The sequence below is a fragment of the Spirosoma luteolum genome (assembly GCF_054778875.1).
In genome coordinates this window covers 173014-230684 of sequence record NZ_BAAGZE010000020.1, presented here as the reverse complement: position 1 = coordinate 230684, position 57671 = coordinate 173014, and the positions used below count along the sequence as shown (strand labels likewise).

Genomic DNA, 57671 nt, shown 5'->3' with positions numbered 1-57671 from the left:
CCCGGCTGCTGACGGAACATACTGAATTCATGAAAAGGGAAGGCTAAAGGTGTAGTAGAAACAGGCAAGGCCATCCTGCGTCTGCGTAATGCGTAAACAGAATGGCCTTGATCTGGCTGTCTTGAAAAATTGGGGTGATTACCAGCCTGGGTTCTGGGTAAGCTGGGGGTTCAGCTGAATTTGCTGGGTAGGTATGGGAAGCAGGTAGTTTTTGTCGCTGAACGAGCGGCTGCCGTCGATAATGACATTCCCTTCCGCATCTTTAGGGGCAGAAGCCAGGGCCGGCCACAGCGACTGATATTCCGTTCCTGTCCATTTTATCCCGATCAATGGTTTCTGCAATTCACTGGCAGCCGCCCACCGTTTCAGGTCGTCGAGCCGGAAACCCTCGTTGAACAGTTCGACGCTCCGCTCCCGGCGAATCTCAGTCCGCATATCCAGGCCATTGGTCTGCACAAAGGCGTTGCTTAGTTTAGGCATGGCCTTGTTTACGCGGTTACGAACCAGGTTGAGCGACTTATCGAGGTCGGCATCGCTGATCGAGCCGGTTCGTTCAAACACAGCCTCGGCGTAATTGAGCAGCACTTCGGCGTAGCGGATCACCGGGTAATCATACGCTTCTTCATTGTCGGGTACAGCCCGCTCGGTAATCCATTTCTGACCGGCGTAGCCGCCCAGCCCACTCGCGTATAACTTGAAGGGCGACGCATAAGCCGTGGCCCGATCGGCTGGCCCGCTGGTCCAGTCGACGCGGGGGTTGTTGATGCCAAACCAATAATACCCACCCGGTACTTTCAGCGTGTACCGCATCCGGTTTTCACGATTCTGGAACTCAGACAGCATGGTTGCGTAGCCTTTGAATAAAGGCGACTTCTCGATGGGCAGCCCATCCTGACACAGAAACAGGTTGACAAAGTTTTTGGTAGGTGATACCTGCGCCTGCCGCGAAACGTTCTGGCGAATCTGACGGATTGTCCAGTCATAGCGATTGGCCAGAATATACTCGTTGTTGGCGCTTTTTGTGATGTTAGCTGGGTTCGACTTCTGGTTTTCCAGAATGAAGAGGTATTTCTGGGCCGAATCGCCAAGGGCGGCCGGGGCAAAGAGCTGGTACTGCCCGCCCGTGATAACGGCACCACTGGCGGCTACCGACGCATCGAGCAGGGTGTTGGCCCGGCTCACATTGTTGCGAAACTTCTGCCAGGTGCCTTCGTACAGCGCAACCCGACCCAGGAATGACTGGGCCACTTCCCGGTTGACCCGACCCTGCTCGGTGGCCTGGTTCTGGGCGGTTTTGGCGGGCAGCGCGGCAATGGCTTCGTTAAGGTCCTTCAGAATAAAATCGACCACTTCGTCGCGCGTGTTGCGCGGAGCCTGCAGCTCCGGCGCATCGGTTGCCAGGGGCTTACTGATGATGGGCACCCCACCGTAAATCTGCAGCAGATCGAAATAGACATAGGCCCGGAAGAATTTGGCTTCGGCTACATACTTGGCAATGCTGGCCTGATCGGCGTAGGCACTGGCCTTGCCGAGCATGTAGTTGATTGTACGGATCTGGCTGTAGTTGGCGTTGTAGTTGGCATCCGTAGTCGGCACGGTATTCAGCCCCCGGCTGAAAGCATTCTGGCCTGAGAGAAAATCGCTCTTAAAATCAGTGTGGTAGTTTTGGGTGGTGCCGTTTACGTCGTAGAGCACATCGATAAACGACCGCTCGTAGGTGTAAAACTGATTGGCGGCCAGCATGAAATCGTTGGGCGATTGCCAGTAAGCCGCGTCTGAGAGCTGATCGAGCGGGTCCAGATCCAGGGCTTTATTACAGCCATTCTGGGTGAGGGTCAGCGTACCCGCCAGCAGCAAGAGATAAATTTTCCGAAAGGATTTCATCGTTCGTTTGGTTGGGTTCAGGCCGGGCCGCAATGGGTTGGGTGGCCCGGCCTGAAGTCAGGTAATTAGAAAGTGAGGTTGACGCCCACGGTATGAAGCCGGAAGAATGGGTAACGCGTGAAGGTGGTTTCGTTATTGGCTCGACCAACGTTGCGCGTAGCTTCCGGATCCCAGCCATCGCGGATGTGCGAAAGTTCCCAGAGGTCGTTACCCGAGTAATAAACCCGAAGCCGATCGACCCGGAGCCGTTTGGTAATACCGGCCGGCAGCGTGTAGCCCACGGCCAGATTCTTCAGTCGAACATACGAGCCATTTTCCACGGCCCAGTCGGAGATCTGGTAGTTGTACAGGTTGTAGGTAGTTGCGTTCTGGCTGGCCGACAGAATCGGATAGTAAGCATCGGTGTTGGTGGGTGTCCAGGTGTTACCTACCCAGAAATCAGTCTGCCCCTGGAAAACCGACCCGAACGGTACCCGCCAGTTACCTTCCCGAAAAATGGTGCGCTGACCAACTCCCTGGAAAACGGCCATGAAGTCGAATCCTTTCCAGTCGGCACCCAGATTCAGCGCGAAGCTGTAGCGCGGATCGTCGCGCCCCAGGTATTTCAGGTCGCCCGGTACCGTTAGTTTACCATCGCCGTTAAGATCCCGGAAACTGTTGTCACCAAGGCGTACACCCGGCAGCGTGGCCGTCGTCAGGGGCATCCGGATATTATTACCGGGTGCCAGCGCCCGGGCGGCTGCCAGTTGCTCGGCCGTCTGAATCCGGCCTGCATATTCAAGGCCGAAGTACGACCCCAGGGGGTAGCCTTCTACGGCGCTGTTGAAACCCTGGTTCAGCACGTTCGAACCACCATAATTGAGCAGTATATTCTGGTTGTCGGTGAGGCTGGCTCCAAGTCGATACCCTACCTGACCGATCCGGTCATTCCAGTTCAGGGCCGCTTCCCAACCCCAGGTTTTCAGGTGGCCGATGTTGGCTGCGGGGGCCGTAGCGCCCAGCACGGCCGGAAATGTCTGACCCAGCAGCATATTCCGGTTGTGCTTGACGAAGTAATCGAAGCTACCCGACAAACGGCGGTTGAGAACCGAAAAATCAAGGCCCAAGTTGGTCGTTTCGATGCGCTCCCAGGTGCGGTTCAGACTAACCAGGTTGTTTGTTGGCGCTACGGTCACGACGGGGCTGGTGCCAATGATGGGGAGACCTGCACTGGTGGGCCCGTTGGTAGCGGCAATGTTTAGCAGCTGAATGTAGTCGTAGAGGCCAATGCCGCTCTGGTTGCCCACCGTACCGTAGGAGCCCCGTAGTTTCAGGTCGTTGATGAACGCCAGATTTTTCAGGAAGTTTTCCTGCGACAGGCGCCAGCCGCCCGAAATGCCGTAGAAGAGCTGCCAGCGGTTCGATGCATTGAATTTCGACGAACCGTCGTAGCGGGCATTCAGCTCCAGCAGGTACTTCTGCTGGTAGGCATAGTTGAAACGCCCGAAGTAGGAGCCGATCGCATAATGGCTCTGGCTTTCGGTAACACTTTTGGTGGTGGCATCACCAATGCCAAGGTTCAGCGAAGGAACATTGTCGTTGGCAATGTAATTGGTGCGGGCCGTATAGGCGTTGGCTTCGTCACGCTCATAGTTGGTACCCACAGTCACGCTTACATCATGATCCTGGCCAAAGGTTTTGGCGTAGTTCAGGTAGGCATTCAGGGTGGCGTAGGCATCTTTTACCAATCGGCGCAAATAGTAGGAGTTTTGCCGGGTTGGGTTATCGGCCGCCTGAATGGTACCCAGATAATTGTACCAGGGAATTACTTTTTGCTGTTCCTTAATATCCGTAGCCGTCCAGTTGTAGCCAGCCTGCCCCACCAGGCTCAGGTTTTTGTTCAGCTGGTAGCTCAGCCGGACGTTGGTGAACACGCGGTTGTTATACTCCTTGTTTTCGCCCCCCAGCTCAGCCTGCCAGTTTGGGCTGTACTGGGTGCCCCACGAGTAGGGCATACCATTGAGAGCCGATACCGGAAAACCGGGCTGCTGATACTGCCCCATTACGGCGTTGATCAGCGTTGGCTGAACGATATCGTTTTTTTCGAGCGAGATGTTGGTTTCCAGCTTGAGTTTGTTGGTGAACTGGTAATCATGCGTGAGCCGGATGTTGTAGCGGCTATTGGCGTTCTTGCCCCATTGCAGCAGACTGCCATCGTTCAGATAGCCCAGCGACAGGCGGTAGCCGGCACGCTCACTACGACCCGAGAGGCTTAGGTTATGCTGGGTCGAGGTGGCTTTTCCCCAGAGCACATCCACCCAGTTCGTATTTAGGATAACCTGGTCTTTTACATCGCCGAAGCCTGGGTTGAGCGGATTGTTGGCCGGCGATATGGTGCCATTGTTCGTGTAATCGATATAGCCCGACGCCGGCGGATTCAGCATCAGCTGGCCGAGTCTGTACCAGAGAAACGTGGTTGGGGGCGTACCGTAAAAATCGTTGGTCGTACCGTCTACCAGGCCCTGACCAAACTGCTGCACATTGGCCAGGTGTGGCTGCAGCCCCAGTACTTTCTGGGATACCGAGCCATCATACTGAATCGTTGTTTTCCCACTTTTGGCCCGTTTGGTGGTCACCAGCACAACCCCGCCGGCGGCCCGGGCGCCGTAGATGGCGGCCGAGGCATCTTTCAGAAACGACATGTTCTCAATGTCGTTGGGGTTAATCGAGTTCAGGGCGCTCTGGCTGCTGACCGCCACACCATCGATCAGAATCAGGGGTTCGGTACTGTTGGTCGACGTGGCGCCCCGGATCTGGAAATTCCAGCTGGCCCGACCCGGTGCGGCTGAGTTGCGCGTGACAATAACGCCCGGCACCTGTCCCTGCAGGGCCGATAAGGGGTTATCGACAACGCCCCGGTCCTGAAATACTTTGTTGTCGATAGTAGCCACCGATCCGCTCAGCGTTGCCCGTTTTTGCGTACCGTATCCAACCACAACTACCTCATCCAGACCGCGGGCTTCGCCTTTCAGCTGCACATTCAGCGTGGTTTGTTTGCCGGGCGTAACTTCCAGCCGTTCGTAACCGACAAAGGAGAAAACCAGAACGGCGCTTTCGTCTGGCACCACCAGCGAGTACTTGCCGGCTGCGTCGGTGGTAGTGCCGCGCATCGTATTTTTGATCGCAACGGTAACCCCCGGCAAAGGCTGGTTTTTTTCGTCGGTAACTACACCCGTAATGGTCTGTGCTGCCGCGGCCAGCGCGTCGGTTTTCACGGCCGGAGCGGTCGTTGTCTGACTGGTGCTGTTGCTGCTGAGAATGATTTGCGAACCAACCACTTCGTAGCTGACCTGCAGGGGCGACAGCAGCGCATTCAGCACCGAGGCCAGTGACTTGTTCTGCACCGTCAAATTAACCTTTCGATCCGAGCGAATAATCTGCGGACTGTACACAAACCGCACAGAGGCCTGTTTGCCAATCTGTTTGATGGCCTGTTCGACCCGCTGGTTCTCGATCGTGACGGAGATGGGTCGACTTAAAATCTCCTGGCCCTTACTGTCCAGCGCTACTACAAGACTCGAGAACCAGGCCATCAGAAAAAGCTGATAGCAGGTTATTCGGATGATCCTGGCGAAAATCATTCTTGGTTTCGTATTGGTTTGCATAGTTTTAGAATAAATACCGGTTTGGGTTGGCACAAGACATCCTTATCCAGGCGGAACCGGATGTCCCTGGAGGAATCGAAAAAGGCTGTAGAGGGTGAAGGTCAGCCCGGCTGGAACCGGGGGCGGCACGCTGGTCAGGGTAGGCGGGCCGCGGTATTGGAAAGCATGCGTGTTCGGTTATGTTGATGAGGAAATTCAGTGGCGCAGCCCATTTATCGACATCCTTTGCTGTGAATGACGATCTGAGCGTCAACCACTTCGTATGTTGAATTCGTTGCCCGGCAAATCAAATCGAGCTTTTCAAACAAAGACTCGGATCCGAATTCAGCCGTCAGCTCGCACCCGGCCAGCAGTTCGGCGTCGTAATTGACGATGATGCCGTAGGCCGCTTCGAGTCGCTCAAACACCGAAACCACCGGCGTGTGCTCGAATACAAGGGGCCGCGTCTGGCTGGTAGGGCTCAGCACGGGTTCCGGTAAAGCCACTAACGAACGCTCCAGCTGGCGATCGCTGGCCTGAAGCGTTGCCTGCTGATTGGGGGTCAGAATAAGGGCCGGTTCATTCCCCGCGATCTCACCGATTTCACCGCTGGCCGGCGTCTTGAAAACCGATACCTTCCCGGTTCGCACAATCACTTTCGCTTCGGCATCATCCGGAAAGGCACGGATGGTAAAACTGGTGCCCAGAACCTGCGTTGTTAGCTGATGGGTATAGACAAAGAACGGTTGTCTGGGCCGGCGCACCACCTCGAAGAAAGCCTCACCGACCAGAAAAACGTCGCGCCGGTTAGCCGTAAACGCTCGCGGAAAACTGATCCGGCTGCCCTTATAGAGCGTAACCTTGCTGCCATCGGGCAGACGGACCAGCTGACTGGCGTTTGAGGTGTTCTGTCGCTGCAGCAGTGTTCCCGCCTGCTTTTCAATGGTATGCTGGTACGAAGCCAGCGGTGTTGCGTTGTGCTGTGTGTAGACATAGACCAGCGTACCCAACCCAACTAAAACCGTAGCCGCTGCCAGCCACGCCCATTGTACAAATCGGGTCGGTAAGCGTGGGGGCGGAATCGTATGCAGGTCCTGCGCTTTCTGCCGGTTGTCGCGTATCCGCGCTACTTCGCTGGCAACCTCTTCGTCCGATAGTTCTTCATGCGCCTGCTGCATCTGACTGACGAACTGGCGGGCCGCCAGCACTAAATCCACTTTATCAGGATTCGCCTGAAGCCACTCATTCCAGAAAACCTGGTCAGCGGGCGTGTTTTTCAATACCCATTGCTGAAACTGGTGGTCAAGTACAAATTCATCAAAGGTGTAATGTGTATAATCGGGCATGGAAGCAACTGGCGGGTTTCGTCATTACAGGGAAGTAGTGCCTTGCTTCGGGGCTATACCCTTTTCTTCCCATTTTTTTTTGAAAAAATGGTATCCGCCAGTTTCGTAAACAGCCGAATCCCGGTCTTACCCTGCCAGAACAACAGCTGGCGGGGGTAAGACCGGGATTCGGCTGGGGTGGGGCGGTCCTAGTGGAACAGGCGGACCGGCAGTACAGCGCGTAGCTGGGTAACGGCCCGGTACAGAAAATTGGCAACCGTTTGCTTCTCTATAGCCATGACCTGGGCAATGTCATCGTTAGTCAGGCCCTCATAGAACTTCAGGAAAACTACCTCCTGCTGTCGTTTGGGCAGCTGATCGACGGCGCGCCGGAGGTGCTGCTCCGTCGACGCCAGGGTTTCATCAGCAATCCATTTAAAGTCGGCCGTCAAATCATCGGCAGTGGCGGTTTCCCACTCAACCCCTTCACCGGAAAGAACCGGCCGGGCTGTTTCACGGCGAATCCGGCGGAACAAATTGTTACGAAAGGCTTTGATGAGGTAGATCGTTACGTAGGGCGTTTCAACGATAACCCCGCGCCGGTTCCAAAGCTCCAGAAACAGATCCTGGATGCAGTCTTTGATCAGATCACGGTCTTTGGTGAATCGGGTGGCGTAGTTGAACAACACTCTATACCGGGCCTGGACCAGTTGATCAAAAGCAGTTTCATCCCCTGCCTTGAATCGAATCCAGAGCTGGGCCATTCGTTGTTCATCTGCCGGGACTGATTGTGAACTCGTCATAGGGTGTCAATCTAAAAGTAAAGCCGTAGTGGAGAAACAAGAGGGTATCGAAACGGGCCAACAGCACCAACTATTCCTTTGGTATCCCCTGTTCTAATGGGTCATTGCCTGGAAAAGTACAATTATGGCATTGGAAAGGGTAAAACTAATTGTTGCCCGTTAAAGCCCATTTCGACCACATAACCGGATATATTCAACTAAAATACCTTATAAGTGCAAGATGTCAAGGCGCAGACGGCCGGTTGCCGAACAGAAATGCCCTGTTTTTTTATGCAAACGTTTGCGGAAACGTTTGCATAATGTGATTATGCCCGAGTTTTATTAAATTTTTCTCCATAAACTTGTTCCTGCTCGTTCTGGGGCCTGGAATGAACGTTATGGTGAATTATAGGAAAAATCTAATTTTTGAGGTTGAATGAAAAGTGCGCCGGTTACGATTAAAGACATTGCCCACAGACTGAACGTTTCGATTTCCACGGTATCACGCGCGCTGCGCGATATGCCCGAAATTCATCCGGACACGCGCAAGGCTGTCATGCGACTGGCGGAGGAGCTGGATTACCAGCCCAATCAGCTGGCTAAAAATCTGGTCAAGAGCCGCACCAAAACCATTGGGGTTATTTTTCCCAATCTCTCGTATCATTACTTCTCGGCGATGCTCAACAATCTGGAAGAAGCGGCTATGCAGGCGGGCTACAGTGTGCTGGTCGCCCAGACGAACGAGTCGTATATGCGCGAAACGATCAGCATTCAAAATCTGATGCGCAGCCAGGTCGAGGGACTTGTGCTGTCGCTTTCGCAGGATACAACTGATTTTGAACACATCCGGCGGCTGGTCAGGCGAAAATTGCCGATCGTGCTGGTCGATCGTATTGCCGACATCGATTCGGTGTCTAAAGTCATGGTTGATAACCGGGCGGCTGCTTACAAGGCTACCGAGCATTTAATCCGGCAGGGTTGTCAGCGAATTGGCTTTTTGGCGGGACCGCCCCAGCTGGCACTGAGCAACCAGCGGATTGAAGGCTATCTGGCAGCTGCTGCCGACTACAGCGTAACAGCCGGCAATCAGTACCTGCGGCACTGCGACTATACCAACGAAAATACGATTCTGCAAACACTGGCGCTTATGAGTTTGCCGCAACCGCCCGATGGTGTCGTAACCATCAGTGATCGTATTGCGTATGCTGCCCTGTATGCCATGCAGCAGAAAGGATTGACTGTACCGAAGGATGTTGCGGTGGTCAGCTTCAACGACGAACCCGTTTCGTCTTACTTTTCGCCGACTCTGAGCAGTGTTCGTCAGCCCATACCCGACATGGCCACCGAAACGATTCGGCTGTTGCTGAGCCAGATCGAAAGCCCGGACGTGATTCGCGACGAGACGAAAGTGTTTGATACGCAGCTTATCATCCGAGAGTCGTCGCTTCGGAATCGGCTGTCATAGCCAGACAGTGGCGGGCCTGCAGGATGCCTGAGAGCGCCTGGGCCGGGCCGACAGCCGTATCCGATTGGGAAGGACAACCGGTTGCATGGCTGAGCGGCTACGTATCTGGCCCGCCCCGATCGGTATTCCGCTGGCAGCCTCGTCGGGTTTTGGGTTGCGCTACGCAAAACGCCGGGCGCAGGGCAACCAGCAAAAAGCAACTGACGAATAAGCCCGAAGCCCCATACCTGCAAGGGCAGATACCGGGCTTCGGGGCTACCGGCAGGCAGACCGGTCACGCCTTGACACTATGCCTGAGCAGCCAGCACCGACGACGGTGTTTCGACCACCAGGTCGGCATGCAGACAGATGCCATCGGCGCCGTGCTGTTCGATGAACTGCCGTAGTCTGAAAAGCTGCTGCTGCAATTCCTTGATGCGTCGTTCGCGCGCCTTGATGTCTTCTTCCTGACAGGACGCCGAGATTTTGGCTTCGTGAAAACGCACCTTTACGTGAACCATCTGGGTAAGAATCGACAGCGCATCCTGGGCGCTGAAATGGCCATCAATCAGTTTGGTTTGCATGGCAATGCGGGGAGAATGATGTTTGGAAAATGGGGTTTATCAATCAGCAATACCTACTGACCCTGGCCCATCGAAAAGGCGGGCTTGCCATCGAAGGCATACAGGTTCTCGGTTTTGATCGTGTCGATGGTTTCGCCAAGGGCGTTCGACAGAATATGAATGACATCGGCGCTCTCGACCGGCTGACCGCTCGCCCCAACGTAGCGGCAACGCCAGTGATCGGTGCAGAACGTTTCGTCGAAACCGTCGGGCCAAACCTTAATGCCCCGGTTCGTAATCATTTTAAGGGTCATGGTTGCCGGTGCCAGAGGCTGCATTCGGGCCGCCAGTTCGGCGGGGTCGGTGCCGGCCCAGTGTACGAACACATCGACCCCGACCAGGGTCTTCGGCACCGGTGACCGGCGTTGGTAACGAGGTAGCTGCAGCGCCCCCGCCTGCTTGTAGTGCACCGGTTTGAGCGTTGTCGGCTGCTGCCCCAGCCGGGCAATGACGGCCTGGGCGAAGGCCCGGGTGCCTACTTTCTCACGGCTAACGCCTTCTTTATAGATGTCATACGTATGGATGCCATCCTCAATGGTTTTAAGCCAGGCATTCTGAACCCGGGCTGCTACGTCGACCTGCCCAATGTGGTTCAGCATCATAACCGCCCCCTGCAGCAGCCCGGAGGGGTTGGCCAGATCCTGACCGGCCCGCCGGGGGGCCGAGCCGTGAATGGCTTCGAACATAGCGCAGCTGTCGCCGATATTGGCCGAGCCCGCCAGCCCGACCGAACCGGCAATCTGGGCCGCCACATCGGATAGCACATCGCCATACAGATTCGGCATCACCAGCACATCGAAGGCTTCGGGTGTATCGGCGAGTTTGGCCGCGCCAATGTCGATGATCCAGTGTTCGGGCGTGATGGCGGGGTGCTGGGGCGCTATCTCTTCGAAGACCTGATGAAACAACCCGTCGGTCTGCTTCATGATGTTGTCTTTCGTGAAACAGGTTACCTTCCGGCGGCCATACTGGTTGGCGTAGGCAAAGGCGTAGTGTACAATCTTTTCGCAACCTGGCCGGCTGATCAGCTTGAGACACTGCACCACCTCGTCGGTCTGCTGGTGTTCGATACCGGCATACAGATCTTCTTCATTTTCGCGAATGATTACCAGGTCCATCTGCGGGTGTTTGGTGTCGACAAACGGGTGCAGACTCATGCAGGGCCGCACATTGGCATACAGGCCGAGCATTTTCCGGATCGTAACGTTCAGGCTCTTGTAGCCACCGCCCTGGGGTGTGGTGATCGGCGCCTTCAGGAAAACCTTGTTCCGGCGCAGGCTCGTCCAGGCTTCGGGCGAAATGCCCGATGTGTGCCCCGCCAGGTAAGCTTTTTCGCCGACCTCGATTTCGTCGATGTCCAGTTGGGCGCCGGCTGCGGCCAGAATAGCCAGGGTGGCATCCATAATTTCTGGTCCGATGCCATCACCCTTTGCTACGGTAATACGTGTCATGTGTAGTACTGATTTTGTTTGGTGGGGCAAAGTTGACAAGCCTGTTTCATAAATTTTTATTTATAGTTTTGATGAAATTCATAAGCAAAATTTATGAACTACACCCTGCACCAGTTACAGGTCTTCCTGACAATCTCGCAAACGCTGAGCATCACCAAAGCGGCCGAAGTGCTGCACCTGACCCAGCCGGCGGTCTCGATCCAGCTGAAAAATCTGCAGCAGCAATTCGATATTCCGCTGACCGAAGTGGTTGGCCGGCGCATCCATCTGACCGATTTCGGGCGGGAAATTGCCGTGGCAGCCGGAAAAATTCTGGACGAAGCCTACGCCATTAATTACAAAACGCTCGCTTATCAGGGGCTGCTCCACGGCAAGCTGAAGCTGGCTGTGGTGTCGACGGGTAAGTATGTGATGCCTTACTTTCTGGCCGGGTTTATTCGCCAGCATCCGGGCATCGATCTGGAAATGGACGTTACCAACCGGCAGAAAGTGCTGGCCAGTCTGGAAGCCAACGACGTAGATTTTGCGTTAGTGTCCATATTGCCGCAGCAGGTACCCGTGCGGCATATTATCCTGATGACCAATCGGTTGTATCTGGTTGGGCCCGGTCAGCCGGCGTCACAGACGCGGCCCTACACGCCCGAGGAAGTCGCATCGCTTCCGCTGATTTACCGCGAGAGCGGGTCGGGAACGCGGATGGTGATGGAGACGTATATGCGCGACAACCAGCTGACGGTGCCGAAGAAACTTGAACTTACGTCGAACGAAGCCGTCAAACAGGCCCTTATCGCGGGGCTGGGGTATTCGATCATGCCCCTGATCGGGCTCAAGCATGAACTGCTGGGGGGCGACCTGAACATTCTGCCCGCTCGGGGGCTGCCGCTCGAAACCAGCTGGAATCTGGTCTGGCACAAAGACAAGCAGCTCTCTCCGGTTGCCCAGGCTTACGTAACCTACGTCACCGCCAGCAAAGATGCCATCAGCCAGGAACAGTTTGGCTGGTGCAGTTGGTACGATGCCTGAACTGGCCGGTCGATCCGGCCCTACGAAAAAGGGCTGGCCCCATCGGTGATCGACGGGGCCAGCCCTTTTACAATGCCTGAACTGGCAGCGTCTAGTTCAGACTGCTTTTGTACTGGTTCGGCGTCATGCCAACCAGATTCTTGAACAGTCGCGTGAAATAAGGCGGATTTTCGAAGCCGAGGGCATAGGCCGTTTCGGCAATCGACTTGTCTGAACTGCGCAGCCTTTCCTTGGCTTCCTCGATCAGAAACAGGTGAATATGATCGAGGGCCGTTTTGCCCGTTTCCTGCTTGAGCAGATCGCTCAGGTACCGGGGCGACAAATTCAGCTCGCCCGCCAGAAAATGCACGCTGGGCAGCCCTTCCTGCCGGTGTAGCCCCTGTTCGAAATAACGGGTCAGCAGGTTGTGGAACCGCGTGATGGTCGTGCCCGACAGCACCGTGCGGTTGATAAACTGACGCTTGTAAAACCGCTGGGCGTATTTCAGCACCGAGTCGATGTGCGTCAGGATAATCTCCCGGCTGAACTCATCCTGGTTGTTGCGATACTCGGTGCCAATTTTCTCATAAAGGTCCCACATGATGCGCTCTTCGGCGGGCGACAGGTGGAGGGCCTCATTGATCTCATAGTCGAAATAGGCGTAGTTCCGGATGGCGTTGTGCAGCGGACTGCCAAGCAGGTAGTCTTCGTGAATAAAGATGACAAACGCTTTTTCGGCCAGTTCTACGTTGCTGATTTCGACCAGCTGCCGCGGCTTTACAAACGACATGGAGCCATTGTGATGGTCGTAGCTGGTCTTACCATACAAAAACGTGCCCGACTTGATTTTTTTAAGCGAAATCATGTAGAAATCGCCCGTAAACTGCTGGCTACCCCACGAGCAGGTGGTCAGCTCCTGACAGGTCAGCAAACTAAGCTGCGGATGTTCGGGTTGCGGGTAGCCGCCGGCGCGGTGCAGGTCGGCAAGGGTTTTGTAATGGACCATCAGCCAGTATCGTTAAAAGACAACCACCAGTTTACCAATCGTTGTGCCCGACTCCAGTTGCCGGTGGGCCTGCCGAAACGTTTCGGCCGTCAGCCCATTCAGCTGGGTTTGCCGCGTCGACACCAGTACCCCGGTGTCGTAGAGCGCAGCCACCTTAGTCAGAATCCGGTGCTGTTCAATCATGTCGTCGGTCTGGAAGCTTGACCGAGTAAACATCAGTTCCCACGAAAACGTCACACTTTTTCCTTTCAGTTTGGTGAGCGCTACGGGCTGGGCGCTCCCCGTAATGGAGGCAATGTGGCCCTGTGGCTTGATCAGCTCGACCATGCTGTCCCAGTAGGCGTTGTTATCCACCAGATCAACGATGTAGTCGACCTGCTGGATGCCCAGTGCCCGGATCTCGTCGACCAGCGCCCGGTGATTGACCACCTGATCGGCCCCCAGCTGCAGGCACCAGTCGGTGGTTTCGGGGCGCGAAGCTGTGGTGATAACCCGCAGCCCCAGCACTTTTTTGGCCAGCTGAATGGCAATCGACCCTACCCCGCCGGCTCCACCGATGATGAGCACGGTTTTACCGGCGTCGCGTTCGGCACTGAGCCGCATCCGGTCGAAAAAGAGTTCCCAGGCCGTCAGCGCGGTCAGGGGTACAGCGGCTGCATCGGCAATCGACAAACGGGCGGGCCTGCGACCCACAATCCGTTCGTCGATAACCTGATACTCGGCATAACTGCCTGATTTGGTGATATCGCCCGCGTAATAAACCGCATCGCCCACGGCAAACAGGCTTACCTCACTGCCCACGGCCACCACCGTACCAACGGCATCCCAGCCGATAATCTTGGGCGTGTCGAGAACCTGGTTCGGTGCCGCGTTCTGCCGGATCTTGTAATCGACGGGATTGACCGAAACGGCCTGCACCTGTACCAGCAACTCACGGCCAGTAGGGGTGGGTGTATCGATAACTACATCGAGAAAGCTCTGCGGATCGTCGATGGGGAGGGAGGTTTTGAAGCCGACTGCGTTCATGGGTGTTTGTTTTAATTGCTAAGAACGGGGTTTATGCGATTGCACGACCGGGATTATTTGCCGTGGGCCTGGGTGCTTACGTCTTTCCAGGCATCCCAGGTGGCCAGGCGGTCCTTGTAAACGTCCTGTACGAGCGGGAAGCCAACTTTACCCAGTAGCAGCCGCAGCGGTGGCTCGCTGGCGTCGATCAGCTGGAGTACGGCAGGCACCGTAGCGGCCGGTACGCCATAATCGTCGGGGTTGTAGGCAGCCCGGAAGGCCGCTTTCAGCGGTTCATAGGCTTCGATCGGGTTCGACCGGCCAGCCGAATTGGTGGCCCATTCGGTTTCAAACCCGTTGGGTTCGAGCAGCGTCACGTGGATACCAAACGGTTTTACCTCGCTGGCCAGTGTTTCGCTCAGCCCTTCGACGGCAAATTTAGAGGCATTGTACAGGCCCAATGTCGGGAAGGTGTAAAGCCCCAGCACACTCGACACCTGAATGATGTGGCCGCTTTGCTGCGCCCGCATCACCGGCAGCACCGCCTGCGTGATCCAGAGCAATCCGAAAAAGTTAACCTCCATCTGCTGCCGCGCTTCGGCTTCGGTGGCTTCTTCAACCGTGCCGAACAGGCCGTAGCCGGCATTGTTGAGCAGCACATCGATACGCCCCAGCTGTTGCTGAACGGTGCTGATAACGTCGTAGCATTGATCCCGGTTGGTAACGTCGAGCTGCAGCGGCAATACCTGGTCGCCAAACTGCTCGACCAGATCGTTCAGATCGGCGAGGTTGCGGGCCGTTGCTGCCACGCGATCACCCCGTTCGAGCAGGGCTTTTGCCCAGATTTTACCAAAACCGCGCGATGCGCCCGTAATTAAGACTGTCTTAGCCATGTGTGTAGTGTGTTTGATTTGTGGGTACAAAGGTGGCAGGCCGGGAGCCGTTCCGGCTTATACAGATGGCGGAACCTGTTATACATTTTTACGTCCGGGCCGGTTTGTCTGGTCGGCTGCATCGCTGCATAGTCTGTCTTAACCAATTGTTAGCCAGTGCTTTGGTCAGGGTGGGGGTTGCCTTTACTCAGCCGGGCCGGTGGGCCTGGCGGTACTGACTGGGCGTCGATTGCAGCCGGGCTCTGAACAGCCGGTTCAGCGTGCCCGGATTGTCGAAGCCCGTACGGGTGGCAATAACGCCAATCGGTTCGTCGGTCAGCAGCAGCAGCTGGCAGACATGCGTGAGCCGCACCGTGTTGACATAGTCGATCAGGGTCTGGCCGGTCTGCTGCCTGAACCATCGGCAAAAGGCGTTGGGACTTAGATGACAGCGGGCGGCCATATCGGCCAGCGACACCGGGCGCTGGTAGGCGGTATTGACCCAGTCGATGGCCGTTCGGATTCGGGTCGTGGGGTCGGCCAGGGTAGCGGGACGCCGGTAGGTGGGAGCCAGAATCGGCTCGCGGTCGGCCAGGGTTGTCAGCTGGGTGAGCGTTTCGAGCAGCGCTACCAGCGCGGGCAGGCCGTTGCGGTCGGTTACGGCCCGCAGGCTGCTGAGCAGTGTTTCGGGCGGCTGGCGCAGGTGCAATCCCCGGCCTGCCTCGGCAAAGAGGGTTCGTAGCGGGGCGCTCTCCGCAAACGCATCGAACAGCTCCGCCCGAAACTGAATGCAGTGGGCCTCGACCAGACTGCCGTCGGCCGATTTGTAGCTCACAAAGGTGTGGGGAATGCCCGCGCCGATCAGAAACAGATCGCCCTCGTTGTACAGCGAAATATCGTTGCCGATGAAGCGGATGCCGGTACCTCTGGTAAAGAGTACCAGTTCGAGTTCGGGGTGGTAGTGCCAGTGCGACGTAAAAGCCGGCTGGTGCAGGACAAAGGCACGAAACGAGGCCGTTGGGCTTTGGCTGATACCGGCTTCCAGTTCGGGGCGCATGGCGAATGTTACCTGTCTGTCAGGTGAAAAAAGACAGGCGCGATAAAATTGGTAAAATTTCGGCCAAAATCGGGCAAACGAGAACGGCGCAGTCGAACGGACCTTTGCAACGGGCAGCCTGAGAAAACCGACTGCCTTGCACGCTATGGAACCGCTAACACTGCCGTACAGCCTCACCCCCGATCAGATCCGGTTTTACCAGACCAACCGGTTTATCAAACTTAAAAACGTGTTCGACGCCGACACGCTGGCGTATTACGGCGACGCCATCAGCCGGCAGGTCGAGCGCATGAACACGGCCATAACCCCGTTGGCCGACCGCGACACCTACGGAAAAGCATTTTTACAGTTGTTCAACCTCTGGCGTACCCATGATACCATACGCGACTTTGTATTCAGCCGGCGGCTGGCCGGTATTGCCGCCCAACTCATGCAGGTCGATGGCGTGCGGCTGTACCACGATCAGGCGCTGTTTAAAGAAGCGGGGGGCGGCATTACGCCCTGGCACGCCGATCAGTACTACTGGCCGCTGAGTTCCGACAAAACCATTACGGCCTGGATTCCGCTGCAGGCAACCCCCCTGTCGATGGGGCCGCTCGAGTTTAGCGCCGGCAGTCACCAGATCGTGGCCGGCCGTGACCTGAAAATTGGCGACGATAGTGAACGACAGATTGCCGAGAAGCTTCGGGTCACCGATTTCGCCCACGTGGTGGAGCCTTTCGAACTGGGCGAGGTAAGTTTTCATTCGGGCTGGGTGTTTCACCGGGCGGGCGCCAACCAGACCGATCAGATGCGTAAGGTGATGACGGTGATTTACATGGACAAAGACATGGTGCTGAGTCAGCCCACAAACCCGAACCAGGAAAACGACTGGCATACCTGGTGTCCGGGCGCGCGGGTAGGTGCGATTATCGACACCGAACTGAACCCGGTTCTGTACGAGCCGCTCACCCGGTTTGCTCAGGGCTGAGGGGCCATGGCCGGGCGTACCATCAACGCCGATAAGTCATTACCTTTCGGACGGTCGGCGGGGTCGGCCAGTCAAACCGGTCCAGATCGTTTATGCAGGGGGTATTTATCGACTACGTTTTTCTGATTCTGATTATTCTGGGGCTGGTTATGCTGGCCAACAAACTGCGGCTGGCTTATCCGATCGTACTGGTGCTGGGTGGGCTGGTTCTCAGCCTAATCGATCGTTTTTCGGGCGTAACCATCGATCCCGAACTGGTCTTTCTGATTTTTCTGCCCCCGCTGTTATACGAAGCCTCGTGGCAGATTTCGGCCAAGGAGTTCTGGCGCTGGCGACGGGTCATCACCAGCTTTGCCTTCCCGATTGTAATACTGACGGCGTCGGTGGTGGCCGTGGTGGCCAATGCGGTGCTGCCCGCGTTTAGTTTGGCGCTGGGCTTTCTGCTGGGTGGTATCGTGTCGCCCCCCGATGCCATTTCAGCCAGCACGATCATGCGGCAGGTCAACGTGCCTAAAGAGATGGTCAGCATTGCCGAGGGGGAAAGCCTGCTCAACGATGCCTCGTCGCTGATCGTGCTGCGGTTTGCGCTGGCTGCGGTCATAACGGGGCAGTTTCACTGGCAGGAGGCCGTTACCAGCTTCGGGCTGGTCGTTGTGCTGGGCAGTGCCATCGGCCTGCTGGTGGGCCTGGTTTTCTACGCCATCCACCGCTGGCTGCCCACTACCCCGAGCATCGATATTATACTGACCCTGCTCACGCCCTACTGCATGTACTACGCAGCCGAACATTTCGGCTACTCGGGCGTGCTGGCTGTGGTGAGCGGGGGCGTGTTTCTGTCGCTGAAACGGCAGTCGCTGCTTACCTACCAGAGCCGCACCCAGGGTATCAACGTCTGGACCAACCTCGTATTTGTGCTCAATGGGCTTGTCTTCCTGCTGATCGGCCTGCAGCTACCCACCATTGCCAAACAGCTGGAAGAAGTCAGCTTGGCCGAAGCCGTCGGGTACGGTCTGCTGATTTCGGTGGTGCTCATGGTCACCCGGCTTATCTGGACGTTTGGCGCGGCTCAGTTTACGCGCTTCATGAGCCGGTTCATCACCGTGGCCGATCCCAATCCGAACTGGCGCGGGCCGCTGATACTGGGCTGGTCGGGCATGCGGGGCGTGGTGTCGCTGGCTGCGGCCCTCTCCATTCCAATCAGCATCGACGGCGGTGCGCCCTTTCCGCACCGCAACCTGATCCTGTTCATTACGTTCGTGGTGATTCTGGTTACCCTGGTGTTTCAGGGGCTGACCCTGCCGTGGCTTATCAGGTGGGTAAAGTTTCCCGACCGCTCGGCTGCCGAACAGCAGCAGGAACTGGTCATCCGGCAGGCCGTGGCGCGGCAGTCGGTGGCGTTTCTGGCGCGTCGGCGCGCGTCGGCCGGGTCAACCAATCCGCAACTTAGCAACCTCTACAACCGCTACCGCACGGAGCTGGGCCTGCTGGAGGCCGAGGCCACCCTATCGGATGCCACCCGGCAAAGCGACCGGCGCGACTACCAGCAAACGTACCTTGCCCTGCTCGAGCAACAGCGCGCCTGGCTGACGGAGCTGAACCGCCAACCCGAATCGGACGAAGAACTGATCCGAAAACACCTGTACCTGATCGATCTGGAAGAGGTCAAGGTCAGGGGCTGGATGGGGCCTGATGCCGAAGTGGGGGGCTGACCCAAAAAAGCAAAACAGCGCCCCGCGTGGTTTTGCCTACAACAATCCATGCTTTGCCTACAGGCGGGGCCGGCTGCGGGCAGACTTTTGTACTGCTAAAACGCAGTTGTATGAACATCTCCCTCTCGGGCTCGCTGGGGCACATCGGCCTCCCCCTGGCCCAACGCCTTCGGCAGCGTGGGCACAGTCTCACCCTAATCAGTCAGGAACCCGCCCGGCGCGGGGCCATCGAAGCCCTGGGCGCCCGGGCCGCCATCGGGTCGCTCGACGATGCCGAATTCCTGACGGCCGCCTGTCGGCAGGCCGATGCCCTGTTTGCCATGGTGCCGCCGGCTTTCGCGGCTGCTGACCCGCGGGCTTATTACCAGCGCATCGGCCGTGCTTACCAGCTGGCCATCGGGCAGGCTGGGGTGCCGCGGGTGGTGCACCTGAGCAGTTACGGTGCCGACCTGGCCCAGGGCACCGGCCTGATTCTGGGCTCGCACGATGTCGAACAGCTGTTGAATGCAGTACCCCGGCTCAGCCTCACCCACCTTCGTCCAGCGTACTTCTACAACAATTTATTCGCGTTTATCGAGGGTATCCGAACGCAGGGCGAAATCCGGGCCAACTACGGGGGCGATCAGCGGCTGGCCCTGGTGGCCCCTGCCGATATCGCTGCGGTGGCGGTCGATGCGCTCGAAACACCGACCGGCTTCGACAGGGTCCGATACGTTAGCAGTGATGAGCAGACGGGGGATGAAATCGCCCGGGTGTTGGGTGAGGCCGTGGGCCTGGCCGATTTGCGCTGGCACGTAATCAGCGACGTGGCCATGCGCAGCCAGCTGGCGCATCAGGGTGTACCGACCCCCACCGCCGACGCGCTGATCGAGCTGTTTGCCTGCCTGCACAGGGGGGCGCTGGCTGCCGATTATACCCGGCATCGCCCCGCCCAGCCGGGCACCGTTAAACTAGCTGATTTTGCCCGGGAGTTCGCAGCCGTATACGCCCGGTAATCCTGTTTGTACTGTCTAAAAAATACTAGCTATGCTATTGATCACAGGCGCAACGGGCCAACTCGGACAAGCCCTTTTTCCGTTTTTGCTGGCCCGCTGGCCGGCCTCTCGACTGGCCGCGCTGGTGCGCGACCCGGCCAAAGCTACCCACCTGCGCGACACAGGCGTATCGATCCGGGTTGGTAATTATGACGACCCGGCAGCACTCGATGCGGCTATGGTGGGTGTCGAGCGGGTGTTGCTCATTGCGGGCACCGACGAACACAAACGCGTGGCGCAGCACGGCCAGGTTATCGATGCTGCCCGCCGGGCGGGCGTAACAACGGTGGCGTACACCAGCCGCGCCCTTCGCGACCGGACCACGCTGGCCAATTCGCTCATGGAAGGCCATTTTCAGACCGAAGATCTCCTGCTGGCCAGTGGGCTCCGGTGCGTGCTGTTCCGGAATAGTCTGTACCTCGATGCCATTCCGCTTTTTGTGGGCCCGGCGGTGCTCGATACCGGCATTCCGCTGCCGGCCGGTGTGGGGCAGGTGGCTTTCGCCCTCCGCAGCGAACTGGCCGAAGCCATGGCGACTGTGCTGACCGATCCAATTCCGGTGTCGCGGACCTATACCCTCACCGGCGACACGGCGTATTCGTTTGCCGATGTGGCGGCTGCCCTGCAGCAGCTGTCGGGCCGACCTGTTCGGTACACGCCGGCAACCGTAGCCGTGTTCGAAGCGCTCCTGACCACGCGGGGCGTGCCGGCGGCCGGTATCGACCGCATTGTGGGCTTTATGACCGATATTGCCAATGGCCAGGAAGCGGGCGTGACAACTGAGTTAAGCCAGTTGCTGGGCCGGCCAACCGCGTCGCTCCCCGATGGGCTGCGCCCGTGGTATGGACACTGAAGCCGCCCACATAAACCATCGTTCGGTATGAAAACAAGCCAGCCCCTGCGCATCGAGACGATATCAGCTTTTCACACCCTGATGGGGCTGCCCCGGCCGGCGCATCCGCTGATCAGCCTGGTCAACTTCGCCGATCTTTGTTACCAGCCCGAGGGGGCGCACCGCAGCCGCGTGCATGCCTTCTACAGCATCGCGCTTAAGCGAAATTTCGAGGGTAAACTGAAATACGGACAGCAACAGTACGACTTCGACGAGGGCATACTGCTCTTTATTGCACCCGGGCAGGTGCTGGCCATCGAAGCCGATGCCCGGCTGCACCATACCGGCTGGCTGTTGCTTATCCACCCCGACTTTTTCTGGAATACCTCCCTGGCCGGGAAGATCAGCCGGTACGAGTTTTTCAGCTACGCCGTGCACGAAGCCCTCCACCTCTCCGAAAGGGAAGAAAATACGCTCGTCGATCTGATTGGGCACATCGGCCGGGAGTACCACGCCCCGATCGATGAATTCAGCCAGGCGGTCATCATTGCGCAGCTTGAGCTGCTGCTGACCTACGCCGATCGGTTTTACCGCCGGCAGTTCATCACCCGCAAACAAACCAGTCATCAGTTGCTGAACCGGTTCGAACAAAGGCTCGATGAAGCACTGCTGCCGGAAACCCTGAGCGAAACGGGCTTGCCGACCGTGCAGGCGCTGGCCGATGACCTGGCCGTATCGCCCCAGTATCTGAGCACCTCCCTCAAGCTGCTGACGGGGCAAACGGCCCAGCAGCACATTCACGCCCGGCTCATCGACAAAGCCAAGGAACAACTCTCGACAACCGATCTGACTGTTTCCGAAATCGCCTTTGCGCTGGGGTTCGAGCACGCTCAGTCGTTCAGTCAGTTGTTCCGGCAAAAGACCCGGCTGTCGCCCCTGCAGTTCCGGCACACATTTAATTAATAAACGTAGGATCGATATGCTTATATAGATATTATCTATGCGCTTATAAAAACAATAAATTGCGACTATAGTGCTAAATGGTTTACCTTTGGTGGGTCAAACCAACAAACCTTTACACAGATGGCAAACGGCACAAATCCCGACTCGACAGTATGGGAGGTTAATGATGACAGCCAGGTCAACACCGTGGGCAAATGCCCATTCATGAACGGCGAGCTGAACAAGAGCGCCGGCGGAGGCACGCGCAACCGCGACTGGTGGCCCAATCAACTGAAACTGAATATCCTGCGTCAGCACTCGACGCTGTCGGATCCGATGGAGCCTGGTTTCAACTATGCCGAAGCCTTCAACAGCCTCGATCTGGCGGCTGTAAAACAGGATATTGTCGACCTGATGACCGATTCGCAGCCCTGGTGGCCGGCCGACTTTGGTCACTACGGTCCATTCTTCATCCGGATGGCGTGGCACAGTGCCGGTACCTACCGTATTGGCGATGGCCGGGGCGGCAGTGGCTCGGGTGCCCAGCGCTTTGCTCCGCTCAACAGCTGGCCCGACAACGCCAACCTCGATAAGGCCCGCCTGCTGCTGTGGCCTATCAAACAGAAATACGGTAAAAAAATCTCGTGGGCCGATCTGATGATCCTGACCGGTAACTGCGCGCTGGAGTCGATGGGCTTCAAGACGTTTGGTTTCGGTGGCGGACGCGAGGACATCTGGGAACCCGAAGAAGACGTATACTGGGGCTCGGAAACCGAATGGCTGGGCGACAACGTGCGCTATGCCGATAAGTCGGGCCGGAAACTGGAGCAGCCCCTGGGCGCTGCCAACATGGGTCTGATCTACGTGAACCCCGAAGGACCGGCCGGCAACCCCGATCCGGTGGCCGCTGCGCACGACATCCGCGAAACGTTTGGTCGCATGGCCATGAACGACGAAGAAACCGTGGCCCTCATCGCCGGTGGACACACCTTCGGCAAAACCCACGGCGCGGCCGACCCCACCAAATACGTGGGCAGCGAACCCGAAGGCGCCAGCATCGAAGAAATGAGCACGGGCTGGAAAAACACGTACGGAACGGGCCACGGTGCCGATACCATCACGAGCGGGCTGGAAGTAACCTGGACCACCAAACCGACCGAGTGGACCAACGATTACTTCGACCACCTCTTCAAGTACGAGTGGGAGCTGACCAAGAGCCCCGGCGGTGCCCACCAGTGGCGCCCCGTGAACAACGCCGGTGCCGATACCGTACCCGATGCTCACATTCCGGGCAAACGGCACCAGCCCACCATGCTCACCACCGACCTGTCGCTGCGGTTCGATCCGGCCTACGAAAAAATCTCGCGCCGGTTCCACGAGAACCCCGATCAGTTTGCCGACGCGTTTGCCCGCGCCTGGTTCAAGCTGACGCACCGCGACATGGGTCCCATCGAGCGCTACCTCGGCCCCGAAGTGCCGCAGGAGGAGCTGCTGTGGCAGGATCCGATTCCGGCCCGCACCTATGATGTGGTTTCAGATGAGGATATTGCCGCGCTGAAAGAACAGATTCTGGCCTCGGGCCTGACGGTATCGCAACTGGTATCGACTGCCTGGGCGTCGGCATCGACGTTCCGTAATTCCGACAAGCGGGGCGGCAGCAACGGCGGTCGTCTGCGCCTGGCCCCCCAGAAAGACTGGAAAGCCAACAACCCGGCCCAGCTGGCTACCGTGCTGAAAACCCTCGAAGGCATTCAGCAGTCGTTTAACAGCGCCCAGACCGGCAACAAGCAACTCTCGATGGCCGACCTGATCGTGCTGGCGGGCTGCGCCGGGGTCGAGCAGGCCGCCAAAAACGCGGGTCATACGATCACGGTACCGTTTACACCCGGCCGCACCGATGCCTCGCAGGAGCAGACCGACGTGATTTCGTTCCAGGCCATGGAGCACAGCGCCGACGGGTTCCGCAACTACCTCAACCCGATCCACAAATCTAAGGCAGAGGATATGCTGATCGATAAAGCGCAGCTGCTGTCGCTGACCATTCCGCAAATGACGGTACTGGTGGGTGGTATGCGCGTGCTGAACACCAACTTCGACCACTCGAAGCATGGCGTATTCACCGATCGGCCCGAAGCCCTTACGACCGACTATTTCACCAACCTGCTCGACATGGGAACGACCTGGCGGGCGGTGTCGGATGCCAACGACGTATTCGAAGGCCGCGACCGTAAAACGGGTGCTGTGAAATGGACCGGCACGCGGGTCGACCTTATTTTCGGATCGAACTCGGAGCTGCGGGCCATTGCTGAAGTGTATGGCTGCTCGGATTCGGAGGAGAAATTCGTGCGCGACTTCGTGGCTGCCTGGGATAAAGTGATGAACCTGGGTCGGTACGATCTGGCCTGATTGGCCTTCGTGCGCACGCCCTAGGAAAAGGTGGTCTGGCAACAGGCCACCTTTTTTTGTTCAGTGGCTGCGTACTGCAAGCCAGCAATCCCCGGGCTGTTCCGTTTAACCCATTTTCAGGGCTTGCCTGCGCGCAGCGGGTACTTTTGGGGCTGAATCGACCAAACCCCCATCCTGAACCCCGCATGCATCCCTACTCCCGACGAACCTTTATCCAACAGCTTGGCCTTGGCCTCGGCGCGTCGACGCTGTCCGGTACGACCCTGGCCCGGGGGCATTACACCCCACCCGTTGCCCCCGCCCGCAAGCTGGGCATTGCGCTCTGTGGACTGGGCCAATACGCGGGGTTGCTCAAAGGAAAACTGGTCGATTCGCAGTATAGCCGCCTGGCGGGTATCATAACGGGCACGCCGGCCAAAGCGCAGCAATGGAAACAGGAGCTGAAACTGCCCGATAAAAACTGTTACTCGTATCAGACGTTCGATCAGCTGCGCGACAACCCCGCGATCGAGCTGGTTTATATCACGCTGCCCAATGGCCTGCACAAAGAGTACACCATCCGGGCGGCTCAGGCCGGTAAACACGTGCTTGTCGAGAAGCCGATGGCGCTGAGCGAGGCCGACTGCCGCGAGATGATAGCCGCCTGCCGGGCAGCCGGGGTGCAACTGGCCGTTGGGTATCGGCTGCACTACGATCCACACCACCAGGCCATTCAACGGCTGGGTCAGCAGCAGCTACTGGGGCCGGTGCGCCTGATCGAAGCCTCACTGGGTTACCGCCTTGCGGGTATTCAGCCCGATAACTGGCACCTGAGCAAAACGATGGCGGGTGGCGGACCCCTGATGAACATCGGTATTTACTGCGTGCAGAGTGCGCGTTACGTGCTGGGCGAGGAGCCCGTAGCCGTGACGGCCCAGTACGGTCCGGTAACCATGCCCGACGTTTTCCGCGAGGTGGAAGAAAATATCACCTGGCAGCTCTACTTCCCGAGTGGCGCCGTGGCTACCTCGTCGTGCATGGCCAACGCCAATATCGACCGGCTGTATGCCGCTGCCGACAACGGTTTTTTCGAACTCAGCCCTGCCCTCAGCTATGGACCCTTCAACGGTCGCTCGAGTCAGGGGGTCTTTTCATTTCCGGTTGTCAATCAGCAGGCGGCCCTCGTCGACGACGTAGCCCGGCACATACTGGCCGGCAAACCAATGCCCGATCACATTGCCGGCGAAGAAGGTCGGCGCGATCTGCTGATTCTGGATGCGATCTACCGGGCTGCCGATACGGGCCAGAAAATCAGCTTACAGTAAGTTGAACGCTTTTCTGCCGACTTGCCAAGCTGGTTGCCAGGCGAAAATTGTGCACCTGACGGTAAGCCGGGGGCGCTGGCAGGTAGTGCCCGGGTCACTCAGCATCTTGGCGAATAGAGCAGTTCCCGTCGTTATTTTTGGCCTGCAAACAAACCCGTTCATAACAATCGGGGGGGAGTCAGGTGTTTTGCCATATAGTCTGCCCGGCTAACCTGATCGGGCCCACTCACTAAACGACACGATTCATGCCTTCTGGTTTTTTTGCCGTTCTCGACGATATCGCTGCCCTGATGGACGATGTGGCGCTCGCCACCAAAGTGGCTACCCGTAAAACGGCCGGCATCTTGGGCGACGATCTGGCCGTAAATGCCGAAAAGGCCACCGGCTTTCTGGCCGATCGGGAGCTGCCCATTCTCTGGGCCATTACGAAAGGGTCGCTAATCAACAAGCTCATCATCGTGCCGGTGGCGCTGTTGCTGAATGCCCTGTTGCCCGTTTCAATTCCCATTATTCTGACGATTGGTGGGTGTTACCTGGCCTACGAAGGGGCGGAAAAGATTATCCACTATTTCGCGGCCAAAAAACACGGCCCGGCGCCGGCTGCCCCGGCTGCACAAGCCGGGACCGGCCCCGACCTGGAGAAAGAGAAAGTCAAATCGGCCATTACTACCGACTTTATTCTCTCGGTGGAGATTGTCATCATTGCCCTGGGAGCGGTGACAGAAGAAGACCGCATCACGCAAATCGTAACCGTATCGGTTGTCGCGCTGCTGGCGACGGTGGGTGTATACGGCCTTGTCGCGCTTATCGTTCGCATGGACGATGCCGGTCGGGCGCTGCTGAACGGCGCCACGCCAAACAGCATTCGGTCGGTCATCGGCCGGGGACTGGTCGGGGCGCTGCCCCTCATCATCCGGCTGCTGGGCGTGGTCGGAACGCTGGCGCTGCTGCTGGTAGCTGGCGGCATTTTCGCGCACAATATTCCGTTTCTGCACGGACTCCTGCCCGGCGTACCGGCCACCCTGACCGAGTTTGGTCTGGGTCTGGTGGTTGGTTTACTACTGGCAGGTGTCATAATGGGCTTTCAGGCGCTGCGAAAGCCTAAAAACAGCCAGCACCCCGCAACCCGGGTCGAGCCCGGTGCCTGACCCGTAGCGCTGCCACAATTGGCTGAATCACCCCGTATCGCACAGGCTGTTGAAGACCTGAGTAGGCTGGTCTGTGCCCGGTGCTTCGGGCTGAAGTGGCCGTCACGGCATACCCGGCGGCTACTTCCACCTTTCCCGTTTGTCCGGTGGCCCCGGCTCGTTCCCGGCGCGACCCCCTTCGGTGTCGGCAGGGCTGGTGCGGCCGGCCCGTAGGTGTCGTACGCAGGCACATCGGCACGCATAAACCACCCGCCTAGGATGAAAGTGTAGGACAGCCCGGTTTCGTTTCGGACGGATATTGGCCATAGAAACCCGTAAACGGAATACTAATTCAGTAAAGTAGCGTGCTGCGTATGCGTAGAACCACACCAAGTGATGAAGAACTGTGGCAATTAATTAGGCAGGGGCAGGAGGCCGCATTCACCCAGTTGATGGAACGGCTCTTTCCGTCGTTGCTGCACTACGGGCGTAAATTCTCGTCGGATAAAGAACTGGTTCAGGACTGCGTGCAGGACACGCTCGTTTCCCTGTGGCTACGCCGTGACCAGCCGCAGCCCATCCTCTCGATCCGAACCTATCTGTTTGCCGCTGTACGCCACTGCGTATCGCGTCGGGACCGGCAGGGGCAGCGCTTCGGCGCCCTGACGAGCGACGTAGAGCAAACTCCCTTTACCGTTACCTTCTCGGTTGAAGAGTCCTGGATTGCCGACGAACTGAACCGGGAGCGACTCCAGCAGCTCAATGCACTGATGAATCAGTTGCCGCCCCGACAGAAAGAAATTATTTACCTGCGCTATTATCAGGATCTTGAAAAAGACCAGATCGCAGCCATTCTGGCGATCAATTATCAGTCGGTGGCTAACCTGCTGCACCGGGCCCTGAGCAGGATGCGCAGCCAGCTTCCGACCGCATTACCTGCATTATTCTGGCTATATTTTTCCCTGGCAGCGGTTTAAATACAAAAATTTAGAAAATTCTTCCTCTTTGGTGAGTACAGTTGGCCAGTTGCTGACCCTTCGTTAAAAGGGCAACAGGATTCATGAAGCACTGGTTAACGTACAGAACCGCCGATGCGTTTGCGACCGACCCCGCGTTTCGGGCGTGGGTGGCCGCCGGGCAATTCGATCAGCCGGGTCATGCCTATACCCACTGGCTGGCCCAACATCCTGACAGTCGTGGGCTGGCGCAGGATGCCGCTGATCTGCTGCGGTCGGCGGCCGTACCCGATGAGCCGATGACCGCCCGGGAGCTGACCGATCAGATCGAAGCCACCTGGCAGAAAGTGAGACGGGCGGAAGCCGAACGTACGCCCACGGTCAGGCCGCTGCCGCGCCATCAGAACTGGCTCTGGCGGGCCGCGGCCATACTGCTCATTGCCGGCGGCCTGGGCTGGTGGGTGGGTCGGCCGGCTAAGCCGGTGGCGCAGCTGCCAGCCAGGGCCTGGCTGGTAGCTGCCAATCGGCAGACCACCGTGGAGCCGCTGAGTCTGGCCGATGGCAGCGTCGTATGGCTGTATCCCGGCAGCACCCTTCGGTATCCCGTTCGCTTTGCGCCCAATAGGCGGGAGGTGATACTGACGGGCGAGGCCTTTTTTGAGGTTCATAAGAATCCCCGTCAGCCGTTTTATGTAAAAACGAGCCAGCTAACCGCCCGGGTGGTGGGTACCAGCTTCCTGGTCAGGGTGCTGCCCCGGCAACAGGAAACCGTGGTGCAGGTGCGTACGGGTAAGGTGCTGGTGTACCCAACCGCCCGAACGGTCGCCCGGGAGCGCCCCGTATCGGTGCGGGCCAATGAAGAACTGCGGGTAGCCCGCTCGCAGGAACCCCTGGTGGCCCAGTCGACCCGGCAACCCTCCGACCTGTCGGAACAGCTGAACGAACAGGGCTTCGAATTCAACGAAATGCCGGTTTCGGTGGTGCTGACCGCGCTCGCCAAAGCCTACCGGATGCCTCTCGAGTATGATGCGGAGGCCTTCCGGCATTGCCGCATTACCACCAATCTGGCCGATGAGCCGCTCACTGAAAAGCTAACCATATTGGCCGAAACCATTGGCAACGGAACCCGGGCCGAGCTGGTCGAGAACCGCATCCGCATCACGGGGGCCGGCTGTCCTTAAACCACTTCTAAACAAACGCCCAATGATCTAAACACAGCAGAAAAAAAGCCACCAATGTTGCTGCATTGATGGCTTTGGGTCCCCACTGAGTTGCTGCTCAGGTGCATTCCGGGAGAGAATGCCGGGACAGTTTTCAACAGGCCTTTACCCTTTCAAAAACATGAACAAGTCTACTCAAATTTGCCGACGAATTGTCGGCACAGGGTTTTATTTAGTGAAAATATCGGCGCTGCTCCTCGTGCTGGTGGGCTGGTTTGCGTCGGCATCGGCTGCCTACCCGCAGCGTGGACAGGAATTGCTGAACCGGCGGGTGAGCCTGCGGGTCGACAATGGGCTGCTGCGCGACGTGCTTCGCCAGATCAGCAAACAGACCGACGTCCGGTTTTCCTACAACACCCGCACCGTTCCGCTCGACAGCCGGGTGGTGGTCAAGGCCGAGAATGAACCGCTGGGCGACCTGCTCGACCGGCTGCTGCGGCCCCTGCACGTAGGCTTCACGGCTTACTCGCAGCTGATCGTGCTCAAGACGCTGGCCCCTGCCGAAACGTCGGCGGCAGAACCAGGAATCGATCGGCCGGCCGCGCAGCCAAACCTGACCATCAGCGGTCGTGTAATGGATGAGAAAAATGATCCCATGCCGGGCGTCAACGTAGTACTGAAAGGCACGAACCGCGGCACCACCACCGATGCGGACGGGCGGTACCGGCTCACCGTGGCCGACGGCAGCGCCCCCACGCTGGTGTTTTCGCTGGTCGGCTACGCCACGCAGGAAGTTCCGGTTGGGAACAGGACCGTGGTAGACATCAGCCTGTTGCCCGACGATAAGACCCTCACCGAAGTGGTGGTGGTTGGGTATAACACGGTCAAGCGGACCGACGTTACATCGGCCGTGGTGAGTGTGAGCGCCGATGACATTCGGTCGAGACCCGTAGCCAACGCCCTGCAGGCCATGCAGGGGAAAGCCGCCGGCGTAGACATTACGTCCAACGAGCGGCCCGGTGAGGTGGGCAGTATCCGGATTCGGGGCAACCGCTCCCTGACGGCCAACAACAACCCCCTTTACGTAGTCGATGGGATTCCGCTTTCATCGGGCGGAATCGAGTTTATCAACCCCAACGATATCGAAGCCATCGATATTCTGAAGGATGCCTCGGCCACGGCCATCTACGGATCGCGCGGGGCCAACGGTGTGGTGATGATTACCACCAAACGGGGCAAAACCGGCCGGCTGTCGCTGGAATACGTGGGTACCACCACCATCGAGCAGATCAAAGACCGGCTGCCGTTGATGAACGCATCGCAGTACATCGAATTCCGACGCGATGCCTACCGCCGGATCAACTACATCAACACGCTGGCGGGTAAAACCACCCCTTCGGGAACTGGCTATCCGGAGGCCCCCAGTCAGGTCGATGATCAGCGCATTTTTGCCGGTGATGCCTATGCACTCGCCAACGTCAACAAAGGGTGGGTAAATGGCGTCTGGAACGGCGATCTGGTACCGACCACCGACTGGACCGGCCTGGTACAGCAAACGGGCGTCACCCACGACCACATTATCAGTGCCAGTGGCGGAACCGAGAAAATCAAAGCGTATGGCTCGTTTGGCTATCTGAATCAGAATGGCACCCAGCTTGGCCAGGATTACACCCGCTACAGTGCCAAGGTGAGTGTTGATGTGACGCCGGTAAAATGGTTCAGGATGGGGGGCACGATCGACGGAACGTTCAGCAAACAGAACTATGGCTTTTCGACCACCAATGCCACCGGCCCCGGCAGTCTGTATGCGGCTGCCAGGGGCATGCTGCCGTTTGCCCAGCCCTTCGATGCGGCCGGCAACCGGATCAACCTGCCCGGGGGCGATATCACCATTCTGAACCCGATTGGCGAAGATCAGTATAACATCAACCTGCGTAAGGTGACCCGGGCCGTCGCGTCGCTGTACGGCGAGGTTACCCTGCTGGACGGGCTACGCTACCGCGTCAACTTCGGCCCCGATTTCTACTACAATAACAATGGCCGCTGGATGGACCAGAACTCGATCAATCGGGGCGGTGGGGAGCCGGGGTCGACCAATTATGCACAGCTGAACAACACCAACAATTTTTCGTGGTCGCTCGATCAGCTGGTTTACTACGACAAAACGATTGGCAAGCACAGCGTCGGGCTGACCCTGCTGCAGAACGCTACATCCTATCGGCAGGAAACGGCATCCATGACCGCTACCAAACTGCCCTACAACAGCCAGTTGTGGTATCAGCTGGGGTCGGTGAGTGCCCTGGATGGCTTCGGTACCAACCTGGTTCAGTCGTCGCTGGTATCGTACATGGTGCGGGCCAACTATAATTTCAACAGCAAATATATCCTGACGGCCTTCGGGCGCTGGGATGGCGCTTCGCAGCTCGCTCCGGGCCACAAGTGGGACTTCTTTCCCTCGGTATCGCTCGCCTGGCGACTGGATCAGGAAAATTTCATGAAGTCGCTTCCCTGGGTCGACGAACTGAAAGTACGGCTGGGGGTTGGTGTTACCGGCAACGCAGCCATTTCGCCCTATTCGACCCAGGGGGTGCTGCAGACCTTGTACTATACCTTTGGCAGTTCGGTACAGCCCGGCTACGTATCGTCGGATGCCTCGCTGGCCAACCCCATCTCGCTGCCCAACCCCCAGCTGGGCTGGGAGCATACCCAGCAGTATAACCTGGGCGTCGACTTCAACCTCTTCAAAGGCCGTATCAATGGCGCCCTTGACCTGTACACGTCGCGAACAACCGACCTGCTGCTGCTGCGGAACATTCTCTCGATCAATGGCTATACGACTTCGCTGGCCAATATCGGCGAAACGGCCAATCGGGGCGTTGAGCTGACCCTCAACACGGTCAACGTCAAAAACCGGCAGTTCGAATGGAACTCCACGCTGAGCTTCGGGGCCAACAAAGACCGTATCGTTACGCTGGCCAACGGAGCCGTCGACGATCTCAACAACAACTGGTTTATTGGCCAGCGGCTGAGCGTGTACTACGACTACGTGAAAGACCGCATCTGGCAGAATACCCCGCAGGATCTGGAAGCGATACAGAAGTTTGCGGCCAATGGGCAAACCTTCCGCCCGGGCGACATCAGGGTGGTCGACCAGAACGGCGATTACAAAATTGATGCAAACAACGACCGCGTTATTCGGGGCAGCAGCAGCCCCAGCTGGACGGGCGGTATCTCAAACACGTTTAGCTACAAAGGCTTCGAGCTGTCGGCCTTTGTTTTTTCGCGCTGGAATTTTTTCATGCGAACCGGGGCCGAAGCCCTGCAGGGCCGGTATGCCCAGCGGCTGGTCAACTACTGGACACCCGCCAACCCGACCAATGACTACCAAGCTCCTAACTACAACAGTGCCTCGGGCGATGCCTTTGTCAACGCCAGCAATTACCAGGACGGGTCGTTCGTCAAAATCCGGAACGTAACGCTGGGCTACATCATCCCGGCAAACCTGGTTCGGAACGTGGGGCTGTCGCGCGTCAAAGTATATGCCCAGTTGCTCAACCCCGGCCTGATCTATTCGAAAATAAGCTGGCTCGACCCCGATACGGGGCTGTCTAACTTCAACCGAGGACTGGTCTTTGGTGTAAACGTCGGCTTCTAACCTCAACTCCCCTTTCCATGAAACCTCTTGTTCGAACGCTATATACCACTACGCTGGTCGCTGCGCTGCTGGGCGTGACTGCCGGCTGTAAAGAAACCTTCCTAGACGAAAACCAGATTACGCGGCTCACGACGCAAAATTTCGAAACACCCAGCGGACTCGATGGCCTGTCGATTGGCATGTACCAGAGTCTGCGCTTTCATTTCAACTACGAATGGGCCTATTCGACCACCAACTACGGTACCGACGAATTCACCGTTGGGGGCGACCGGAGTGTGCAGATGTACAATTCGTATGATGCCAACCTGAACTCGCTCAGTGGCGATATCGCTACAGTCTGGGATAACATGTATGGCAATATCAACTCGGCCAATGTTCTGATCAAGAACGTGCCGCTATTCTACGGCGGTGGTCCGGTGGCCGATACCCGCCTGGGCGAGGGCTACTTCATGCGGGCCTTCGACTACTTCAAACTGGTCCGGCAGTTTGGGGGGGTGCCGCTGAAACTGACCCCATCCAATGGCATCGAGGAGGAGTTTGTCCGGGCTACGACCCAGCAAACCTACGATCAGATCGTTGCCGACTTCACACAGGCCTACACCCTGCTGCCCGCGACCGTTTCGGAAACCGGGCGGCTCACCAAGTGGGCAGCCGCGCATTTTCTGGCCAAAGCCTACCTCTACCGGGCCAGCGAAATCAACAGCGACTGGAACAGTGCCACCAAAACCGCCGATCTGCAGAACGCCGTTAAATATGCCGATCTGGTGATCAATACGAGCGGCCATACCCTGGCCACCAACTTCAGCGACCTCTGGAATTTCAGCACCCTCGACGGGCCCAACGAAACCAACAAAGAAATCATTCTGTCGGCCCAGTTCTCCGGCAACACGGCTACGCAGGGCCGCTACGGTAACCAGGTGCATCTGTACTTCCCGTCGGTATACCAGACCCTGCCGGGTATGCAGCGCGATATTCCCGGTGGCCGCGAATTTCAGCGCCTGCGCACCACCGATTACGCCATCGACGTGTATGACCGGGTAAATGATTCGCGCTTCTGGAAAAGCTTTAAAACGAGGTATTTGTGCAACCGTCCGTCGTCGGCACCCACCTGGACGGCCGCAACCGCTCCCAGCCCGGGGCTGGTAGGCAAGCCTAAATTTGCCGGTGGCGAAGAGGCTGTCCTCTACATTGTCAACGCGCCCGGCGATGCGCGCTACACGGCTGCCAACATACCCCTGCGGGCCCCGTCGCTATTCGTGCGGTACTTTGCCGGCCAGCCCGAGAACATGCTGGGCGGTCACGGCAATTACAGCGTCAGTCAGTACGTGGGCCTGTCCAAATTCAGCGATGGCTCCCGCAATACCGTTGCCTCGCAGTTTGGCCAGCGGGATGGCATTCTGGCGCGTCTGGCCGAAACGTACCTGATCGCGGCCGAAGCGCATGGCCGGCTGGGGCAGTATGCAGCCGCCCTGCCTTACCTGAACAAAGTGCGCGACCGGGCGGCCTACAAGGCGGGCGAAGACCGGTCGGCTTATGTCGATGGGGGGCTGTCGTATAAAACGAACTCCGCTGCCAATACAGCCCAGTTCGTTTCCTATTCGGATAAGAACACGTATTTCGAATCGAACAATCTGGCCGTGACCACCGCCAGCACCCTCGATGCCATGCATCTGAACAGCGAAGCCGATATATTCGGGGCCACCAACCAGTTTTACGCGAAGGTAGGCGCCACCTCGCAGGCCGACCAGTTCATTGCGTTTATGCTCAACGAACGCTCGCGCGAGCTGATGGGTGAGCTGATGCGGTGGGAAGATTTGTCGCGGACGAAAACACTGGTGGCTCGGGCAACGGCCTTCAACGAAGAAGCCAAACCGATGATGCCGAAACACCTGCTCCGGCCCATACCGCAGAAGTTTCTGGATGGTGTGAAGCAGGGCGGGGCCATCTTAACCGCCGACCAGAAAACCACCATGCAAAATCCCGGCTGGTAGGCCAATGGATCCGTGGGCCGATGCCCCCGCATCGGCCCACCGAATCGTATGTAGTATGCACAAACTGCTGAAACAGGCCAATTGCCTGCTCGTTGTAATCGGGTGTCTTGTGGCGCGTTCGCTGGCCGGTCAGTCGTTTTCGTTCGGGGCTGAACCGACCAGCGGCTTCACGGTTGTCGACACCGTAGCGCGGTACCGGGCCGGTGCCGCCTACGGCTTCGACCTGGGCGCGCCGGTGCAGTTGATCAGCCGGTCGGCCACCAACCGCTACGTAACCGGCCGCCAGCCATTTTATTTTTCGGTAGCGGTGCCGCAGGAAGGAAATTACCGGGTGACGGTAACGCTGGGCGATACCGAAGGCCGCAGTCTGACCACCGTAAAGGCCGAATCCCGCCGGCTGATGCTTTTTCGGGTCGCAACCCGGAAAGGAGAAATCAACCGGTTCAGCTTCATGGTGAACATACGCAAGCCCCGGATCAGCACGGGCGGCCAGGTAAGCCTGAAACCCCGCGAGCTTGGCCGGCTGGACTGGGACGACAAACTCACGCTGGAATTCAGCGATGAGCGCCCCTGCGTGCGGGCCATCGAAATTACAAAAACCGATACGCCGGTTACCGTCTATCTGGCCGGCAATTCAACGGTTGTCAATCAGGAAGAAGAGCCCTGGGCAGGCTGGGGGCAGATGATCCCGCGCTTTTTCGGGCCGGGGGTGGCCATTGCCAACCACGCCGAGTCGGGGCTGAGCCTGGGCAGCTTCCTGGCCAGTCGCCGGCTGGAGAAAATTATAAGCGTGATCCGACCCGGCGATTACCTGTTCATTGAGTTTGGCCACAACGACCAGAAAGAAACGGGCCCCGGCGACGGAGCCTATCAGTCCTATACCGAACGGCTCAGGACGTTTATTGCCACCGCTCGCGCGCACGGGGGCCAGCCCGTACTCGTTACCTCGACCGCGCGCCGGTCGTTCGACAGCAGCGGCCGATCGGTCAACACCCTGGGCGATTATCCGGAAGCCGCCCGGCTGGTAGCGCGCCAGGAACAGGTGCCGTTGCTCGATCTGAACCGGCTGACAACCACCCTCTACGATGCGCTGGGCGTCGACGGCTCGAAGAAAGCGCTGGTGCATTATCCCGCCAACACCTTCCCTGGCCAGGATAAACCACTGGCCGACAATACACATTTCAACCCCTACGGTGCCTACGAACTGGCCCGGTGCATCGTGCAGGAAATCAAACGAAACAAACTGGGCCTGGCGGGCTATCTGGTACAAACCCCCGCATTCGATCCGGCCCGCCCCGACCCGGCCGATGCCTTTTACTGGCCCCCGAGCCCGGCCCTGTCGATCCGCCGGCCCGACGGTAACTAACTGCCTTCTCCTCGTTATGAATCACGTCCAAACCCGTCTTCTGTTACTGAGTTGCTGCTGGCTGCTGGCGCTGACCAGTCTGGCCGCCCCGCCCGTTCGCTCGCTGGCGGGGCAATGGCGCTTCCGCACCGACCCCGCCGATCAGGGTGTTGCAGAGCGCTGGTTTACCCGGCAACTGCCCGACACGATCAGACTGCCAGGGTCGATGCTGACCAATGGCAAGGGCGATCCGGTGACCCTGCAAACCCAGTGGACCGGGAGTATTTACGACAGCTCCTGGTATTTTAACCCGCGCATGGCCAAGTATCGCCGGCCCGACAATCTGAAGTTTCCTTTCTGGCTCACCCCGGCCAGGCAATACGTTGGCCCGGCCTGGTATCAGAAAGATGTAACGATTCCGGTCAGCTGGCAGGGGCAGCGTGTTGTGCTCTTTCTGGAGCGCCCGCACACCGAAACCCGGGTCTGGGTCGACGATCAGGAACTGGGCGTGCAGAACAGTTTAAGCGTGGCCCACGAATACGATCTGACGGGCGTGCTGAAACCGGGCCGGCACACCCTCACCATACGCATCGACAACCGGATCAACGCCATCAACGTTGGTAAAGATTCGCACAGCCTGACCGACCATACGCAGGGCAACTGGAACGGGATTGTGGGCAAACTCGAACTACGGGCCGGGTCGCTCGTCTGGTTCGACGATGTGCAGGTATATCCCGACCTCGCCCGAAAGCGGGCCCTGGTCAGGCTCACCATCCATAACCACACGGGTCGGGCAGAGGGCGGCACGATCAGACTGTCGGCTGCCAGTTTCAATACACCGAGCCGGCAGCAGGTAAAGCCCAGCACCACAGCCTTCCGGATCAGCGACCGGGAGCAGACCCTAGAGATGGACTTGCCGATGGGCGACCGCGTGCTGACCTGGGATGAATTCAATCCGGCCCTGTACAGACTGACGGCCGATCTGAAGACCAGCACGGGCCGGCACGACGTAAAAAATGTCGAGTTTGGCATGCGTTCGTTCGGGATTGAGGGCACCCGGTTCACGGTGAATGGGCGACCTGTTTTTCTGCGGGGCACGGTTGAAAACTGCGCGTTTCCGCTTACCGGTTATGCCCCGATGGATGTTGACGCGTGGGTCCGGGTGTTTCGGATTGCCAAACGCTACGGCCTGAATCACATGCGCTTTCATTCATTTTGCCCGCCCGAAGCCGCTTTTGCTGCCGCCGACCGGGTGGGCATTTACCTGCAGCCTGAAGGCCCCAGCTGGGCCAACCACGGCACATCGCTGGGCGACGGCCTGCCGGTCGACCAGTACATCTATGACGAGACCAACCGCATGGCCAAAGCCTACGGAAACTACGCGTCGTTCTGTATGCTGGCTTATGGCAACGAACCCAAAGGCGGAAAGCAGGTTGCCTACCTCGAAAAATTCATCGACTACTGGAAAAAGAAAGACCCCCGGCGCAAGTACACGGGCGCTTCGGTGGGTATGAGCTGGCCGCTGGTGCCGGGCAATGAGTTTATGGTGAAATCGGGCCCGCGGGGGCTCGACTGGAGCAAACAACCCGACAGCCGGCAGGATTACCGGTCAAAAATCGAGCCGTTCACCGTGCCTTATGTCGCCCACGAAATGGGGCAGTGGTGTGCCTTCCCGAACTTTAAAGAGATTAGCCACTATACCGGGGTTTACAAGGCCCGAAACATGGAGCTTTTTCAGGAAGATCTGGCCGACCGGGGTATGGCCGACCGGGGCGAATCGTTTCTGATGGCGTCGGGAAAACTGCAGGCCCTGTGCTATAAACATGAAATCGAGACGGCCCTGCGCACCCCCGGCATGGCCGGCTTTCAGCTCCTGTCGTTGAACGACTATCCGGGTCAGGGAACGGCGCTGGTGGGCTTGCTCGATGTGTTCTGGAACGAAAAAGGCTACCTGACCGACCGGGAGTTTACCCGGTTCTGCAGTCCGACGGTACCCCTGGCGCGGCTGCCTAAATTTGTGTTTCAGAACAACGAAACCCTGCAGGCCGACCTTGAAGTAAGCCATTTTGGCCCGTCGGCACTGACCCGGGCCCGGATAGACTGGACCGTTACCGATGCCGCCGGCCGCACCCTGGCCGAGGGCCATCTCGATCCCGGAACCGTACCCATCGGCAGCAACCTCGCGCTGGGCAGCATCCGCGTACCGTTGGCCAGTCAGACCAAAGCCGCCCGACTCCGGCTGACCGTTTCGATTGCCGGAACGGACATTGCCAACGACTGGCCCTTCTGGGTATATCCGGCCGCCCGGCCGGTCGACCAGCCCGCCGACATTTACCGCTGTACCGAACTGGATGCCAGGGCCGAAGAAACGCTGCGGAACGGCGGGAAGGTGCTGCTGCTGGCCGCCGGCCGGATCGAAAAAGGCAAAGAAGTGGTGCAGCACTTTACGCCCGTTTTCTGGAATACATCGTGGTTCAAGATGCGCCCCCCCCATACCACCGGCATTCGCTGCGAGCCGGAACACCCCGTTTTTGCCGACTTTCCCACCGAATACCACAGCAATCTGCAATGGTGGGAGATTCTGAACAAAGCGCAGGTGATGAATCTGGAAGACTTTCCGGCGGCTTTCCGGCCCCTGGTACAGCCAATCGACACCTGGTTTCTGAACCGCAGGCTGGGGCTGTTGCTCGAAGCCAACGTAGGCCGGGGAAAGCTTATGCTGTGCAGCGCCGACCTGACCAGCGACCCGGTCAATCGGCCCGTGGCGCGGCAACTGCTGGCAAGTGTGGTGCGCTACATGCAATCCGATCGATTCAACCCGGACCAGTCGGTCGATCCGACGGTTATAAAAGCACTTTTTACGACGCCTTCGCAGGACACCTTCCGGGCTTACACCACGGATAGTCCGGATGAACTGAAAACAAAAACGCCCCTCCGGCCGTAACCCGCCCGACCGTTATGCGAAACCTGGTTACCTACCTTTTCCTGCTGGGGCTGCTGGGCCCAACCAGCCCATTGATGGCCCAGCGGTTGATGGAGGCCCTGAACCGGGGCGTGGTGGCCGTTCGGTCCGACAATCAGCGCGTTTTTGTAAGCTGGCGGCTGCTCGTTACCGACCCCGATGCGGTGGCCTTCAATGTGTACCGGGCCGACCCGGGTAGGGCGCCCCGAAAGCTGAACGAACGACCCATCACGGGCGGAACCTGGGCTGTCGATTCCAGCCTGCTGGCGGGTCAGGACGCGGTCTATACCGTACGCGCATTAGTCGGGGGGGCGGAGCGGCCAGCCGATGGCCAATACACCCTCGCCAGCCGGGCTACCCAGCCCTACCTGACCGTGCCGCTGCAAACGCCGGCCGGCTATATGCCGAACGACGCATCGGCGGGCGATCTGGACGGCGATGGAACCTATGAGCTGATTGTGCATCAGACAGGCCGGGGCCACGATAATGCCCATGCCGGTCTGACCAGCCCCCCGATTCTGGAGGCCTACAAACTGGATGGTACCTTGCTCTGGCGCATCAACCTGGGGCCCAACATCCGCGAAGGGGCCCACTACACCCAGTTTATGGTCTACGATCTGGATGGCGATGGTAAAGCCGAACTGGCCTGCAAAACGGCCGATGGCACCCTGGATGGCCGGGGCCGGTTCATTGGCGATTCGACCCGCCACTGGGTCAGGACCGATGGCCCCCTGGCCGGCAAAATTCTGGATGGCCCCGAATATTTTACCATTTTTGACGGGCCGACCGGGGCTGCGCTGGCCACCACTGATTACGTTCCCTCGCGTTATCCGAACGATGGCTGGGGCGGTATCGGCGGCATTGGCGGTACCGACAACAGCGGCAACCGGGTCGATCGCTTTCTGGACTGTGTAGCGTATCTGGATGGCAAACGGCCCAGCGTGGTGATGTGCCGGGGCTACTACGGCCGAACGGTGCTGGCCGCCTGGGACTGGCGGGGCGGTAAACTAAGCGCACGCTGGGTGTTCGACTCGACCAACATGCCGGACGGTTTCTCGGGAATGGGCAATCGTAACCTGACCGTGGCCGATGTCGACAACGACGGTAAGGACGAAATCATTTACGGGGCTATGTGTGTCGATGACAATGGCCGGGGCCTGTACACTACCCGCCTGCGCCATGGCGATGCCCTGCACGTATCGGACTTCGACCCCGCCCGGCCAGGGCTCGAGGCCTGGGGTATTCACGAAAATGAGGCCCCTGTTCCGGGCTATGAGCGGGGGTATGGCGCGGCCCTGTTCGATGCCCGTACGGGCGAGATTGGCTGGGGCACATTTCCCGGGCAGGATGTGGGGCGGGGCGTTGCGACCGATATCGATTCGGCCAACGCCGGCGCCGAGTTGTGGTGGTCGGGTTCCGATGGGCTGTACAACACCCGGGGGCAACGGGTGGGCCAGTCACCGCCCTCGGCTAACTTTCTGGTCTGGTGGGATGGCGATCTGACCCGCGAACTGCTGGATGGCATTCATATCGACAAATACCACAGATCGGGCCCGGCTACCCGCCTGCTGACGGCCGGGGGCTGTCTGGCCAACAACGGCACCAAAGCCACGCCCGCCATCAGCGCCGACCTGTTTGGCGACTGGCGCGAAGAGGTCGTTTTTCGCACCGAAGACAACCGGCGTCTGCGCATCTATACCACCACGATTCCAACGGCGCACCGGCTGTACACGCTTATGCAGGACCCTCATTACCGGCTCAGTATTGTGTGGCAAAACGTAGGATATAATCAGCCGCCCCACACCCGTTTTTTTCTGGGGCACGGCATGCAAAAACCACCGCGCCCGAACACTACGATCATAACCCCTAACCAACGTCACCAATGAAACGTACATGTCAGTTTCTTCTCCTGGCACTGCTGCTGGGCAGCTTTGTCAGTGTACAGGTCCAGCGTCCTACCCTGTATATTATTGGCGACTCCACCGTACGGAATGGCTCCGGGAAAGGGTCCGACGGGCTGTGGGGGTGGGGTAGCGTGCTCCATACTTATTTCGATACCACCCGCATTGCAATCGAGAATCACGCCATCGGTGGTCGAAGCAGCCGCACCTTCCTGACCGAGGGCCGCTGGGACAAGATCATGGCCACGCTGAAACCGGGCGATTTTGTACTCATGCAGTTTGGCCACAACGACGGGGGAGCAATCAACGACACCACCCGCGCCCGTGGATCGATCAAAGGAATCGGCAACGACTCCGTAGCCATTGATAACCTGCTCACCAGGAAGCACGAAACCGTGCATTCGTATGGCTGGTACATGCGCCGGTACATACGTGATACCAAAGCCAGAGGGGCCACGCCCGTTGTTTGCTCCCTGGTGCCGCGCAATGTCTGGAAAAATGGCCGTGTCGAGCGGGCAGCCGACAGCTATGCCGGTTGGGCGGCCGCAAGTGCGCGGGCCGAAGGAGCGTTTTTTATCGATCTGAACGAGCGCATTGCCCGCCAATACGAAGCAGGATACGATGAAGCCCGGCTGCAAGCCGACTTCTTTCCGGTCGACCACACCCACACCAACCAGGCGGGGGCTGCATTCAATGCCGCTGCCGTGGTCGAGGGGCTGCGCCAACTGAACGGTTGTGCGCTGAATCAGTACCTGCTCACTGCCGGCAAAAAGCCCTGATGCCCTCTGCACCGGCCCCTGACAACCTGCCTTATGATCCTCGTTAATCCGTTTGTTCTGACCAGAAAACTGGTTGCCCTGCTGTGCCTGCTGGCACTCACGGGACCCCTTGCCGCGCAGCCGAAAAAACCGGCTGCCTTTCCGGATGGCAGCCCGATCAGCCCCTGGTTCACGACCGTTCGCAAAGTCGGTCTGGCCCAGCTCGGCAAAGCGTATGTCATTACCGACTTTGGCGTAAAAACCGACAGCACGCTCGTACAGACGGCCGCTATTCAGCAGGTTATCGACCTGGCTGCCCGCCAGGGTGGTGGGGTAGTGGTTATTCCGGCCGGTACGTTCATGAGCGGGGCCTTGTTTTTCAAGCCCCGCACCCATCTGCACCTGGCGTCGGGGGGCACCCTCAAAGGCTCCAACGCCATTGCCGATTATCCCAAACTGCCATCCCGCATGGAAGGGCAGAACCTCGACTATTTTGCTGCCCTGGTTAATGCCTATAAAGTCGACGGCTTTACGATTTCGGGCAAGGGAACGATCGATGGCAACGGACTGCGGTTCTGGGAAGCCTTCTGGGCCCGCCGGAAAGAAAACCCGGCCTGCACCAATCTGGAAGTGTCTCGCCCGCGGCTGGTCTTTATCTGGCAGTGCACCAATGTGCAGATACAGGATGTGAACCTGCACAATGCCGGTTTCTGGACGAGCCATTATTACCAGTGCCGGAACGTGAAAATTCTGGACGCCCATATTTACTCCCCCTACCAACCCGTAAAGGCCCCCAGCACCGATGCCATCGATCTGGATGTATGCACCAATGTGCTCATTAAAGGGTGTTACCTGTCGGTCAACGACGATGCCATTGCGCTCAAGGGCGGCAAAGGACCCTGGGCCGACCGCGTGCCCAGCAACGGGGCCAACACCAACATCCTGATCGAAGATTGCGAATTCGGCTTCTGCCACTCGGCCCTGACCTGCGGCAGCGAAGCCATTCACAACCGCAACATCATCATGCGCAACTGCCACGTGAGCGAGGCCAGCCGGGTGCTGTGGCTGAAAATGCGGCCCGACACCCCGCAGCGATACGAGTACATTACGCTCGACAACATCAGGGGTCAGGCCCGGAGCCTGCTGTATGTGAAGCCCTGGACGCAGTTCTACGATCTGCAGGGCCGAACCGATGCACCGCTGTCGTTTTCCGACCATGTGCGCCTGAGCAACATTCAGCTCCGCTGCGATACGTTTTTCGATGTGGCCGTTTCGGACCGCGACAGGCTATCCAACTTCACGTTCGAGAACCTCGATGTACAAAGCAAAAATCCAGCGATCGATAAAACAGTGGTCAGTGGATTTACCCTTAAAAACGTGCTCATCAACCACGCCCGGGTAGACTAAGCCCCCCGCCATGCCGAAACCGTCAATTCGCTTACTGCCGTTCGTCGTACTGACAGCCGGTCTGCTGCTGCTGGGCAGCCAGACGAAAGCCCAGCAGCTGCCAATCCGAAACGATGTGTTCTGGTACACAACCGACAAGCGCCCGATCAACAGCCAGGGCGGGGGTGTGTTCCGCTTCACCGACCCGAGCACGGGTAAACAAAAATATTACTGGTATGGGGTACACTACCGGGAGGCCGATACCTATCGCGCAAACCCCGCGGTTACGCTGCCCAACGCCACGTTCGAAGCCGTAACGTGCTACAGTTCGACGGATCTGGTCAACTGGACATTTGAAAATAACGTGCTGACAAAGGCAGCGCTGAGCCCGCATGAGGGCGGTAAGCCAACCTGGGTAGGTCGGCTGGGGGTGGCCTATATCGAGTCGCTGCATACCTACGCGCTCTTTGTTCAGCACGGCAACGAAGTGCTGATTTCCACCGCCAGTTCGCCCACGGGTCAGTTTGCCTGGCATCAGCAGATTAGTATGAAGTCGATGATCGGCACGTCGAATACAGGCGACCAAACCGTTTTTACGGATGAGGATACCGGAAAATCCTACCTGATCTACTCGTACGGCAATGGCCGCAACCGAATCTATGTATCCGAAATCGGGGTCAAAGACGGGATGGTGAACCTGCTGGATTGCAAACAGGTTTTTCAGGGTGAAAGCCGGGAGGGCAACTGCCTGTTCAAGTACAGGGGCAAGTTCTACATGTGTGCCTCGAACATCTACGGCTGGGATGCCTCGTATGCCTATTATCTGGTAGCCGATGATATCCGGGGGCCCTACACACCCACCAACCACATGCTGGTCATGAACGGCTGCGCCGACGATTATGCCCATGTAACCCAGACCGGCTTCTTCTATACGGTAAAGGGCACCCGGCAGGAAACCGTTGTGTACTGTGGCGATCGCTGGGCCAATTTTGCCGGCAACGGCCTCGGCTACAACCACTGGTTTCCCCTGTCTTTCGACGGCGGTACCCCGTACTTCAACTCCATCGGTGCCTGGCAGCTGAATGCCCGGACGGGCGAGTGGCGCGTTGGGGCCGACAACAACTACGTGAAAAACGGCAGCTTCGAAGCCGACCGGAAAGCCATACCCAGCCCCGTAAAGCCCGAGCAAACGCAACTGACCGGCTGGACCACGACCATCATTTCCGGAAATGCCATCAGCCTCGACCCCAGCACCTCGCCGGTGCTGAACTACAGCCCAACCGAACAGGAACGAGCGGTGGTAATCGGTGAAAAGTGCCTGGCCATCCGCGACAACGTTGCTTTTCGGCGGAAGGTGTCGCAGACCATTCGCTCGTCGCCCTACGTAACGCTCGAAAACGGACGGTACACGCTGACGGCAAAAATCCGTAACAGCCGCTTTACAAAATTGGTCATGTACGCCACCACCAACGGCAAAACGGTTAGCTACCCAATCGAAACAGCGAACGCTGACTGGCTATCCATCAGGCTGGAGTCTGTCGACATCCGGCAGGGCGAGGTCGAAATCGGTTTTCTGGCAGACGGTATGCCCGGCGCGTTCTGTTATGTAGATGATGTAACCCTGGTAAGAGCCCGGTGATAGCCCCACTTATGCCTCTTGCCGGTGGGGGCCGGCCAGCTGGCTAGCCGTTTTTGGGCAGCATGTCTGGCTTTTCATCGGGATGGGGCTATGTACCTGAGGGTATTGTGGTGTTGGTCCTGCCAGCCAGGGCAGCCGGGCTGGCAGGACCAACTAGTCGGCTGCTATAGACCGGTCGACTGCTCCATCTGTTCGGTGTAGCGCGTTCCCACCACCCGAATCTGTGCCGATGCCGCTTCGATCTCCTGTAGGTCGCTGGCCGATAACTCAATGGCAGCAGCGCCGTTGTTTTCGCGTAAGCGATGTTGTTTGGTGGTGCCGGGTATGGGTACAATCCAGGGCTTCCGGGCCAGCACCCAGGCCAGCGCAATCTGGGCGGGGGTAGCCTGTTTTCGGTTGGCTATGGTTCGGATCAGGTCAACCAGTGCCTGATTGGCCAGACGGGCTTCTTCGGTGTAGCGGGGCAGTATGTTGCGAATGTCGCCGGCTGCAAACTGGGTTGTCTCGTCGATTTTTCCGGCCAGAAAGCCTTTCCCCAGCGGGCTGTAGGCCACCAGGCCGATGCCGAGTTCCTCGATGGTAGGTATGATCTCGTGTTCGTGCTGTCGGGTCCAGAGCGAGTATTCACTTTGCAGGGCCGTGACGGGCTGCACGGCGTGGGCCCGGCGAATGGTCTGGGCCCCGGCTTCCGACAGGCCGAAGTGCTTCACCTTTCCCTCCCGAATCAGGTCGCCAACCGTACCCGCTACCTCTTCGATCGGTACATTGGGATCGACCCGGTGCTGGTAGAAAAGGTCGATAACCTCGACCCGCAGTCGGTGGAGCGAGGCTTCGGCCACGGCCCGGATGTTTTCGGGGCGGCTGTCGAGGCCGGCCATCTGGCCCTGCTGAATCCGGAAGCCGAACTTGGTCGCGATAACGACCTGCCCCCGAAACGGCTCGAGCGCCTGCCCCACCAGGGTTTCGTTCGTATACGGACCGTAGACTTCTGCCGTATCGAAGAAGGTAACGCCTTCCTCCACGGCCTGCCGTATCAGTTTAATCATTTCCTGGGTGTCCTGAGCCGGTCCGTAGCCGAAGCTCATGCCCATGCAGCCCAGTCCGATGGCCGAAACCTGCGGGCCGGACGTGCCTAACTGGCGTGTTTTCATAAGAGTAATCAGTTGCGGGTGCATTTGGTTTGCCCGACAGCCGGGGCCGGCGCTGGTCGATACAGGGCGGCCGGCAAGCTGCCTGGCGGGTTGTGCTATAGGGGTGCGTGCCGATACGAAACTACAGTGTCTATCTCACACCCGCTTGTTCGAGGCAGGCATTCAGGAAAAAGGGTATGAACATCAGGAATATATATACCCAGCCGTCAGGTTGTAATGAAGACCTTTGCCAGACAAAAGACGAACGATTATGCAACAGGTAGTGCTGAACAATGGCGTCGAAATGCCCATACTTGGTTTTGGCGTTTTCCAGGTTCCCGATCCGGCCGAGTGCGAACGCAGCGTGCTGGATGCTATCGAGAGCGGCTACCGACTGATCGATACGGCTGCCTCGTACGGCAACGAAGCCGCCGTGGGGCAGGCCATCCGGAAGAGTACCGTTCCGAGAGACGATCTGTTCATCACCACCAAACTCTGGATTCAGTCGGAGGGCTATTCGGGTACGATGAAGGCCTTCGCCGAGTCGATGAAAAAACTGCAGCTGGACTACCTGGACCTTTACCTGATTCACCAGCCCTATGGCGATGTGTATGGCGAATGGCGGGCTATGGAGGAACTATACCGGGCGGGTCGGATTCGGGCTATCGGCGTCAGCAATTTCCAGCCCGACCGGCTGATCGACCTGATCGTTCACAACGACATCGTGCCGGCCGTGAACCAGATCGAAACGCACCCCTTTCATCAGCAGCAGGAAACAGGGCGGTTTCTGACCGATCACAAGGTGCAGATCGAAGCGTGGGGGCCATTTGCGGAGGGGCGAAACGAGCTGTTTCACAATGCACTACTGGCCTGCATAGGGGCGAAATACAACAAATCCGTGGCGCAGGTCGTGTTGCGCTGGCTCACCCAGCGGGGCGTTGTCGCCATCCCTAAATCCGTTCAGAAAGCACGCATGGCCGAAAACCTGAACAGCCTTGACTTCGACCTGAGCGCCGATGATATGGAAGCCATCAAGGCGCTCGATACCGGAGGGAGCCTTTTCTTCGACCACCGCGATCCGGCCATCGTGAAGTGGCTGGGTGAGCTACGCCGGTGACGGTACCCATATGAGGCCTATAACCAAAACCAATTTTTTTACAAAAAACAGGATACCGATGAAAACGTTACTGCTTGCTTTATTGCTGTGCTGCCTGTTTAGCCTCTCGGCTGTAGCGCAGACGATGCCTGCCGCTACGACGGCTACGCACAGCCGGTCTGAGCAGACCCTGATCGATGTATCGGCGCAAAAGTGGCAATGGATGGCCGATAAAAACGTGGATAAACTGGCGGTCCTTTTCGATGACAAAGCCAGGTTCGTTCACATGAGCGGCACCTGGAAAAAAGCCGAAGAACTCGACATCATTAAAACGGGAAGCATCTGGTACAAGCAGGCCACCGTACACGATGTCGCCGTCGAGCTTTTCGGCAACACCGGGCTGGTGTGGAGTCGCATTACGCTGGTGGCCATTGTTCGGGGGGCTGAGGTAAAAACGGAGTTTACGGTGACCGAGACCTTTCAGAAACGCCGGAACAACTGGACGTTGCTGGCCCTGACGTTTAGCAGTGTACGCGATACGCACGTGATCAAACACTGAATTAGTGTCGAACCGGTCACCCAACGGCTGGCGCTGCCTGACGCTGGCGCTCAGGCGTTCGGCAAAATGACTCCCGCCGGCTGGTGCACGACAGCTTTTAACAGCGATACGGGTACCCGACCAGCCTGTCGATCCCGAGTCTACTTATAATTGGCTGATTCAGAGCGTGGTTGGCAAGGCGGTTGGCGCCACGCCAAACTTCTTTTTGAACGAAGACGAAAAGTGCGAGATGCTTTCAAACCCCAGACCCAGGTAAATAGCAGAGGGCTTCTGGTGTTTGGTTTCGATGAGATACCGGGCTTCTGTCAGGCGTTTGTCCTGCAGCCAGTGGCGGGGCGAAGTGCCGAATGTTTTCAGAAAATCACGTTTGAACGCAGCCAGACTGCGGCCGGTAAGCTGAGCGAATTTCTCGACGGGAACATTGAAGCGGAAATTGATGAGCATGAACCGTTCGAGGTCGATCTTGCCGGGATCGGAGAAGTCAAAGAACAGATTACGCAGTTCAGGCCGGGCAAGGAGGAGTAACTTGACCCCCTCCTTTAGTTTCAGAATGCCCATATCGTTGGTCGGGCTTGCGCCGGCGTTGCGGGCATAGGGCACAATCGATTGAAAATAGCCCTGCAGGAACGCGTTCGAAGGAATGAGCGTATTCGGTAAACCTGCATAGGGACGGTCTGCTTCGACTGCTTCTTCCAGGGCAAACTGGCGCAGCGTTTCTTCCTGCAGGGATATGACAATCGTTTCGTAGATGCCGCCGGGTGGCGGTGTTTTGGTGAGCGTACCAACCTGGTTGCGCCTGATCAGCAGCAATTCCCCGCCCGTAGTCGCAACGGTTTGCTCCGCAGTCTCCAGTACCAGCTCCCCCGATACCTGCAGGATCAGGGTATGGTGGTTCCAGAGGCAGGCTTTCTCCCGGCGCTCGGCAGCGTGGTACGAGTAGAATAGCACCCCGGGCAGAATTTCGGCTGGACTGGTCATTTAGCGGGCTAGGTAGGTGTCACCCTGTATGGCACCTGGCGCAAACGTAGCATTTAATGCCGTTAGCTCGTCGGCCGTCAGGGTAATATCCATAGCGGCCAGGTTTTCGGGCAGGCGCGACCGGCGGCTCATGCTTACCAGCGGCATCACCCAATCGCCCTGCTGATCGACCCAGGCAATCGCCAGTTGCGTTGGCGTGCATCCTTTCTGGCGGGCCATTTCCTGCAGTTCGGCTGCCTTCGCCAGATTATATGTCAGGTTGTCGCCCTGAAAACGGGAAAAATGAGCCCGGTAGTCAGTAGAGGCCAGGGGGGCCTTCAGATCACCGGTCAGTAAGCCTTCCGCTGTGTTGGCGAAGGCCACAACAGTAATGCCCAGTTCCCGGGCAGCCGGCAACAGGTCATGTTCGATCTGTCGATCGGCCAGCGAATAGCCCATTTCCAGCGCACTGATGGGGTGAATACGGTGAGCGGTGCGCAGCTGGTCGGCGGTAATTTCGGAAACGCCGATGGTTCGTACTTTGCCTTCCCGAATCAGATCGGCAACCGTACCGATGATGTCTTCGACCGGCACGCTATTGTCCATGCGGCTGGGCTGGTAAAGGTCGATCGTCTCGATGCCCAGACGGGTCAGGGAATAATTGACAAAGTTTTTAATGGCGACGGGGCGTAGATCCATGCCGATGGGCTGCCCGTTGTGGAAGATGGCACCAAACTTCACGCTGATGAAGGCGTCGTCGCGCCGGCCTTTGATAGCCCGGCCGATCAGCAGTTCGTTATGCCCCGCCCCGTAAAAGTCGCCCGTGTTTAAAAAGGTAATGCCCCGGTCCAGGGCTTCGCGAATGGTAGCCAGGCTTTCAGCTTCGTCGGGCGTAGGTCCGCCCCAGATTGACGACATGCGCATGCACCCCAGCCCCAGCTTCGACACGATGGGCCCCTGCTGACCCAGTTTAATAGTTTTCCGGTTGTTCATGGTACAAAGATGCGCCGTTGCCGGGTGCGCCTGTTGCCTCCAGAGCTCATGTTACTTGTCTCTACGGCTCATCACCGGCATCGGTCTGGTCTGCCCCCGGTATGGTGCCGGGGGCAGACCAGACCGATGCCAGCCATGCCGTCGGCGCGGCTGTTCGGGGCTGGAAGCGACATGACCAGGTAAACAATTACGGTTTAGACAGGCGATACTGCGCGGGCGACTGCCCCGTTTTTTTGCGGAAGAGCCGGCTGAAATAGTGCGGGTAATCGAAGCCGAGCAGGTAAGCGGTCTCGTTGATCGTCAGGGTGGTAGTGCGCAGGAGCCGCTTGGCTTTTTCGATCAGCGCCTGATGAATATGCTGCTGGGTGTTCTGCCCCGTCAGGGAACGCAACATATCGCTCAGGTAAGCCGGCGACACGTTCAGGGCATCGGCCAGCTGCTGCACCGTCGGCAGCGTTCCCCCCGACGGAGCGGCCTCGTGGCCGATATAGGCGGCCAGCTGAGCCTCGAAGCGGGTCAGCAGATCGTTCCCGGGCATACGCCGGGTCACAAACTGTCGGTGGTAAAAGCGGTTGGCGTAGTTGAGCAGCACATCCAGCTGGGCCACCAGCACCCCCTGGCTGAACGCATCGATAGGGCGCTCGTACTCGACCCGTATCGCGTCGATGAGCCGGTTGAGCATGGTTTCTTCGGCGGCTGAGACATGCAGGGCTTCGTGCACGGCATACCCAAAAAAGCCGTAGGTCGTGATCTGTTTTCCCAGCGGATAACTGGCCAGCAGATCGGGATGGACCACCAGCATCCAGCCGCTTAGTTCGGAAATGTCCAGCGATTCGTCGATTGAGAATACTTGTCCCGGTGCCTGAAAACCCAGCACCCCCTCGTTGAAATCGTACGACTGGTGGCCGTAGGGTACCCGTCCCTTCAGCCCTTTCTTGAGCCAGATCGTGTAGAACTGCTGCACAAATGACTGACTCGGCAGCCGCGCATTGTGGCGCGTGTCGGCAAAATCGATCAGCGCCAGTAGCGGGTTGGCCGGGGCTGGCTGACTACAGAGCCGGGTGTAATCGGTAACGGTGTTGAGCACCGTCAGCGGACTGGCAGCCTGTTTCATGGTGTATGTTGTTTTTCCCGGTCGGATGGGTAACGTCCGCCCGACCGGGGTTGTCAGGGAACGAAACTTAAAAGCCCTCCGGGTAAGCGGCACCGGCGGCACTGCCCACGGGCATCACCGCTTCGAGCTCGGCCAGATCGGCATCGCTGAGCACCAGTGCCGACGCGGCTACGTTGGCTTCGAGATACGTCCGCCGTTTGGTGCCCGGAATAGCCGTTACCCCTTTGGCAAGCACCCAGGCCAGTGCCAGCTGCGCCGAGGTAACGCCCAGCTGGGCGGCTTTCTCGTTCAGCTTCTCTACTAACGCCAGGTTCCTGTAGAAGTTCTCGCCCTGATAGCGCGGGAAAATGCGCCGGGAGTCATTGGGCTCGAAATCATCGGGCGATTTGATGGCGCCCGACAGAAAGCCGCGTCCCAGTGGGGAGTAGGCCACGAAGCCGATACCCAGCGCGCGGGTTGCCGCCAGCACACCGTTTACTTCGACAGTCCGCTCAAAGAGCGAATACTCCGTCTCGACAGCCGTGATCGGGTGAACGGCGTGCGCCCGCTGCAGACTCTCGACCGATACTTCCGACAGACCGATGTACCGCACTTTCCCTTCTTCCACGAGCCGGCTCATGGCGCCCACCGTTTCTTCGACCGGGGTGTTAGGGTCGATCCGGTGGAGGTAATAAAGGTCGACCACATCGGTCTGCAGGTTGCGCAGCGACCGCTCAATGCTGGACCGGACATACGCGGGGCGGCCGTTGTATTGCCCTGTCCACTGGCCCTGCTCGTTTACCTCGAACCCAAATTTGGTGGCCAGCATCACCTGCTGGCGTTTACCAGCAATGGCGCGCCCCACCAGCTGCTCGTTGACCAGCGGACCGTACAGATCGGCGGTGTCGAGCATGGTAACGCCCAGTTCGATGGCCCGGTGGAGGGTAGCCAGGCTTTCGGCTTCATCGGCGTCGCCATAAACCGACATGCCGCCTACTCCGCTGGTCATACCCATGCAGCCCAGCCCCTGTACCGATACCGTTAGCCCCTGACTGCCCAGGGGTACTTGTTTGATCGTGTTCATACGTTGTCGTCGAAACCTGTTTTGGTTTGTGTCCGACAAAGGTCCGGCAGGCGACCGGCAGATGACCTAGTCAAAACGGGGATTCTGCCACACAAAACGGGGACTCGGACGGGCCTAAACCCGCACCAGCCGGCGGTCGAGGGGAATGGGGCGTTGCGCCAGGACCTCCACGCGGCTGAAAGCCGGATGGGCCGGGTGAAGCAGGATATTGTAAGCCTCGTCGAGAATGGCCGACGGAACGGCAACGGCCAGGGCAAACGGGTTCTGGAGCCAGTCGGACAGGATAAGCCCCGTTTCGGCCAGGGTGCCGGTTTGCCAGTATGGCGGCAGGCGGTCGGGTTCGAGCCAGAATACCAGGTTGGGTTCGTCGGGCAGGCGCAGGGTGCTGAGCCACAGCTGCGGCAGTTCGGGCAGCGTCAGGGGCGGCAAGTGAACAATGGTTTCGAGCAGGGCCAGTTCGGGCGAGCGGGCTGTGTAGAGAATGCCCGTGCCCCTGGGGTTCCAGCGGCCGCCGTAGCGCTGACTACCAATCACCGACAGCGGGTCGGTATGGTAGGGCGCTTTGTTGATGCGATAAATGTTCATGCAGGCTCAGCCGATTCAAAGCCCAAACATACAACCACCCGCTGTCGGGGTAAAGCGTTTGGGCCGTTTGTGGAGCGATAAGCGTTCCGGCAAAGCCAGTGTAGCAGCGGGCAAAACGATACCCGCTCGATCAGACACAGCCGGAGCGGAGCGTTAGCCGAGGCTGTAATGTACCGGCTGGTTTCGGCCGCTAACCTGAATGGATGGCCGGTCTGCCTCGGTCGTATCTAGTCCTTTTTTGACCAACCCGCTGGTTCAGCCTCAAAAAAAATAAATAAATGCTTGGAAGTGGGCGCTTCGTAGGGCTTACTTTGCATAAAACTACTAAATCAATAGACTATAAGTACTAATAGTCTATCCAGTATAGGGAGTAAAGACGTAGTACTGCTGCTGCGTCGGTACGACCTGACCCGGCCCCGAACCTACGAGGCCGGGGGTGTCAAAAAAGTGGCCGACTGTTCAATGTGTTCGGTCGGATTCGTTACTCAATACAACCTGTTATGATCAAGTACATTTCCGTTTTTTTTCTGGCCAGTCTGCTGGTATTGCCCGGCTGGTCGAGTGCTCAGAATGCGCCCGTTATCAATGCAACTGTCTCGGGCAAAGTAGTCGATGCCCGCACCGGCAACAACCTGATCGGGGCAACCGTCACCATCAAAGGCACCACCAACGGGGCCGCAACCAACCAGAATGGTGCTTTCACACTTATTACCGGCCAGAAACTGCCGTTCACCATTATGGTTTCCTACGTGGGCTACCAGACGCTCGAAACCGTGCTGAGCCGCGACAGTACGCAGCTGGAGCTGCAGGAAGCCAGCAGCCAGCTGGCCGACGTAACGATTACCTCGCGCCGGCGGCAGGAGCCGGCCCAGAACGTGCCCATCCCGATCTCGGTGCTGCGGGGCCCGCTGGTCGAAGATGCCGGGGCGTTTAACGTGAACCGCGTGAAAGAGCTGGTGCCATCCGTACAGCTCTACTCGTCGAATCCGCGCAACACGACCCTGAACATTCGGGGGCTGGGGTCGACTTTCGGGCTGACCAACGACGGGATCGATCCGGGCGTGGGTTTTTATGTCGATGGCGTGTACTACGCCCGCCCGGCTGTAACGGCGCTCGATTTTGTGGACATCGAACAGATCGAGGTGCTTCGGGGGCCGCAGGGAACGCTGTTTGGCAAAAACACCACCGCCGGTGCCTTCAACATCACCACCCGGGGTGCCAGCTTCGCCCCCGGCGCCACCTTCGAGGTGAGTTATGGCAATTACAACTACATGCAGGCCAAGGCCTCGATTACGGGGCCGCTGAACCGCAAACTGGCGGCCCGGGTATCGTTTTCGGGTACGCAGCGAAACGGGACCATCACCAATATCCGCACCAATCAGCTGGTCAACTCGCTCAACAACCTGGGTCTGCGCGGGCAGCTGCTGTATACGCCTACCGATCGGATCAGGGTAACGCTGGCTGGCGACTATACCGATCAGAAACCCGTTGGCTACGCGCAGGTGGTGGCGGGCGTCGTTACCACCAAACGGGCGGCCTACCGCCAGTTCAACGCGATTATTGCCGACCTCGGCTACAAGTTGCCCACCACGAACCCATTCGACCGGATCATCGATCAGGATACTCCGGCCAAAGCCAATAATCAGCTGGGTGGGGCGTCGCTCAACGCCGATATTAAATTGGGGGGCGGTACGCTGACGGCTACCTCCGCCTGGCGCTACTGGAAATGGGCCCCGTCGAGCGACCGCGATTACATCGGTCTGCCGGTTTTCTCAGTGTCGGCGGCCAACTCCAGACACAATCAGTACTCGCAGGAAATCCGCTACGCTGGCAGCCTGTCGGAACGCCTGACGGGGGTGGTAGGCCTGTATTATCTCTACCAGGATCTGCAGTCGGATCCCGTGCAGACCGAAGAAGCGGGCGCGGCCCAGTGGCGCTTTGCCCAGAGTTCGACCAGTGCCCTCTGGAAAACGCCCGGCCTGTTCGACGGTTTTGGTATCCGCACCACCAACCGGCTCCGCAGCACATCGGCAGCTGCCTTTGGCCAGCTCGACTGGACAATCAGTTCGAAGCTGCACCTGCTGCCGGGCCTGCGCTATAACTACGATAAGAAGATTGCCAATTACAAACGCGAAACTTACGGGGGCCTGCAAACCACCGATGCCGCCCTGCTGGCACTCAAGAACCAGGTGTACACCAACCAGGCGTTCGACACGGATGTCGACGAAACCAATGTTTCGGGCCAGCTGACTCTCCAGTATAAGGCCAGCGAACGGCTCAATGCCTTCGGTACGTACTCGGTGAGCTACAAGCCGGTTGGGATAAACATTGCCGGCCTGCCAACGGCCAACGGACAGGTATTGATCGATCTGGCCCGGGTGAAACCCGAAGCCCTGCAACACTACGAAGTAGGTGTAAAAACCCGCCCAACGCCGAATACAACCCTGAACGTGGTGTTCCACAACTCCGACATTAAAGACTACCAGACCCAGGTACAAACTCCGGAACCGGGCGTTAACCGGGGGTATCTGGCCAACGCCGAAAAAGTACGGGTGTCGGGGGTAGAGGTAGACGGAAGCCTGCGGTTCAGCAATACGTTGTCGCTCTACGGCTCGGTGGCCTATACCGATGCCAAATACGTGCGGTTTACCAATGCGCCGGTGCCGCTCGAAGAAACCGGTGGCGAACAGGCCTTCAAGGATATCTCGGGAGGAGCCCTGCCGGGGGTGTCGAAATGGGCCGCGTCGGTGGGGGGCGAAACCAGCCGGTCGGGTAAGTTCTTGGCGCAGGATGGTCGCTATTTCCTGGCCGCCGATGGGTATTACCGCTCGTCGTTTTCTTCGAGCGCATCGCCTTCGCAGTATCTGAATATCGACGGCTATACACTGGTCAACGCGCGGGTTGGTTTCCGGGCCTCGAACGGTACGTCGATCTTTCTCTGGAGCCGTAACCTGTTCAACCAGAACTATTTCGAGCAGCTGCTGGCCGCTCCCGGTAATGCCGGTCAGTATGGGGCCGTGCTGGGCGACCCCCGCACGTACGGTGTTACGCTGCGGTACTCGTTCTAGCTAACTACTGCTTTATGGGTCACTGCCGAGCCCGGTTGGACAGCTTATCTGAGACTGCCCGACCGGGCTCGCCGGTACTATGGTTTGCTGATGATCGGCCGGAAGGGGACAGGGTATGACAAAAGGCCTGCGCTAGCCAATAAGTCCCCAGTCGATGCGGCCCAATACGTCGTCGGCCAGTGAAAAGCCCGAAACCGTATCGAGCACGGCCAGCGGGGACTGGGGTACCACTACACCCATCGGTCGCGGCCCAGCGACTGGTGCGGCCCGCTGGTAGGCAGGAATGGGTTCGGCAAAGCTCCCCATTGCCTGGACCGACGGTGGCTCGGCCAGTTCGTCGGTATCGTCGGGACCTTCGCGGTAAGCGAGTTCGGCCAGGGGCGTACGCAGCCAGCGGCTGAATAACTCAACCCGCCCGTCGAATACGGCCAGTCCGTGCTGAATGAGCCGCTCGAGCAGCAACAGCCGCTCACTGGCCGACAGACTCAGTTGTTCCGAATCGGTCTTGCCGTGCAGCCCCCGAACCGACATGTTCAGAATGCGGGCCATCTCTTTATCGGTAAGGCCAACCAGCTGCGCAATTTCGTCGACGCGCCGGCGCAGTACGCCCTGCCGCGCCTGGCGGATGAGTGTCGTTACGGGGATAAGAGCCTGCATCGCGTTGGTCATAGTCGTTACTGTGTAAATATACACGACCATAATGGCATTTTTGCCAATTTAGTTTAAAACCACGGGCTTACAGGTCAGAAAAGAGCGCCAGTTGCCCGTTGTCGCCCTTGGCCGCATCCCGTTCGGGCGTTGTCAGCCCAAACGATTCGTTCGCTGCCAGATCGGCCCGGGGGCGGGCGTACAGGTGTCTGGGTCCGATAGAGCTCTTAAGCGGAAACCGGTTCAGGTAGTTTTCGATTTCCTTGTGTTGCAGCGGGTGACTCCGGAAAATCTCGCCCATATCGACAAACACGATGTTCTGTTTTCGCTGGGTGATGTTGCCCAGCCGATCGCGGGTGTGGTTTAGCAAGTGCTCGGTGGTGTTGTCATAATCGCTGGTGGGAAGCCGAAACTTAAGGTTGATGTATAGATAAGCGTAGCCCCGCTGGTAAGTCGAGACGGCGAGGTCGAAGTCATCGATGCGGCTCAGCACCTGCCGCCAGTGGTTCATTTCCAGTCCGAGATCATCCAGTTTCCGGCGGGCCTCGGCGCGGGGTAGGGGGGCTCGCCCATCGAGTTTGCTGCGCAGCATATTCTGTTGCAGCAGCAGGTTGTTGAGCAGTTCAGTCACGAAGGCTTCCCGCTCTTCGGTAGTTAGGTCGTGCGGTTTTTTCAGCCAGTATTTGTGTTTGGTAAAAAAGCTCATCCGAACGGCTGCCCGGTTGTAATTGATGAATTTTAGGGTTTTTACGCTAAAGTCAGCCCAGGGGGCGAAATCGGGCATATACTGACTGTCGATGAACAGGATATCACCACATTCCTGCCAGTTACCTTCGATGTCCCACTGCTCGCGGGAAGGCGTTAGCAAAGGCGTTTTACTAATCTGTTCATGCAGAGAATTTAGCAAATCAGTGTACAAATGGTCCGAAGTACTTGCTTTTTTACCCATTATGATCTGTCCGATAGCATTGTGATTTAGTAATTGGGCAAAGATATTTATTTTACTTCTGCAGTAAAACAAATATCTGTAATTCTGTAAGATATCGTGCTGATTACTAACTAAATAACTAGGAAAACTTTAGTAGAGATGGCTGGAACGGCTATTCCGACTAGACTTCACCCAACAGCACCATGTTTTATGCAGTCGGAGAAGAACCCATTCAGAACGGCCGCAAGTGGTGAGCAAAGCTGTCGACCATCTAGAACAGCCGCCAGGGTCGTTACCGGACAACATCCAGTTCAGGTGCTCAAGGGTTGTCAGGCATTTTCACGAAGTAGTCACGCTCAGTTTGCTTCTTAATATAAAACTGAGTGGTTTCGAATAACTCATGGCGCAAGTGACGTTGCACCCAGATCGGCTCCACCCCTTTGTCGATCATGATCTGCCCCGTGGTATGGCGTAAACTATGAGCCGACATATTAGGGCGTTTCAGGTCGAGGGCTTTCAGGTGCTTGTCGACGACATACCGGATATGCGCCGTTGTCAGATCAGGGAACAGCGCTGCAGAACGGGATCCAGAGAGTGCTGTTCCGGATGCTGACTGTATGTACTGACGCAGACTTTCGGCGCAGGCGGTAAACAGCTTGATTGCTTTACGGGTGTTTTTCCCTTTCCCTCGTATGAGCAGTTGCTCCTTATCAAACAATACATCGCCGATAGTCAGCCGGGTTACTTCAACGGTTCGCAGGCCTTCGAGCACCAGCAATGCGACAATGGCACGGTCGGCAGGGTCATCGATACTGGCCAGTAACTGATCGCGCTCCGATTCGGTCAGGCTGTCTTTGTAAAATCCCCGCTCGATAGCTAGCCCCCGGATGGCCTGAACGTCCCGCAACCCATCGACCTGATCGGGAGTAAGCCCCAGCCGGGTGCGGTGTTTGATGACCCATTCGGTCAACTGCTTGATGGTGGAGAGGTAGAAGTTGATCGTAAACGCTGACAACCCACGGCCGCGCAAGTGGTTGACGTACTGCCCAACCGTCTGGGCCGAGAAGGTAGCCTGTCGGTCGGCAGACCGCTCGTCGGTCAGGTAAAGAAAAAAGGCATTCAAAGCCTGGGTATAGTTTTCCTTCGACTTGTCGCCCCGCAGATGAGTCGCTTCGGCCAGATACCCAAGAATCAGTTCGTTGGCCGCAGGCGGGATACGTTTTGCGGATGGTGGATCGGCAACGACCACCGGGTTTCCCTGCATCTGGTAAAAAAGTAAAAACTTCCGGACGGGTGAGAGCTGATTGCCTTTTTTACCGGCCCCGTAGACACGCAGGCTACCGACATCCAGCGGCAACCGGTTGTCCAGGCAATACTGC

44 protein-coding genes (2 of these 44 only partly in view) are annotated in these 57671 nt (G+C 58.1%); 24 read left to right on the top strand and 20 right to left on the bottom strand.

All coding sequences use genetic code 11. The features are described 5' to 3' along the window. The 5 genes from ACYVAC_RS18230 to ACYVAC_RS18210 all read right to left on the bottom strand — a co-directional run. Nucleotides 1-31, bottom strand: part of the annotated coding region (locus tag ACYVAC_RS18230) for an alginate lyase family protein (RefSeq protein ID WP_461099207.1) (this coding region is incomplete at its 3' end). The annotated region extends 4037 nt beyond the left edge of the window; 31 of its 4068 annotated nt are in view. 107 nt (nt 32-138) lie between these two features. Continuing rightward, a complete protein-coding gene (locus ACYVAC_RS18225; protein ID WP_461099206.1) occupies nt 139-1884 on the bottom strand; it encodes a RagB/SusD family nutrient uptake outer membrane protein in 1746 nt (581 codons plus the stop codon). A 65-nt stretch (nt 1885-1949) separates the two neighbouring features. Then, nucleotides 1950-5504 (bottom strand): TonB-dependent receptor, encoded by a 3555-nt coding sequence (locus tag ACYVAC_RS18220; protein ID WP_461099205.1) that lies wholly within the window; start codon nt 5502-5504, stop codon nt 1950-1952. Nucleotides 5505-5740: 236 nt separating this feature from the next. Then, a complete protein-coding gene (locus tag ACYVAC_RS18215) occupies nt 5741-6853 on the bottom strand; it encodes a FecR family protein (protein ID WP_461099204.1) in 1113 nt (370 codons plus the stop codon). A gap of 188 nt (nt 6854-7041) precedes the next feature. Next, on the bottom strand, nt 7042-7635 hold the full coding sequence (locus ACYVAC_RS18210) for an RNA polymerase sigma factor (protein ID WP_461099203.1): 594 nt from the start codon (nt 7633-7635) through the stop codon (nt 7042-7044). A gap of 415 nt (nt 7636-8050) precedes the next feature. Between ACYVAC_RS18210 and ACYVAC_RS18205 the strand changes: the two genes are divergently transcribed. Beyond that, on the top strand, nt 8051-9079 hold the full coding sequence (locus ACYVAC_RS18205) for a LacI family DNA-binding transcriptional regulator (RefSeq protein WP_461099202.1): 1029 nt from the start codon (nt 8051-8053) through the stop codon (nt 9077-9079). An 85-nt stretch (nt 9080-9164) separates the two neighbouring features. After that, on the top strand, nt 9165-9290 hold the full coding sequence (locus ACYVAC_RS18200) for a hypothetical protein (protein WP_461099201.1): 126 nt from the start codon (nt 9165-9167) through the stop codon (nt 9288-9290). A 76-nt stretch (nt 9291-9366) separates the two neighbouring features. Here ACYVAC_RS18200 and ACYVAC_RS18195 read toward each other — a convergent pair whose 3' ends face one another. Together ACYVAC_RS18195 and ACYVAC_RS18190 are read right to left on the bottom strand one after the other, a co-directional pair. After that, nucleotides 9367-9642, bottom strand: coding sequence for a hypothetical protein (locus tag ACYVAC_RS18195; RefSeq protein WP_461099200.1), 276 nt, complete (start codon nt 9640-9642; stop codon nt 9367-9369). A gap of 53 nt (nt 9643-9695) precedes the next feature. Continuing rightward, a complete protein-coding gene (locus ACYVAC_RS18190) occupies nt 9696-11132 on the bottom strand; it encodes an NADP-dependent isocitrate dehydrogenase (RefSeq protein ID WP_461099199.1) in 1437 nt (478 codons plus the stop codon). Nucleotides 11133-11225: 93 nt separating this feature from the next. On the opposite strand from ACYVAC_RS18190, the gene ACYVAC_RS18185 reads away from it, so the two are divergent. After that, nucleotides 11226-12155, top strand: a complete 930-nt coding sequence (locus ACYVAC_RS18185; RefSeq protein WP_461099198.1) for a LysR family transcriptional regulator — start codon at nt 11226-11228, stop codon at nt 12153-12155. A gap of 91 nt (nt 12156-12246) precedes the next feature. On the opposite strand, the gene ACYVAC_RS18180 is transcribed toward ACYVAC_RS18185, so the two are convergent. The 4 genes from ACYVAC_RS18180 to ACYVAC_RS18165 all read right to left on the bottom strand — a co-directional run bounded on the left by ACYVAC_RS18180 (nt 12247) and on the right by ACYVAC_RS18165 (nt 16074). Further along, on the bottom strand, nt 12247-13140 hold the full coding sequence (locus tag ACYVAC_RS18180; RefSeq protein WP_461099197.1) for a helix-turn-helix domain-containing protein: 894 nt from the start codon (nt 13138-13140) through the stop codon (nt 12247-12249). Between the two features lie 12 nt (nt 13141-13152). Then, on the bottom strand, nt 13153-14166 hold the full coding sequence (locus ACYVAC_RS18175) for a zinc-binding alcohol dehydrogenase family protein (protein WP_461099196.1): 1014 nt from the start codon (nt 14164-14166) through the stop codon (nt 13153-13155). 53 nt (nt 14167-14219) lie between these two features. After that, on the bottom strand, nt 14220-15038 hold the full coding sequence (locus ACYVAC_RS18170) for an SDR family NAD(P)-dependent oxidoreductase (RefSeq protein WP_461099194.1): 819 nt from the start codon (nt 15036-15038) through the stop codon (nt 14220-14222). A gap of 187 nt (nt 15039-15225) precedes the next feature. Continuing rightward, nucleotides 15226-16074, bottom strand: a complete 849-nt coding sequence (locus ACYVAC_RS18165; RefSeq protein WP_461099193.1) for a helix-turn-helix domain-containing protein — start codon at nt 16072-16074, stop codon at nt 15226-15228. A 145-nt stretch (nt 16075-16219) separates the two neighbouring features. On the opposite strand from ACYVAC_RS18165, the gene ACYVAC_RS18160 reads away from it, so the two are divergent. The 18 genes from ACYVAC_RS18160 to ACYVAC_RS18075 all read left to right on the top strand — a co-directional run bounded on the left by ACYVAC_RS18160 (nt 16220) and on the right by ACYVAC_RS18075 (nt 44151). Further along, the gene (locus ACYVAC_RS18160) at nt 16220-17044 is read left to right on the top strand and encodes a phytanoyl-CoA dioxygenase family protein (RefSeq protein ID WP_461099192.1); all 825 of its coding nucleotides are present in this window, start codon (nt 16220-16222) and stop codon (nt 17042-17044) included. A 92-nt stretch (nt 17045-17136) separates the two neighbouring features. Then, nucleotides 17137-18753 (top strand): Na+/H+ antiporter, encoded by a 1617-nt coding sequence (locus ACYVAC_RS18155; RefSeq protein ID WP_461099191.1) that lies wholly within the window; start codon nt 17137-17139, stop codon nt 18751-18753. A gap of 110 nt (nt 18754-18863) precedes the next feature. After that, entirely contained in the window at nt 18864-19748 is an 885-nt protein-coding gene (locus ACYVAC_RS18150) for an NAD(P)H-binding protein (RefSeq protein ID WP_461099190.1), read from the top strand. A 31-nt stretch (nt 19749-19779) separates the two neighbouring features. After that, nucleotides 19780-20640, top strand: a complete 861-nt coding sequence (locus ACYVAC_RS18145) for an NmrA family NAD(P)-binding protein (RefSeq protein WP_461099189.1) — start codon at nt 19780-19782, stop codon at nt 20638-20640. Between the two features lie 27 nt (nt 20641-20667). Next, nucleotides 20668-21582, top strand: coding sequence for a helix-turn-helix domain-containing protein (locus ACYVAC_RS18140; RefSeq protein ID WP_461099188.1), 915 nt, complete (start codon nt 20668-20670; stop codon nt 21580-21582). A 120-nt stretch (nt 21583-21702) separates the two neighbouring features. After that, nucleotides 21703-23967, top strand: a complete 2265-nt coding sequence (gene katG / locus ACYVAC_RS18135; RefSeq protein WP_461099187.1) for a catalase/peroxidase HPI — start codon at nt 21703-21705, stop codon at nt 23965-23967. 185 nt (nt 23968-24152) lie between these two features. Next, nucleotides 24153-25271, top strand: coding sequence for a Gfo/Idh/MocA family protein (locus tag ACYVAC_RS18130; RefSeq protein ID WP_461099186.1), 1119 nt, complete (start codon nt 24153-24155; stop codon nt 25269-25271). 245 nt (nt 25272-25516) lie between these two features. Further along, a complete protein-coding gene (locus ACYVAC_RS18125; protein ID WP_461099185.1) occupies nt 25517-26419 on the top strand; it encodes a DUF808 domain-containing protein in 903 nt (300 codons plus the stop codon). A 353-nt stretch (nt 26420-26772) separates the two neighbouring features. Then, complete coding sequence (locus ACYVAC_RS18120) at nt 26773-27375, top strand: RNA polymerase sigma factor (RefSeq protein WP_461099184.1); 603 nt, start codon at nt 26773-26775, stop codon at nt 27373-27375. A gap of 83 nt (nt 27376-27458) precedes the next feature. Continuing rightward, the gene (locus ACYVAC_RS18115) at nt 27459-28535 is read left to right on the top strand and encodes a FecR family protein (protein ID WP_461099183.1); all 1077 of its coding nucleotides are present in this window, start codon (nt 27459-27461) and stop codon (nt 28533-28535) included. A 214-nt stretch (nt 28536-28749) separates the two neighbouring features. Next, the gene (locus ACYVAC_RS18110) at nt 28750-32169 is read left to right on the top strand and encodes a SusC/RagA family TonB-linked outer membrane protein (protein WP_461099182.1); all 3420 of its coding nucleotides are present in this window, start codon (nt 28750-28752) and stop codon (nt 32167-32169) included. Nucleotides 32170-32186: 17 nt separating this feature from the next. Then, entirely contained in the window at nt 32187-34160 is a 1974-nt protein-coding gene (locus ACYVAC_RS18105) for a RagB/SusD family nutrient uptake outer membrane protein (protein WP_461099181.1), read from the top strand. Nucleotides 34161-34215: 55 nt separating this feature from the next. Beyond that, nucleotides 34216-35526 carry a rhamnogalacturonan acetylesterase gene (locus tag ACYVAC_RS18100; RefSeq protein ID WP_461099180.1) on the top strand — a complete coding sequence of 437 codons (1311 nt, stop codon included), beginning with the start codon at nt 34216-34218 and terminating at the stop codon, nt 35524-35526. A gap of 16 nt (nt 35527-35542) precedes the next feature. After that, a complete protein-coding gene (locus ACYVAC_RS18095) occupies nt 35543-38449 on the top strand; it encodes an exo-beta-1,4-galactosidase (RefSeq protein WP_461099179.1) in 2907 nt (968 codons plus the stop codon). A 14-nt stretch (nt 38450-38463) separates the two neighbouring features. Continuing rightward, a complete protein-coding gene (locus ACYVAC_RS18090; protein ID WP_461099178.1) occupies nt 38464-40353 on the top strand; it encodes a rhamnogalacturonan lyase in 1890 nt (629 codons plus the stop codon). Beyond that, a complete protein-coding gene (locus tag ACYVAC_RS18085; protein WP_461099177.1) occupies nt 40350-41147 on the top strand; it encodes a rhamnogalacturonan acetylesterase in 798 nt (265 codons plus the stop codon). Before ACYVAC_RS18090 ends, ACYVAC_RS18085 begins: the two co-directional genes overlap by 4 nt. Before the next feature lie 33 nt (nt 41148-41180). After that, a complete protein-coding gene (locus ACYVAC_RS18080) occupies nt 41181-42533 on the top strand; it encodes a rhamnogalacturonidase (protein WP_461099176.1) in 1353 nt (450 codons plus the stop codon). 10 nt (nt 42534-42543) lie between these two features. Continuing rightward, nucleotides 42544-44151 (top strand): family 43 glycosylhydrolase, encoded by a 1608-nt coding sequence (locus ACYVAC_RS18075; RefSeq protein WP_461099175.1) that lies wholly within the window; start codon nt 42544-42546, stop codon nt 44149-44151. A 164-nt stretch (nt 44152-44315) separates the two neighbouring features. On the opposite strand, the gene ACYVAC_RS18070 is transcribed toward ACYVAC_RS18075, so the two are convergent. Next, the gene (locus ACYVAC_RS18070; protein WP_461099174.1) at nt 44316-45302 is read right to left on the bottom strand and encodes an aldo/keto reductase; all 987 of its coding nucleotides are present in this window, start codon (nt 45300-45302) and stop codon (nt 44316-44318) included. A gap of 250 nt (nt 45303-45552) precedes the next feature. On the opposite strand from ACYVAC_RS18070, the gene ACYVAC_RS18065 reads away from it, so the two are divergent. Both ACYVAC_RS18065 and ACYVAC_RS18060 read left to right on the top strand, forming a co-directional pair. Then, nucleotides 45553-46398 carry an aldo/keto reductase gene (locus ACYVAC_RS18065; protein WP_461099173.1) on the top strand — a complete coding sequence of 282 codons (846 nt, stop codon included), beginning with the start codon at nt 45553-45555 and terminating at the stop codon, nt 46396-46398. Between the two features lie 58 nt (nt 46399-46456). After that, nucleotides 46457-46936, top strand: coding sequence for a nuclear transport factor 2 family protein (locus ACYVAC_RS18060; protein ID WP_461099172.1), 480 nt, complete (start codon nt 46457-46459; stop codon nt 46934-46936). A gap of 159 nt (nt 46937-47095) precedes the next feature. On the opposite strand, the gene ACYVAC_RS18055 is transcribed toward ACYVAC_RS18060, so the two are convergent. The 5 genes from ACYVAC_RS18055 to ACYVAC_RS18035 form a co-directional block, all read right to left on the bottom strand. After that, nucleotides 47096-47914, bottom strand: coding sequence for a helix-turn-helix domain-containing protein (locus tag ACYVAC_RS18055; protein WP_461099171.1), 819 nt, complete (start codon nt 47912-47914; stop codon nt 47096-47098). Next, nucleotides 47915-48886 carry an aldo/keto reductase gene (locus ACYVAC_RS18050; protein WP_461099170.1) on the bottom strand — a complete coding sequence of 324 codons (972 nt, stop codon included), beginning with the start codon at nt 48884-48886 and terminating at the stop codon, nt 47915-47917. 187 nt (nt 48887-49073) lie between these two features. Then, nucleotides 49074-50000 carry a helix-turn-helix domain-containing protein gene (locus tag ACYVAC_RS18045; RefSeq protein ID WP_461099169.1) on the bottom strand — a complete coding sequence of 309 codons (927 nt, stop codon included), beginning with the start codon at nt 49998-50000 and terminating at the stop codon, nt 49074-49076. A 67-nt stretch (nt 50001-50067) separates the two neighbouring features. After that, a complete protein-coding gene (locus ACYVAC_RS18040; RefSeq protein ID WP_461099168.1) occupies nt 50068-51063 on the bottom strand; it encodes an aldo/keto reductase in 996 nt (331 codons plus the stop codon). A 114-nt stretch (nt 51064-51177) separates the two neighbouring features. Beyond that, entirely contained in the window at nt 51178-51648 is a 471-nt protein-coding gene (locus ACYVAC_RS18035; RefSeq protein ID WP_461099167.1) for an RES family NAD+ phosphorylase, read from the bottom strand. A gap of 500 nt (nt 51649-52148) precedes the next feature. On the opposite strand from ACYVAC_RS18035, the gene ACYVAC_RS18030 reads away from it, so the two are divergent. Further along, a complete protein-coding gene (locus ACYVAC_RS18030) occupies nt 52149-54716 on the top strand; it encodes a TonB-dependent receptor (protein ID WP_461099166.1) in 2568 nt (855 codons plus the stop codon). 132 nt (nt 54717-54848) lie between these two features. Here the strand turns inward: ACYVAC_RS18030 and ACYVAC_RS18025 are convergent, their stop codons facing one another. The 3 genes from ACYVAC_RS18025 to ACYVAC_RS18015 all read right to left on the bottom strand — a co-directional run. Then, on the bottom strand, nt 54849-55385 hold the full coding sequence (locus tag ACYVAC_RS18025) for an antitoxin Xre-like helix-turn-helix domain-containing protein (RefSeq protein ID WP_461099165.1): 537 nt from the start codon (nt 55383-55385) through the stop codon (nt 54849-54851). 67 nt (nt 55386-55452) lie between these two features. Continuing rightward, nucleotides 55453-56232, bottom strand: coding sequence for a hypothetical protein (locus tag ACYVAC_RS18020; protein WP_461099164.1), 780 nt, complete (start codon nt 56230-56232; stop codon nt 55453-55455). A 379-nt stretch (nt 56233-56611) separates the two neighbouring features. Then, nucleotides 56612-57671 carry the 3' portion of a tyrosine-type recombinase/integrase gene (locus tag ACYVAC_RS18015; protein ID WP_461099163.1) on the bottom strand. 173 nt of this gene lie beyond the right edge of the window, so 1060 of the gene's 1233 nt are visible here — the last part of the coding sequence; its start codon lies beyond the right edge, outside the window — the gene reads right to left on this strand; the stop codon is at nt 56612-56614.

Coding starts and splice junctions, on each gene's coding strand:
- ACYVAC_RS18115 (WP_461099183.1), top strand. CDS start 27,459: ATGAAGCACTGGTTAACGTACAGAACCGCCGATGCGTTTGCGACCGAC.
- ACYVAC_RS18125 (WP_461099185.1), top strand. CDS start 25,517: ATGCCTTCTGGTTTTTTTGCCGTTCTCGACGATATCGCTGCCCTGATG.
- ACYVAC_RS18210 (WP_461099203.1), bottom strand. CDS start 7,635: ATGACGAGTTCACAATCAGTCCCGGCAGATGAACAACGAATGGCCCAG.
- ACYVAC_RS18035 (WP_461099167.1), bottom strand. CDS start 51,648: ATGAACATTTATCGCATCAACAAAGCGCCCTACCATACCGACCCGCTG.
- ACYVAC_RS18100 (WP_461099180.1), top strand. CDS start 34,216: ATGCACAAACTGCTGAAACAGGCCAATTGCCTGCTCGTTGTAATCGGG.
- ACYVAC_RS18165 (WP_461099193.1), bottom strand. CDS start 16,074: ATGCGCCCCGAACTGGAAGCCGGTATCAGCCAAAGCCCAACGGCCTCG.
- ACYVAC_RS18130 (WP_461099186.1), top strand. CDS start 24,153: ATGCATCCCTACTCCCGACGAACCTTTATCCAACAGCTTGGCCTTGGC.
- ACYVAC_RS18225 (WP_461099206.1), bottom strand. CDS start 1,884: ATGAAATCCTTTCGGAAAATTTATCTCTTGCTGCTGGCGGGTACGCTG.
- ACYVAC_RS18185 (WP_461099198.1), top strand. CDS start 11,226: ATGAACTACACCCTGCACCAGTTACAGGTCTTCCTGACAATCTCGCAA.
- ACYVAC_RS18170 (WP_461099194.1), bottom strand. CDS start 15,038: ATGGCTAAGACAGTCTTAATTACGGGCGCATCGCGCGGTTTTGGTAAA.
- ACYVAC_RS18095 (WP_461099179.1), top strand. CDS start 35,543: ATGAATCACGTCCAAACCCGTCTTCTGTTACTGAGTTGCTGCTGGCTG.
- katG (WP_461099187.1), top strand. CDS start 21,703: ATGGCAAACGGCACAAATCCCGACTCGACAGTATGGGAGGTTAATGAT.
- ACYVAC_RS18155 (WP_461099191.1), top strand. CDS start 17,137: ATGCAGGGGGTATTTATCGACTACGTTTTTCTGATTCTGATTATTCTG.
- ACYVAC_RS18025 (WP_461099165.1), bottom strand. CDS start 55,385: ATGACCAACGCGATGCAGGCTCTTATCCCCGTAACGACACTCATCCGC.
- ACYVAC_RS18145 (WP_461099189.1), top strand. CDS start 19,780: ATGCTATTGATCACAGGCGCAACGGGCCAACTCGGACAAGCCCTTTTT.
- ACYVAC_RS18105 (WP_461099181.1), top strand. CDS start 32,187: ATGAAACCTCTTGTTCGAACGCTATATACCACTACGCTGGTCGCTGCG.
- ACYVAC_RS18205 (WP_461099202.1), top strand. CDS start 8,051: ATGAAAAGTGCGCCGGTTACGATTAAAGACATTGCCCACAGACTGAAC.
- ACYVAC_RS18070 (WP_461099174.1), bottom strand. CDS start 45,302: ATGAAAACACGCCAGTTAGGCACGTCCGGCCCGCAGGTTTCGGCCATC.
- ACYVAC_RS18060 (WP_461099172.1), top strand. CDS start 46,457: ATGAAAACGTTACTGCTTGCTTTATTGCTGTGCTGCCTGTTTAGCCTC.
- ACYVAC_RS18190 (WP_461099199.1), bottom strand. CDS start 11,132: ATGACACGTATTACCGTAGCAAAGGGTGATGGCATCGGACCAGAAATT.
- ACYVAC_RS18175 (WP_461099196.1), bottom strand. CDS start 14,166: ATGAACGCAGTCGGCTTCAAAACCTCCCTCCCCATCGACGATCCGCAG.
- ACYVAC_RS18080 (WP_461099176.1), top strand. CDS start 41,181: ATGATCCTCGTTAATCCGTTTGTTCTGACCAGAAAACTGGTTGCCCTG.
- ACYVAC_RS18040 (WP_461099168.1), bottom strand. CDS start 51,063: ATGAACACGATCAAACAAGTACCCCTGGGCAGTCAGGGGCTAACGGTA.
- ACYVAC_RS18200 (WP_461099201.1), top strand. CDS start 9,165: ATGGCTGAGCGGCTACGTATCTGGCCCGCCCCGATCGGTATTCCGCTG.
- ACYVAC_RS18055 (WP_461099171.1), bottom strand. CDS start 47,914: ATGACCAGTCCAGCCGAAATTCTGCCCGGGGTGCTATTCTACTCGTAC.
- ACYVAC_RS18090 (WP_461099178.1), top strand. CDS start 38,464: ATGCGAAACCTGGTTACCTACCTTTTCCTGCTGGGGCTGCTGGGCCCA.
- ACYVAC_RS18160 (WP_461099192.1), top strand. CDS start 16,220: ATGGAACCGCTAACACTGCCGTACAGCCTCACCCCCGATCAGATCCGG.
- ACYVAC_RS18120 (WP_461099184.1), top strand. CDS start 26,773: ATGCGTAGAACCACACCAAGTGATGAAGAACTGTGGCAATTAATTAGG.
- ACYVAC_RS18030 (WP_461099166.1), top strand. CDS start 52,149: ATGATCAAGTACATTTCCGTTTTTTTTCTGGCCAGTCTGCTGGTATTG.
- ACYVAC_RS18180 (WP_461099197.1), bottom strand. CDS start 13,140: ATGGTCCATTACAAAACCCTTGCCGACCTGCACCGCGCCGGCGGCTAC.
- ACYVAC_RS18075 (WP_461099175.1), top strand. CDS start 42,544: ATGCCGAAACCGTCAATTCGCTTACTGCCGTTCGTCGTACTGACAGCC.
- ACYVAC_RS18140 (WP_461099188.1), top strand. CDS start 20,668: ATGAAAACAAGCCAGCCCCTGCGCATCGAGACGATATCAGCTTTTCAC.
- ACYVAC_RS18220 (WP_461099205.1), bottom strand. CDS start 5,504: ATGATTTTCGCCAGGATCATCCGAATAACCTGCTATCAGCTTTTTCTG.
- ACYVAC_RS18195 (WP_461099200.1), bottom strand. CDS start 9,642: ATGCAAACCAAACTGATTGATGGCCATTTCAGCGCCCAGGATGCGCTG.
- ACYVAC_RS18050 (WP_461099170.1), bottom strand. CDS start 48,886: ATGAACAACCGGAAAACTATTAAACTGGGTCAGCAGGGGCCCATCGTG.
- ACYVAC_RS18150 (WP_461099190.1), top strand. CDS start 18,864: ATGAACATCTCCCTCTCGGGCTCGCTGGGGCACATCGGCCTCCCCCTG.
- ACYVAC_RS18045 (WP_461099169.1), bottom strand. CDS start 50,000: ATGAAACAGGCTGCCAGTCCGCTGACGGTGCTCAACACCGTTACCGAT.
- ACYVAC_RS18065 (WP_461099173.1), top strand. CDS start 45,553: ATGCAACAGGTAGTGCTGAACAATGGCGTCGAAATGCCCATACTTGGT.
- ACYVAC_RS18085 (WP_461099177.1), top strand. CDS start 40,350: ATGAAACGTACATGTCAGTTTCTTCTCCTGGCACTGCTGCTGGGCAGC.
- ACYVAC_RS18215 (WP_461099204.1), bottom strand. CDS start 6,853: ATGCCCGATTATACACATTACACCTTTGATGAATTTGTACTTGACCAC.